The sequence below is a fragment of the Tenacibaculum finnmarkense genome, assembly GCF_900239185.1.
Taxonomy (GTDB): Bacteria; Bacteroidota; Bacteroidia; order Flavobacteriales; family Flavobacteriaceae; genus Polaribacter; species Polaribacter finnmarkensis.
Genome location: NZ_OENA01000016.1, coordinates 57,672 through 104,698, shown reverse-complemented (window position 1 = coordinate 104,698; position 47,027 = coordinate 57,672). Strand labels below are relative to the sequence as shown.

49 protein-coding genes (1 of these 49 only partly in view) are annotated in these 47,027 nt (G+C 30.6%); 29 read left to right on the top strand and 20 right to left on the bottom strand.

What is annotated here, in order from left to right:
* Positions 1 to 95 precede the first annotated feature (95 nt).
* Positions 96 to 1,142: a SusD/RagB family nutrient-binding outer membrane lipoprotein gene (locus AQ1689_RS02060; RefSeq protein ID WP_193702195.1), complete on the top strand. Its 1,047-nt coding sequence runs from the start codon at positions 96 to 98 to the stop codon at positions 1,140 to 1,142.
* Between the two features lie 133 nt (positions 1,143 to 1,275).
* Here the strand turns inward: AQ1689_RS02060 and AQ1689_RS02055 are convergent, their stop codons facing one another.
* A complete protein-coding gene (locus AQ1689_RS02055; protein WP_101915296.1) occupies positions 1,276 to 1,974 on the bottom strand; it encodes a zinc metallopeptidase in 699 nt (232 codons plus the stop codon).
* A 108-nt stretch (positions 1,975 to 2,082) separates the two neighbouring features.
* Between AQ1689_RS02055 and AQ1689_RS02050 the strand changes: the two genes are divergently transcribed.
* From AQ1689_RS02050 to AQ1689_RS02025, 6 genes are all read left to right on the top strand, one after another.
* Entirely contained in the window at positions 2,083 to 3,123 is a 1,041-nt protein-coding gene (locus AQ1689_RS02050; RefSeq protein WP_101915297.1) for an asparaginase, read from the top strand.
* 235 nt (positions 3,124 to 3,358) lie between these two features.
* Positions 3,359 to 4,072: a MotA/TolQ/ExbB proton channel family protein gene (locus AQ1689_RS02045; RefSeq protein ID WP_101955029.1), complete on the top strand. Its 714-nt coding sequence runs from the start codon at positions 3,359 to 3,361 to the stop codon at positions 4,070 to 4,072.
* Positions 4,073 to 4,080: 8 nt separating this feature from the next.
* On the top strand, positions 4,081 to 4,518 hold the full coding sequence (locus AQ1689_RS02040; protein ID WP_101915299.1) for a hypothetical protein: 438 nt from the start codon (positions 4,081 to 4,083) through the stop codon (positions 4,516 to 4,518).
* A gap of 6 nt (positions 4,519 to 4,524) precedes the next feature.
* Positions 4,525 to 5,151 (top strand): ExbD/TolR family protein, encoded by a 627-nt coding sequence (locus AQ1689_RS02035; protein ID WP_101915300.1) that lies wholly within the window; start codon positions 4,525 to 4,527, stop codon positions 5,149 to 5,151.
* Positions 5,152 to 5,169: 18 nt separating this feature from the next.
* Positions 5,170 to 5,640, top strand: a complete 471-nt coding sequence (locus AQ1689_RS02030; protein ID WP_058884231.1) for an ExbD/TolR family protein — start codon at positions 5,170 to 5,172, stop codon at positions 5,638 to 5,640.
* A gap of 111 nt (positions 5,641 to 5,751) precedes the next feature.
* The gene (locus tag AQ1689_RS02025; protein ID WP_101915301.1) at positions 5,752 to 6,420 is read left to right on the top strand and encodes a porin family protein; all 669 of its coding nucleotides are present in this window, start codon (positions 5,752 to 5,754) and stop codon (positions 6,418 to 6,420) included.
* Here AQ1689_RS02025 and AQ1689_RS02020 read toward each other — a convergent pair.
* From AQ1689_RS02020 to AQ1689_RS01965, 12 genes are all read right to left on the bottom strand, one after another.
* Positions 6,415 to 7,014, bottom strand: a complete 600-nt coding sequence (locus AQ1689_RS02020; RefSeq protein ID WP_101915302.1) for a hypothetical protein — start codon at positions 7,012 to 7,014, stop codon at positions 6,415 to 6,417. The two genes, AQ1689_RS02025 and AQ1689_RS02020, sit on opposite strands and share 6 nt — an antisense overlap.
* Before the next feature lie 3 nt (positions 7,015 to 7,017).
* Entirely contained in the window at positions 7,018 to 8,490 is a 1,473-nt protein-coding gene (rpoN, locus tag AQ1689_RS02015; RefSeq protein ID WP_101955028.1) for an RNA polymerase factor sigma-54, read from the bottom strand.
* A gap of 85 nt (positions 8,491 to 8,575) precedes the next feature.
* The gene (gene asnS, locus AQ1689_RS02010) at positions 8,576 to 10,009 is read right to left on the bottom strand and encodes an asparagine--tRNA ligase (protein ID WP_101955027.1); all 1,434 of its coding nucleotides are present in this window, start codon (positions 10,007 to 10,009) and stop codon (positions 8,576 to 8,578) included.
* Between the two features lie 222 nt (positions 10,010 to 10,231).
* Complete coding sequence (locus tag AQ1689_RS02005; RefSeq protein WP_101915305.1) at positions 10,232 to 10,969, bottom strand: LuxR C-terminal-related transcriptional regulator; 738 nt, start codon at positions 10,967 to 10,969, stop codon at positions 10,232 to 10,234.
* A 198-nt stretch (positions 10,970 to 11,167) separates the two neighbouring features.
* The gene (locus AQ1689_RS02000; RefSeq protein ID WP_101915306.1) at positions 11,168 to 13,543 is read right to left on the bottom strand and encodes an efflux RND transporter permease subunit; all 2,376 of its coding nucleotides are present in this window, start codon (positions 13,541 to 13,543) and stop codon (positions 11,168 to 11,170) included.
* Between the two features lie 95 nt (positions 13,544 to 13,638).
* Complete coding sequence (gene frr / locus AQ1689_RS01995) at positions 13,639 to 14,193, bottom strand: ribosome recycling factor (RefSeq protein WP_101915307.1); 555 nt, start codon at positions 14,191 to 14,193, stop codon at positions 13,639 to 13,641.
* Between the two features lie 48 nt (positions 14,194 to 14,241).
* A complete protein-coding gene (gene pyrH / locus AQ1689_RS01990) occupies positions 14,242 to 14,952 on the bottom strand; it encodes a UMP kinase (RefSeq protein WP_101915308.1) in 711 nt (236 codons plus the stop codon).
* Positions 14,953 to 15,065: 113 nt separating this feature from the next.
* Positions 15,066 to 16,034 (bottom strand): translation elongation factor Ts, encoded by a 969-nt coding sequence (tsf, locus tag AQ1689_RS01985; protein ID WP_101915309.1) that lies wholly within the window; start codon positions 16,032 to 16,034, stop codon positions 15,066 to 15,068.
* Between the two features lie 92 nt (positions 16,035 to 16,126).
* Positions 16,127 to 16,912 (bottom strand): 30S ribosomal protein S2, encoded by a 786-nt coding sequence (rpsB, locus tag AQ1689_RS01980; RefSeq protein ID WP_101955026.1) that lies wholly within the window; start codon positions 16,910 to 16,912, stop codon positions 16,127 to 16,129.
* A gap of 180 nt (positions 16,913 to 17,092) precedes the next feature.
* The gene (gene rpsI / locus AQ1689_RS01975; RefSeq protein ID WP_058884242.1) at positions 17,093 to 17,479 is read right to left on the bottom strand and encodes a 30S ribosomal protein S9; all 387 of its coding nucleotides are present in this window, start codon (positions 17,477 to 17,479) and stop codon (positions 17,093 to 17,095) included.
* Positions 17,479 to 17,934, bottom strand: a complete 456-nt coding sequence (gene rplM / locus AQ1689_RS01970) for a 50S ribosomal protein L13 (protein ID WP_101915311.1) — start codon at positions 17,932 to 17,934, stop codon at positions 17,479 to 17,481. The genes rpsI and rplM overlap by 1 nt, the downstream gene beginning before the upstream one ends.
* A 169-nt stretch (positions 17,935 to 18,103) precedes the next feature.
* Entirely contained in the window at positions 18,104 to 18,952 is an 849-nt protein-coding gene (locus AQ1689_RS01965; RefSeq protein WP_101915312.1) for an OmpA/MotB family protein, read from the bottom strand.
* 126 nt (positions 18,953 to 19,078) lie between these two features.
* On the opposite strand from AQ1689_RS01965, the gene AQ1689_RS01960 reads away from it, so the two are divergent.
* Positions 19,079 to 20,059 (top strand): FAD:protein FMN transferase, encoded by a 981-nt coding sequence (locus AQ1689_RS01960; protein ID WP_101915313.1) that lies wholly within the window; start codon positions 19,079 to 19,081, stop codon positions 20,057 to 20,059.
* Between the two features lie 194 nt (positions 20,060 to 20,253).
* On the opposite strand, the gene AQ1689_RS01955 is transcribed toward AQ1689_RS01960, so the two are convergent.
* The 5 genes from AQ1689_RS01955 to AQ1689_RS01935 all read right to left on the bottom strand — a co-directional run bounded on the left by AQ1689_RS01955 (position 20,254) and on the right by AQ1689_RS01935 (position 25,268).
* On the bottom strand, positions 20,254 to 21,054 hold the full coding sequence (locus tag AQ1689_RS01955) for a class I SAM-dependent methyltransferase (RefSeq protein WP_101955025.1): 801 nt from the start codon (positions 21,052 to 21,054) through the stop codon (positions 20,254 to 20,256).
* Positions 21,055 to 21,345: 291 nt separating this feature from the next.
* The gene (locus tag AQ1689_RS01950) at positions 21,346 to 21,732 is read right to left on the bottom strand and encodes a GxxExxY protein (protein WP_101955024.1); all 387 of its coding nucleotides are present in this window, start codon (positions 21,730 to 21,732) and stop codon (positions 21,346 to 21,348) included.
* Between the two features lie 133 nt (positions 21,733 to 21,865).
* Positions 21,866 to 22,669: a type I methionyl aminopeptidase gene (map, locus tag AQ1689_RS01945; protein ID WP_101955023.1), complete on the bottom strand. Its 804-nt coding sequence runs from the start codon at positions 22,667 to 22,669 to the stop codon at positions 21,866 to 21,868.
* A gap of 85 nt (positions 22,670 to 22,754) precedes the next feature.
* On the bottom strand, positions 22,755 to 24,272 hold the full coding sequence (gene gpmI / locus AQ1689_RS01940; RefSeq protein ID WP_101955032.1) for a 2,3-bisphosphoglycerate-independent phosphoglycerate mutase: 1,518 nt from the start codon (positions 24,270 to 24,272) through the stop codon (positions 22,755 to 22,757).
* Between the two features lie 222 nt (positions 24,273 to 24,494).
* On the bottom strand, positions 24,495 to 25,268 hold the full coding sequence (locus AQ1689_RS01935) for a M48 family metalloprotease (RefSeq protein WP_101955022.1): 774 nt from the start codon (positions 25,266 to 25,268) through the stop codon (positions 24,495 to 24,497).
* Positions 25,269 to 25,387: 119 nt separating this feature from the next.
* On the opposite strand from AQ1689_RS01935, the gene AQ1689_RS01930 reads away from it, so the two are divergent.
* Positions 25,388 to 27,136, top strand: a complete 1,749-nt coding sequence (locus AQ1689_RS01930) for an aromatic amino acid hydroxylase (protein WP_101955021.1) — start codon at positions 25,388 to 25,390, stop codon at positions 27,134 to 27,136.
* 8 nt (positions 27,137 to 27,144) lie between these two features.
* The gene (locus AQ1689_RS01925; RefSeq protein WP_232122574.1) at positions 27,145 to 27,459 is read left to right on the top strand and encodes a rhodanese-like domain-containing protein; all 315 of its coding nucleotides are present in this window, start codon (positions 27,145 to 27,147) and stop codon (positions 27,457 to 27,459) included.
* Positions 27,460 to 27,467: 8 nt separating this feature from the next.
* Here the strand turns inward: AQ1689_RS01925 and AQ1689_RS01920 are convergent, their stop codons facing one another.
* Positions 27,468 to 28,418 (bottom strand): GSCFA domain-containing protein, encoded by a 951-nt coding sequence (locus tag AQ1689_RS01920; protein ID WP_101955020.1) that lies wholly within the window; start codon positions 28,416 to 28,418, stop codon positions 27,468 to 27,470.
* Positions 28,419 to 28,527: 109 nt separating this feature from the next.
* On the opposite strand from AQ1689_RS01920, the gene AQ1689_RS01915 reads away from it, so the two are divergent.
* From AQ1689_RS01915 to AQ1689_RS01840, 16 genes are all read left to right on the top strand, one after another.
* Positions 28,528 to 29,421 carry a MerR family transcriptional regulator gene (locus tag AQ1689_RS01915; protein WP_232122573.1) on the top strand — a complete coding sequence of 298 codons (894 nt, stop codon included), beginning with the start codon at positions 28,528 to 28,530 and terminating at the stop codon, positions 29,419 to 29,421.
* Between the two features lie 138 nt (positions 29,422 to 29,559).
* Positions 29,560 to 31,023: a phytoene desaturase family protein gene (locus AQ1689_RS01910; RefSeq protein WP_101955018.1), complete on the top strand. Its 1,464-nt coding sequence runs from the start codon at positions 29,560 to 29,562 to the stop codon at positions 31,021 to 31,023.
* 2 nt (positions 31,024 to 31,025) lie between these two features.
* Entirely contained in the window at positions 31,026 to 31,868 is an 843-nt protein-coding gene (locus AQ1689_RS01905) for a phytoene/squalene synthase family protein (RefSeq protein WP_101914283.1), read from the top strand.
* 1 nt (position 31,869) lies between these two features.
* On the top strand, positions 31,870 to 32,322 hold the full coding sequence (locus AQ1689_RS01900) for a sterol desaturase family protein (RefSeq protein WP_101955017.1): 453 nt from the start codon (positions 31,870 to 31,872) through the stop codon (positions 32,320 to 32,322).
* Positions 32,323 to 32,340: 18 nt separating this feature from the next.
* The gene (locus tag AQ1689_RS01895) at positions 32,341 to 33,042 is read left to right on the top strand and encodes a lycopene cyclase domain-containing protein (RefSeq protein ID WP_101955016.1); all 702 of its coding nucleotides are present in this window, start codon (positions 32,341 to 32,343) and stop codon (positions 33,040 to 33,042) included.
* Positions 33,029 to 33,502, top strand: coding sequence for a TspO/MBR family protein (locus AQ1689_RS01890; RefSeq protein ID WP_101955015.1), 474 nt, complete (start codon positions 33,029 to 33,031; stop codon positions 33,500 to 33,502). Before AQ1689_RS01895 ends, AQ1689_RS01890 begins: the two co-directional genes overlap by 14 nt.
* Positions 33,503 to 33,506: 4 nt before the next feature.
* A complete protein-coding gene (locus tag AQ1689_RS01885) occupies positions 33,507 to 34,160 on the top strand; it encodes a TetR family transcriptional regulator C-terminal domain-containing protein (protein ID WP_101955014.1) in 654 nt (217 codons plus the stop codon).
* Positions 34,157 to 35,467 (top strand): ABC1 kinase family protein, encoded by a 1,311-nt coding sequence (locus AQ1689_RS01880; protein ID WP_101955013.1) that lies wholly within the window; start codon positions 34,157 to 34,159, stop codon positions 35,465 to 35,467. The genes AQ1689_RS01885 and AQ1689_RS01880 overlap by 4 nt, the downstream gene beginning before the upstream one ends.
* Positions 35,468 to 35,524: 57 nt before the next feature.
* On the top strand, positions 35,525 to 36,079 hold the full coding sequence (locus tag AQ1689_RS01875) for a flavin reductase family protein (RefSeq protein ID WP_232122069.1): 555 nt from the start codon (positions 35,525 to 35,527) through the stop codon (positions 36,077 to 36,079).
* 22 nt (positions 36,080 to 36,101) lie between these two features.
* Positions 36,102 to 37,520 carry an SDR family oxidoreductase gene (locus AQ1689_RS01870; RefSeq protein ID WP_101955011.1) on the top strand — a complete coding sequence of 473 codons (1,419 nt, stop codon included), beginning with the start codon at positions 36,102 to 36,104 and terminating at the stop codon, positions 37,518 to 37,520.
* Positions 37,521 to 37,529: 9 nt separating this feature from the next.
* On the top strand, positions 37,530 to 37,796 hold the full coding sequence (locus tag AQ1689_RS01865; protein ID WP_101955010.1) for a TIGR03643 family protein: 267 nt from the start codon (positions 37,530 to 37,532) through the stop codon (positions 37,794 to 37,796).
* Between the two features lie 33 nt (positions 37,797 to 37,829).
* Positions 37,830 to 38,507 carry an SDR family NAD(P)-dependent oxidoreductase gene (locus tag AQ1689_RS01860; protein ID WP_101917725.1) on the top strand — a complete coding sequence of 226 codons (678 nt, stop codon included), beginning with the start codon at positions 37,830 to 37,832 and terminating at the stop codon, positions 38,505 to 38,507.
* A 10-nt stretch (positions 38,508 to 38,517) separates the two neighbouring features.
* Complete coding sequence (locus AQ1689_RS01855) at positions 38,518 to 39,042, top strand: CIA30 family protein (protein WP_101955009.1); 525 nt, start codon at positions 38,518 to 38,520, stop codon at positions 39,040 to 39,042.
* A 51-nt stretch (positions 39,043 to 39,093) separates the two neighbouring features.
* The gene (locus AQ1689_RS01850) at positions 39,094 to 39,609 is read left to right on the top strand and encodes a glutathione peroxidase (RefSeq protein ID WP_394364669.1); all 516 of its coding nucleotides are present in this window, start codon (positions 39,094 to 39,096) and stop codon (positions 39,607 to 39,609) included.
* Positions 39,610 to 40,095, top strand: a complete 486-nt coding sequence (locus tag AQ1689_RS01845) for an SRPBCC family protein (protein ID WP_101955007.1) — start codon at positions 39,610 to 39,612, stop codon at positions 40,093 to 40,095.
* Entirely contained in the window at positions 40,085 to 41,371 is a 1,287-nt protein-coding gene (locus AQ1689_RS01840; protein WP_101955006.1) for a cryptochrome/photolyase family protein, read from the top strand. The genes AQ1689_RS01845 and AQ1689_RS01840 overlap by 11 nt, the downstream gene beginning before the upstream one ends.
* A gap of 175 nt (positions 41,372 to 41,546) precedes the next feature.
* On the opposite strand, the gene alaS is transcribed toward AQ1689_RS01840, so the two are convergent.
* The gene (gene alaS / locus AQ1689_RS01835; RefSeq protein WP_101955005.1) at positions 41,547 to 44,177 is read right to left on the bottom strand and encodes an alanine--tRNA ligase; all 2,631 of its coding nucleotides are present in this window, start codon (positions 44,175 to 44,177) and stop codon (positions 41,547 to 41,549) included.
* 251 nt (positions 44,178 to 44,428) lie between these two features.
* On the opposite strand from alaS, the gene AQ1689_RS01830 reads away from it, so the two are divergent.
* The 3 genes from AQ1689_RS01830 to AQ1689_RS01820 all read left to right on the top strand — a co-directional run.
* Positions 44,429 to 44,929: a sigma-70 family RNA polymerase sigma factor gene (locus AQ1689_RS01830; protein ID WP_101955004.1), complete on the top strand. Its 501-nt coding sequence runs from the start codon at positions 44,429 to 44,431 to the stop codon at positions 44,927 to 44,929.
* Between the two features lie 52 nt (positions 44,930 to 44,981).
* Positions 44,982 to 45,956 (top strand): FecR family protein, encoded by a 975-nt coding sequence (locus tag AQ1689_RS01825; RefSeq protein ID WP_101955003.1) that lies wholly within the window; start codon positions 44,982 to 44,984, stop codon positions 45,954 to 45,956.
* A gap of 87 nt (positions 45,957 to 46,043) precedes the next feature.
* On the top strand, positions 46,044 to 47,027 hold the 5' end (the start) of the coding sequence (locus AQ1689_RS01820) for a TonB-dependent receptor (protein WP_101914300.1). Its footprint extends 1,812 nt past the window's final position; 984 of the gene's 2,796 nt are visible here — the first part of the coding sequence; it begins with the start codon at positions 46,044 to 46,046; its stop codon lies beyond the right edge, outside the window.

Below are 47,027 nucleotides of genomic sequence, written 5' to 3'. Positions count from 1 at the left end.
ACATCTTTTTTGTTTTGAGAACCACAAAAGAAACATTTTAATAGAATTTCAGAAACCTTTTTCTTTTTATTTTACAAATTTAAACAGGCTCTTATATATTTAGTGTTATTACCGATGCTTATGGTGCTGTTCCTTACAGCGAAGCAAATAAGACTAAAGAAGGAATTATAAACCCAAAATACGATACTCAAAAAGAGATTTATAAAAACTTATTATTAAAGTTATCAGAAGCAAATAAAATAATAAAGTTATCAAAAAATATAACGGGCGATATTTTGTATCAAGGCGATATGTTGCGTTGGAAAAAATTTGCAAATTCTTTGCATTTACGAATGTTATTAAGAACAAGTAATGTGCAAAATAATAGTGTTGCTTTTAATCAGATGATAACAAATCCTGCTAAATATCCAATATTTGAATCAAATGCCGATAATGCAACCTATAATTTTAGTGGTAGTTTACCAGATATATCATCGGTATGTAAACCAGGTGGCGGTAGGGCTTATGATTATTTTAGATTGATTCCAACAACTCATTTAATACGTACAATGCAAGGAGATAATGACCCTCGTATACATGTTTTATTGAGCCCTAAAAAAGACAGTCAAAATTTAACATTAGGGGTTGCCCCAGGTCAGGCGTTAGGCGCTATAGGAAGACCCGATGCGTATAGTAGAAAATCAACAGCTTGTTTTGAAAGTGCAACGATGGTTAAAGGAGTTTTACTAAATTATAGTGAACTTAATTTTATTTTAGCTGAAGCAAAAGAAAAAGGACTAATATCAGTAGGTAATGCTGCTGCTTATTATAACAAAGCAGTAAAAGCTAATTTCGATGATTTAAAAGTACAAATGCCTGCTGATTTTTTAACAAATACAGCGGTCTATAATTCAACTTCAGAAATATTATACGAACAAAAATGGCTGTCATTATATCATGTAGGTTTAGAGGCTTGGTTTGATTGGAAACGAAGTAAAAAACCTTCTTTTATAAAAGCAGGTTCAGGAAACTTAAATAGCAATTTAGTGCCTGTTCGTTTATTATACCCAAGTTTAGAAAAATCTGTAAATAAAACAAATTATAAAAAAGCATCAAGTGCCATGGGAGGCGATACCATGAATGCTGCTGCTTGGTGGTGGTAAAATTTAATTTCTTTTTTATCCAAAGAAAATTAATTATTAAATCTTCAAAATAAAAATAAACACATAAAAAAGCACTCCTTATATTAAGGAGTGCTTTTTCAATTATAATAAATGCTAAAAGTAGCTGTGATAGCTAATCTCTATTTCCTAAAATTCGCATTCCCCAATATAATAACATGGCTAATGATCCTAAAGCGGCAACTAAATAGGTTCTTGCTGCCCATTTTAACGCATCTTTTGAACCCGCTAATTCTTCACGGGTTACAATATGTTTATCCTCTAGCCAAGCCAAAGCTCTATTGCTAGCGTCATATTCAACAGGTAAAGTTACAAAACTAAACAGCGTACCAACTGCCATAAAAATTAACCCTGCAATGGCAATGTAAAAGCCAATTCCTGAGTTACCAGAAGCAGCTCCAAAGGTAATTCCACCAATAACCATCCATTGTGAATACTTAGAAGTAATACTTACCATCGGTACTAATTTTGAACGCATTTGTAAATATTCATAAGCCCTAGCATGTTGTACAGCATGCCCAACTTCGTGTGCTGCAACGGCTGCCGAAGCGGCATTTCGTTGGTTATAAACACCTTCACTTAAATTAACCGTCTTATTTTGAGGATTGTAATGATCTGTTAACATTCCTGGAGTTGAAATTACTTTTACATCATTAATTCCGTGATCGTTTAACATTTTTTGCGCAATTTCAGCGCCACTCATGCCATTTTTTAAATGAACCTGTGAATATTTCTTAAATTTACGTTTAAGCATATTGCTTACTAACCAGCTACATAGCGAAATAATTCCTATCAGCACATAAAAACCTATCATAAATTATGTTGTTTTAAAAGTTTGTATTGTTTTGTTTGATAAATTTACAACATAAATTATTCCATTATTAAATTTTTTATCAAAAAATCAAAAAAATAAAATATCCAAATGTCAAAAAATCAAAAAAAACCTAAAATTTTAATCGTATATACAGGAGGAACTATTGGTATGGTTAAAGATTATAAAACAGGCGCTTTAAAAGCTTTTGATTTTAGCCAAATATCGAGTAAAATACCTGAATTACAGCAATTACATTGTGAAATGACCACGATTTCATTTGACCAAGCAATTGATTCGTCTAATATGAATGTGAGTTATTATACTGATATTGCGCAAATTATTGCCGATAATTATGATAAATTTGATGGTTTTGTAGTACTTACGGGTTCTGATACCATGTCATATACATCATCAGCAATTAGTTTTATGTTTGAAAACTTACAGAAACCAGTAATTTTTACAGGTTCGCAATTGCCAATTGGTGACTTACGTACCGATGCAAAGGAAAACTTAATTACCTCGATACAAATAGCATCAACCTATAAAAACGGAAAACCGGTAATACAAGAGGTTGGGCTGTATTTTGAATATAAATTATACCGTGCCAACAGAACCACCAAAATAAATGCCGAACAATTTGAAGCTTTTGCATCAATGAATTATCCGCCTTTAGCGGTAAGTGGCGTGCATTTGAATTTTAATGACTCAGTATTATTTAAGCCTAAAGCAGCAGAAAATAAACTTATCTTTAGAAAAAAATTAGATCATAATGTCGCTATTTTAAAATTATTTCCAGGGATAACTGCTGCGGTTGTAAAAAGTTTTATCAATATTCCTGATTTGAAAGGAATTGTTTTAGAAACCTACGGATCAGGAAATGCACCTACCCAAAAATGGTTTATAAATTTAATTGAAAAAGCAATATCTAAAGGAATTCACATTGTAAATGTAACACAATGTGCCGGCGGAAGTGTTATTTTAGGGCATTATGAAACCAGTTCTGACCTAAAACGCATCGGAATTATTGATGGAAAAGATATCACCACAGAGACTGCTATTGCTAAAATGATGTATTTATTAGGTGAAAAATTATCAAAAGAAGAGTTTAAACATTATTTTGAAACATCGTTGCGTGGAGAAATTAACTAAATGATATTTTTTTAACTAAATTTATGACGATAACTACCTGAAATAGTTATAGAAACAAAAATGTGTTATAAATAACCTTAATTTTTTTAATGTACCAAGATTTTTTTGTTACTTGGCAGTCTGAAAATTAACTTTATCAAATAATAAAATTAACACTTATTTGTAAAAATTTGAGTTTTTTCTAGTAAAAATTGTATTTTTAACCCATTAACTATTTAAAATTAATTATAACAAAATGAAGAAAGTAGTAAATTTCCTAACTGTTGCAGGATTTATGTTTTTAGGGGCTATTCAGTCAGCAAATGCTCAAGAAGCAGAAAAAACTTTTCACCAAGAGTTAAAACAACGTTTTATTGAAGGAGATCCTCAGTTTATGGGTATCGTATTAGTTGCTTTAATTTTAGGATTAGCAATCGCAATTGAAAGAATTATTTATTTAAACATGGCTACAACGAATACTAAGAAATTAGTGGCAAGTGTAGATGATGCTTTAAGTTCTGGTGGTATTGAAGCTGCTAAAGAGGTTTGTAGAAATACAAAAGGACCTGTTGCTTCTATCTTTTACCAAGGATTAGAAAGAGCTGACGAAGGTTTAGAAGCTGCTGAAAAAGCGGTAGTAGGTTATGGTGGTGTACAAATGGGATTATTAGAGAAAAATGTTTCTTGGTTATCTTTATTTATTGCATTAGCGCCAATGTTAGGTTTCATGGGTACTGTAATTGGTATGATTGAAGCTTTCGATAAGATCGCTGTAGCAAATGATATTTCTCCAGCCGTAGTAGCAGGTGGTATTAAAATTGCACTTTTAACAACGGTATTTGGTCTTGTAGCAGCAATTATCTTACAAATTTTTTATAATTACATCGTTTCTAAAATTGATAGTATTGTAAATAATATGGAAGATGCTTCAATTTCTTTAATCGACTTATTAGCTAAGTATAAAAAATAATCAATCGTATGAATAATAAAATATTAACATTACTTGTAGCTTTAATATCACTTATTGGTGTTGGGCTATTTGTAAACGTTGTAATAATAGACAAAGAAAACGTAGAAGCGGTTTCTAATGCTGTGTCTCCTTTAGTAAGTTATTCATATTATTTACTAATTGTAATTGTAATTGTTGCTGTAGTAATTTCATTATTGAGTATGTTTAAAAACCCTGCTGCCTTAAAGAAAACCTTATTAGGGGTTTTAGTTTTAGGGGTTCTTTTAGTGGTTTCATACATATTCTCTTCTAATGCTCAGGTATTAGGTCCTGATGCAGGAGTATTAGTTCCAGCAGGAAGCGTTTCTAAATGGGTAGGAACAGGAATTAGTTTTACCTTGATTTTAGGTGCAATTGCAGGAACATTTTTTGTAGTAGATTTATTAAAAGGAATCGTTAAATCATAAGTAAACATGGCAAGAAGAGAAAATCCAGAAATTAATGCAGGTTCTATGGCAGATATTGCATTCTTGCTACTTATCTTTTTCCTTGTAACAACTACAATGGACGTAGATTCAGGTATCCCTAAAAAGTTAGCTGAAAAATCAGACGTTGTACCACCTATTGTAAAAGAGAAAAACATTTTTCAAGTAATTATTAACAGAAATAACCAATTATTCGTAGAGGATCAAGGTATGGAGTTAAAAGACTTAAAAGATGCGGCTGTTAAATTTATAGATAACGGTGGAGGTATTGGTAACCCAATGCCAGGAAAAGATGCAGGAGCATCTTGTAACTATTGTAAAGGTGCTAAAGACCCAGCTTCATCAGATCATCCAAATAAAGCTATTATCTCTGTTGAAAGTGATAGAGGTACTGAGTTTGGTATGTATGTTGCTGTTCAAAATGAACTGTTAAAAGCATATGCTGAGTTACGTAATAAATTATGCCAAGAAAAGTACGGTATGAGTTTTACGGAATTAGATAAAACTTTTAAAGCAGGTGCAAGAAAAGATGATGCATTAAGAAAAAAAGTAGAAGATATAAAGAGTAGTTATCCTCAAATTATATCTGATTCTGAACCAACTAATGTTCAATAGTATTAAAACAATTTAAGTATGTCTAAATTTAAAAATAAGAAAAAAGAGATGCCAGCAGTGAATACTTCTTCACTTCCTGATATTGTTTTTATGTTATTATTCTTTTTCATGGTAACAACGGTAATGAGAGAAAGCGATTTAGCTATTGAAAACCCTCGTTTACCTAGTGCTAGTGAAGTAAAGAAGCTTGAACGTAAAAGTTTAGTGAGCACTATTTATGTTGGTAAGGCAAAAGATGCTAAATATGGAAAGGGCTATAATAGAATTCAGTTAAACGATAAGATTGCTACACCAGAAGATGTACCTTCTTTTATTTTCTTAGAAAGAGGAAATGTATCGGAAGCTGAAGTTCCTTTTATGACTACTTCTATAAAGATGGATAAAGAATCGAGTGTTGGTACTTTAGCTGATATTCGTGAGAAATTAAGAGATGTAAATGCTCTTAAATTAAGTTTATCTACGCATAAATCAGCAGATATTAAAAAGTAATTACTTTTTAAAAAATAAACACCAAAAAGAGCAATCGTTATGATTGCTCTTTTTTTATGTAAAAAAGTGTACATTTAGCTAATTTTAATTACAATTAGTGAAATTCGTCCTATGAAAAATAGTCTTATATTCTTTTTTTTATTTTTATCAATAGCTATTTTTTCTCAAAAAGATTCCTTGCAAATAGGCGATCGTTATTGGGAAGATCAGCTTTATTTAAAGGTAACTTTTAATACCTTAACAAATCAACCAAATAAAATTGATAAAAATACTTTTTCATTTGGTTTTTCGGCAGGGTATATAAAAGATATTCCGCTTGTAAAAAGTGGTAAAATGGCAGTTGGTATTGGGCTTGGCTATGCAATAGATGCGTTTAATCTTAATGTAGAAGCTGTAAAAGAATATCCCGATAATTTACAGCGAAATTATATGATAACAGCCAATAAGCTAAAAACACATACCCTTGAAATGCCTATTGAGTTTCGGTTAAGAACATCTACCCAAAACAGTTTTTCTTTTTGGAGGCTTTACACAGGTATTAATTTTAGTTATAATTTAAGCAATACCTTTAGTTATACCGATACTATTGAGGCTAAAGATGTTTTAAAATCTGCTAGTTATAATAAATTTCAAACAGGATTAACACTTAGTTCGGGGTATAAAACTTTTAATTTTCATGTGTATTACGGATTAACACCTTTATTAAAAAATGCTTTTTCAAATGGGTGTAGAGTTAGAAGTAATATAGTACGTTTTGGATTGAGTTTTTACTTATTATAATATGTAAAATGCAAAAAAAGGACTTGCTATACCAATAAAAAAACCCAAATAAACTTCTTTAATCGTATGTGCTTTTAAATGAAGCCTAGCACTAGCTGAAAGCCCTGAGAGTAGTATTAAAACAATAATCAAAGGAAGTGTTGTTATGTTATGTATTTGTTGAAAAAGTAAAAAATAGCCAGTAGCAGCTCCTAAAGACAATAAATGTAAACTTGCTTTTATTTTCAATGAAAAAAGGATATAAATAACCCCTAAGCCAAATACCACACCAAAAAACAAGTAGCTTAAATCTTTAATAATTGTTATTTCAGAGAAAAATTTACCCAATAAAAATAGCAAAGACATCATAAAAAATACTGGAATTTTACGTTCTTTAATTCCATGAACTTCATACGATTCTATATATTTTACCGCTTTTAAAAAAATCAATAAAAGTATTGGAATAATATAAGTGGCAACAAATACCACGCCCAATAAGGTATATTGTTGATAACGGCTTAAATAAACAGGCGTTAAAATAAAATATAAAATGATGCCAATTGTTGGAATGACAATCGGGTGTAAAATAGTAGATATGAATTTAGGCCAACGCATTTTTTATATTTCTTTACGCAATCTTGCTACCGAAATATCTAATTGCTCACGGTATTTAGCAACCGTTCTTCTAGCAATAGGATAGCCTTTTTCTTTTAATATTTTAGATAATTTTTCGTCAGTAAGTGGTTTGCGTTTATCTTCTTCTTGAATAACGGTTTCTAATATTTTTTTAATTTCACGTGTTGAAACATCTTCACCTTGATCATTTTTCATTGACTCAGAGAAAAATACTTTTATCAGTTTTGTTCCGTAAGGTGTTGTTACATATTTACTGTTGGCAACCCTTGAAACCGTAGAAACATCCATGTGTATTTCATCAGCAATATCTTTTAAAATCATCGGTTTTAGCTTGCGCTCATCACCTGTTAAAAAATATGCTTCCTGACGTAACATAATAGCGTTCATGGTAATTAACAAGGTTTGCTGACGTTGTTTTATAGCATCAATAAACCATTTAGCAGCATCTAATTTCTGCTTAATAAACATGACGGCATCTTTTTGAGTTTTGCTCTTTTTTGTAGCATCGCTATAGCCTTTTAACATATTGTTATACTCTCGTGAAACGTGCAGTTCAGGAGCATTTCGCGAGTTTAAGGTCAATTCTAAAGTACCATCAACAATTTGTATTGAAAAATCGGGAACAATCTGTTCGGCTAATTTATTATTACCAGCATACGAACTACCAGGTTTCGGGTTTAACTTTCCGATTTCGGCAATTATTTCTTTCAAATAATCTTCATCAATATTAAACTTTTCGAGTAGTTTTTTATAATGTTTTTTAACAAAGTGATCAAAAGCATTTTCAAGAATATCAATAGCCAAAGTTCTTGTTTGCTTTGCCGATTTTGATTTTAATTGAATAATTAAACATTCCTTCAAATCACGAGCACCAACACCAACAGGGTCTAATTTTTGAACCACATTAATTAAAACATTTTCTACTTTTTCTTCGGATGTAAAAACATTTTGAGTAAAAGCTAAATCATCCACTAAATCGATAATTTCTCTACGGATATAGCCGCTGTCATCAATACTTCCTACTAAAAAATCGGCAATAGCGCGTTCTTCTTCATTAATTCTAAAGGTGGTTAATTGATTATTTAACGATTGATGAAAACTCGTTCCTGCTGCATACGGAATTTGTCTTTCTTGATCATCAGCCGAATAATTATTTGCTTGCGTTTTATAACTAGGATACTCATCATCACTTAAATACTCATCAATATTGATGTCTTGTGTATCTATTTTTTCAGTTCCTTCATCATTATTATAATCATCAGAATCAGCATCGGTTAAGGTATCTTCAAAGTTTTCAGGCTCTTCTTTACCAGTATCTAAAGCAGGATTTTCTTCAATTTCTTGCTTTAAGCGTTCTTCAAAAGCTTGTGTAGGCAATTGAATTAACTTCATCAACTGAATTTGTTGAGGCGATAATTTTTGAAGTAATTTATAATGTAAACTTTGTTTTAGCATACTTACAAATATATGAAATTAAGGTCAAAAAAAAATCGTCATTCTGTGAGGAATGACGATTATATGCTATAAATTTTATTGTTTTTTAAAAATCTGCGTTTTGTGGAGTCCTTGGAAAAGGAATTACATCACGAATATTGCTCATTCCTGTAGCAAATAAAACTAAACGTTCAAATCCTAAACCAAATCCTGAATGTACTGCCGTACCAAATTTACGAGTATCTAAATACCACCATAATTCTTCTTCATCAATGTTTAAATCTGCCATTTTAGCTTTTAAAACATCTAAACGCTCTTCTCTTTGCGATCCACCAACCATTTCTCCAATACCAGGAAATAAAACATCCATAGCACGAACCGTTTTACCATCGTCATTTAAACGCATGTAAAATGCTTTTATCGTTGCAGGGTAATCAAATAAAATTACAGGACATTTAAAGTGTTTTTCAACTAAATAACGCTCATGTTCCGATTGTAAATCAACCCCCCATTCTGTAATAGGAAATTGAAATTTCTTCTTTTTATTCGGCTTACAATTACGTAAAATCTCAAAAGCTTCGGTGTAAGAAACACGTTTAAAGTTGTTATTAGCAACAAAGTTTAATTTTTCAATTAAGCCCATTTCGCTACGTTCAGCTTGTGGTTTTGTTTTATCTTCCTGTGTTAAACGATTGTCTAAAAATGCCAAATCGTCTTTACAGTTTTCTAAAACATAGTTTAAAACTGATTTGATAAAATCTTCAGATAAATCCATATTGGCATCTAAATCATTAAATGCAACCTCAGGTTCAATCATCCAAAATTCGGCTAAATGACGCGTTGTATTTGAATTTTCAGCTCTAAAAGTAGGACCAAAAGTATATACTTTTCCTAATGCCATTGCATAGGTTTCAGCTTCTAACTGCCCAGAAACGGTTAAATTCGTTTCTTTTCCGAAAAAATCTTGAGTGTAATCAATTTCACCTTCTTCATTTAACGGCGCTTTATTGGTTTCAAAATTAGATACATGAAACATTTCACCAGCACCTTCGGCATCAGAACCTGTAACAATTGGTGTATTTACGTAGTTAAATCCGTTTTCTTGAAAATACTTGTGAACTCCAAAAGACAATGCCGATCGAACTCTCATAATAGCACTAAACGTATTTGTTCTGATACGTAAATGCGCGTTTTCTCTTAAAAATTCTAAACTATGTTTTTTAGGCTGAATAGGGTATTCATCAGGGTTTGAATCACCTAAAATCTCTAATTTTGTAACTTTTATTTCTACCGATTGTCCTTTACCTTGACTTTCAATTAAAGTACCTGTAATACTCACTGCGGCACTTGTAGTAATCCTTTTTAAAAGTTCTTCATCTGTATTTTCGAAATCTACAACACATTGAATATTATTAATGGTAGAACCATCATTTAAAGCAATAAAACGATTGCTTCTAAAGGTTCTAACCCATCCTTTTACGTGTACTTCCTGTAAAAATTTATCCGAATGTAATAATTCGTTAACGCTACTTCTTTTCATCTTTTAAAAATTGAATAGCAAAGATACTTTTTTGAAATAAAACAATCAACGTAGATTCTTATTGTTTTTTATTCATTTTTAGAAGATATTGTTAAAAAAACAAGATTTTTATAATTTGAAGCAATTTCCCGCTTTCCGCACTCGCTCTTTTTTTGAAGAAAAAAAAGGAGCTCAAACAATTGCTACAATCGGGGCTAGGCATTTTAGTAAGCCTACTTTATTTTAAAGAATATGATTGGTATGTGCAAAACTAATTAAATGAGGCAAGCTTTTTACATTAAAACGTTTGTAAAGTGGTATTAAACGTTTTTCAACAGCAGATTGACTTACGTTTAATTGAGCTGCAATTTCTTTAAAAGTCATTCCTTTTGCTGCCATATAAAGTGCCTCTTTTTCCTTTTTAGAAATTGCCAAATGCTGAAATAACTCTTTATTTAAAATTTCTTCAAAATCTGATTTTTCAGGGCCATAAACAGCATATTGCATTACATTGCTATGTTTTAATGATTTTATAACCTGCGAAACCGTAATCATTTCTTCTATTTTACCATTAGTTGCTTTTAAAATAGCGACTCTTGAAAACAACGGAACAATACTTCCGTTTGCATGAATTTTTTCAACCTCTAAAGTAAAGCTGTATTTTTCTAAATCGGTTGTTTTTGTTTTAAAAAATTGAAGTGCTTTGTCGTTTAATTCGTTCGAAAAATTAAAATGCCTTGCTGAGGTGCAACTTACAATTTTAAGCATGGTAATTTCTTCATCTTTATAACCTAATAAGTCTTCCCATCCGTGGGCATATAACATTCTATTTTCTTTAAAAGAATAAATAGAAATCGCTTCGCCTATAAATTTAGGAATCGTTTTTTTATAAAACAGATACGCTTGATCGCCTTTGGTTAAAGGAATATCTGAAACATTTTCTCTAGTATATTGCCCAATAGTATGTTGATTTGAACTCATAAATTATAAAACCTGCGGAAAAACACAGTTGTGTAAAAATTAAATTGACTGTACATTTGTGGCATGCTTTGAGGAAAGTAAAAATTGCTATGAAAAGAAAATTTTCGTTATGAAAAAGACGATAAAAGTAGGTGAAAAAGTTAAAAAAGGGATGGCAAAAGCTGTCCCTTTTTTATTTTAATATAGCTTTTATTCTTTTTAAATTTCTTTATTAGCTTCTTCTTTTGGTGGTAAAATTTTAAAATTACTCTCTTTTAATACCTTTTTATTTGCAATCCTTTTTTCAAAAGAAAGTAGGAGTGAGGGTAGTAATAATAAATTAGAAACCATGGCTAATAATAAGGTTACTGAAACCAAGCCTCCTAAAGCAATTGTTCCTCCAAAACTAGAAATTGTAAAGACTAAAAACCCAAAGAACAATACAATTGAGGTATAAAACATACTGACACCAGTTTCTTGAAGCGCTGCATAAACGGCAGGTTTAATTTTCCAGTTATTGGCTAGTAATTCTTGGCGATATTTTGCTAAAAAATGAATGGTATCATCTACCGAAATACCAAATGCGATACTAAATACTAAAATAGTAGATGGTTTTATAGGAATGCTAAAAAAGCCCATTAATCCTGCGGTAATTAATAAAGGAAGCATGTTAGGAACTAACGATATGAAAATCATTTTAAATGAACGAAACATCCATGCCATAAAAATTGAAATTAACAAAATAGCAAGCGATAATGAAATGACTAAGTTTTTAATTAAATAATTAGTCCCTTTTAAGAAAACCAAGGCTTTCCCTGTCATAGAAACGGTAAATTTTTCTTTAGGAAACTCTTTTTTGATAACAGCATCTAATCGCCCTTGAATAATGTCCATTTTATCAGTACCAACATCTTTCATAAACGTAGTGATACGAGTGTAACGTCCTGTGCTATCTACAAAATTATTCAGCATACCTGAATTGGTATTCGAATTTTTAGAAAAGGCAAAAATATGGGCTTTTTCTTGACTCGTAGGTAATTGATAATATTTTGGGTTTCCTTTGTAGTACGCCTGTTTAGAGTATTTAACTAAATTGGTAATTGAAATGGGCTTTGATAATTCAGGAAATGTTTGAATAGCCTCATTTAATTTTTCCATTTTCTTTAAAGTAGAAAGTTTCATAACACCTTTTTCTCTTTTGGTGTCAATCAATATTTCTAGTGGCATAATCCCGCCAAATTCTGTTTCAAAGAACTTAATATCTTTATAAAATTGAGCCTTTTTAGGCATGTCTTCAATTAAACTACCCGAAACACGAATTTGATATACACCAATCATACTTAATATGATTACAATAACGGTGGTAATATAAATGGTAATTCGCTGTTCTTTTACCATGCGTTCCATCCAAGAAACGATGTTTTCCATCCATTTTTTTTCTAGGTGATTTAAGTGTTTTTCTTTAGGAAGTGGCATAAAACTATAAAGAATAGGAATAATTAATAAGGCCAAAATAAAAATACTGATAATATTTACAGAGGCTAAAATTCCGAATTCTCTTAACAAACTACTTTTAACAAAAACAAAGGTTGCAAACCCCGAGGCTGTTGTAATATTGGTCATTAAAGTGGCGTTACCAATCTTTGAAATTACCCGTTGTAATGACTTTGCTTGGTTACCGTGTTTTTTTATTTCTTGTTGATATTTATTAATAAGGAATACCGCATTTGGTACACCAATTACAATAATTAATGGCGGTATTAAAGCTGATAAAACGGTAATTTCATACCTGAAAAAACCAATAAAACCGAATGCCCAAATAACACCAATACCAACCACTAAAAGTGTAATAAAAGTAGCTCTAAATGATCGGAAAAAGAAAAAGAATATAAGTGCTGTAATACCTAAAGCACCTAATACGAACAGTTGCATTTCATCAATAATATTTTGAGAATTGATCGTTCTTATATATGGCATTCCTGACATACGTACATCTATTTGATGGTCTTTTTCAAATTTTTCAACAGTAGGAATTAATCTTTTAGTGATAAAATCTTTACGAGCAGGCGTATTTACTATAGCTTTATCAATATAAATAGCGGTTTGTAAAGTACCTTTGTCGTTGTATAATAAATTATTGTAAAAAGGCAGGTTTTCAAATAATTGCTTCTTAATTTTAGCAACCTCTTCATTAGTAGTCGGTGCTTTTTTAAACAAGGGTTCAAGCACAAATTTTCGTTGTTTTCTATCGGCTTTTAACTCTTTAACATCAGCAATAGAAACGCTAAAAGCTACCTCTTTAACGCTGTCTAACTCTTTAACAAGTTTGTTCCAGGCATTAAATTTTACGGGCGTAAAAATGGTGGAATCTTTAACTCCTAAAATAACTAAGTTTCCTTCTTCGCCAAAAATATCTAAAAACTGATTGTATTGTATGTTTGCTTGATGGTCTTCAGGTAGTAAATTTGCTTCGGTGTAGGAAAAGCGCATGTACTTTATTTGAGTAACTAATAGCCCGGTAACAATAGCGATAGCAATTAAAACAAGATACCTGTTTCTCAATATAAATCCAGCAATTTTAGTCCAAAAAGTCATTTGAAAATTTTTTGCAAAGTTATGATAAAAGTAACAATTAAACGAAAAAAAAGAGCGTCATAACAGACACTCTTTTTATATATATATGAAAGTGATTAAACAGTCATTATCTCTTTTTCTTTTACCGCTACTTTTTCTTCAATAACTTTACTAAAACTATCGGTTAATTTTTGAACACTTTCTTCTGATATTTTTTTAACATCATCAGAAACATCGGCTTTTTTAATATCGTTATTTGCATCTTTACGTGCATTACGAATACCTACTTTAGCGTGCTCAGCTTCGGCTTTACATTGTTTTGCTAAATCTTTACGACGCTCTTCAGTTAAAGCAGGAACGTTAATAATAATAACATCACCGTTGTTCATTGGGTTGAAACCTAAATTTGCATAGGTAATTGCTCTTTCAACTTCGTGAAGCATATTTTTTTCCCAAGGCTGAATGGTAATTGTTCTTGCATCAGGAGTACTTACGTTTGCTATTTGACCTAAAGGAGTTGCAGAACCATAATAATCAACCTGTACATTTGCTAACATTGCAGGAGATGCTTTTCCAGCTCTAATAGTACGTAATTCTTTTTCTAAATGTGCGATTGCATTATTCATTGCCTCTTTGGCAGAATCTAAAATAAAATCAATTTCTTCGTTCATGTTACTCGTATTTATTGCCCTATAAAAAATGTGAGGGATTCTTTTGATTTATTGGTTGTCAACTATTGTTCCTATTTGAACTCCAGAAACTAACTTAAGTAAGTTTCCTTTTTTATTCATATCAAAAACAATAATAGGAAGTTTATTTTCTTCACTTAAAGTAAAGGCAGTCATATCCATTACTTTTAATCCTTTTTTGATAACGTCTTTAAAGCTGATACTTTCGTATTTTATGGCATTTTTATCCTTTTCAGGATCTGCATTATAAATACCATCAACTCTAGTTCCTTTTAAAATGGCATCTGCATTTACTTCAATAGCTCTTAAAACAGCTGCTGTATCCGTAGTAAAATAAGGATTTCCTGTTCCACCACCAAAAATAACGACACGCCCTTTTTCTAAATGACGATTTGCACGACGTTTAATATACGGTTCTGCTATTTCTTTAATTTCAATTGCTGTTTGTAAGCGCGTATGAATTCCTTCAGCCTCTAAAGCACTTTGTAATGCTAAACCGTTAATACAGGTTGCTAACATTCCCATGTGATCACCTTGTACGCGGTCTATACCATTGCTGGCACCCGCTACACCTCTAAAAATATTTCCACCACCAATAACAATGGCAATTTCAATATTTTTATCTACTACTTGTTTAATTTCTTGGGCATACTCTTTAAGTCTTTTAGGATCAATACCATATTGAAGGTCGCCCATTAATGATTCGCCGCTTAATTTTAAAAGGATTCTTTTATATTGCATAATCTTGTTGAAAGTTGTGCAAAACTACGCAATTTTTTTGAGTTTGAATTTTGATAAAACAAAAAACCATCCAAAAAATTGGATGGTTTTAATTATAATATAATGTTTAAGAATTATCCTAAAGTAACTCTTACGAAGTTTTTAACCTCTACGTCACCAAAAGAAGAAACATATTCTGCAACAGTTTTCTTTTCGTCTTTAATAAACTTTTGATCTAATAAACATTGTTCTTGATCTAAAGTTGTGTTATCTGAAATAAATCTTTCCATTTTTCCTGGTAAAATTTTATCCCAAATCTTTTCAGGTTTCCCTTCTGATTTTAATTGCTCTTTTGCAACTTCTTCAGCTTGCGCTAAAGCAGCATCAGTTAATTGTAATCTAGAAACATACTGAGGAACGTTTTTTAAAGTTTTACCTAAACGACCTAACTCGATGTTATCTTTAGCAATAACAGCAATTCTTGCTTCAGTTTCAGCCTCTACATAAGCAGGGTCAAAACCTTTGTAAGATAAAGAAATTGCTCCCATTGAAGCAGCTTGCATTGCTAAATCTTTTGCTAAAACAGCAGCATTATCTGCAGGTGCAGATAAACCAACCATAGCAGCAATTTTACCAATATGAGTATAAGAACCTACGAAAGGAGCTTCTAATCTTTCGAAAGAAGTAATATCGATTTTTTCACCGATAACACCTGTTTGTTCGATTAATTTTTCAGCAACAGTTACTCCACCGAAATCAGCAGCTAAAAACTCTTCTTTACTTTTAGTATCAAAAGCAATAGCAACAAATTCAGCAGCTAAATCTTTAAAAGAATCATTTTTAGAAACGAAATCAGTTTCACATGCTAATACAATAGCAACACCATAAGTATTGTCATCACTAATTTTAGTAATGGCTACACCTTCAGTAGAATCTCTATCGGCTCTTTTAGCAGCGATTTTTTGTCCTTTTTTACGTAAAATATCAATTGATTTATCAAAATTCCCTTCTGCTTCAACTAATGCATTTTTACAATCCATCATACCAGCTCCGGTAGTTTCTCTTAATTTTTTTACGTCTGCAGCGCTAATTTTTACTGACATATCTATTGTTATTTTTTAGTTATGAATTTATACTTGTAAAAATAGTTAAAGGTTTCAAGTAAATGAAACCTTTAACTGAAAATAAATTAAAATTATTTAGCTTCTTCTTCTTTAGCTGGTGCTGGTGTAGCAACAGTTTCAGTTTTAGCAGCTTTTACTTCTTCTTTTACAGGAGCAGCTACTTTTTCTTTATCAGCTTTTCTTTCTGATAAACCTTCAGTAATTGCGTCAGTAATATAAGATAATACTTTGTCAATAGACTTTGAAGCATCGTCATTTGCAGGAATTACGTAATCTACTGGTCTAGGATCAGAGTTCGTATCAACTAATGCAAAAATTGGAATGTTTAATTTTGTTGCTTCAGCAATTGCAATGTGTTCTTTTTTAACATCAATTACAAATACAGCAGCAGGTAAACGAGTCATATCAGAAATAGAACCTAAATTCTTTTCTAATTTCGCTCTCTGACGGTTAATTTGTAACTTTTCTCTTTTTGATAAAGCATCAAAAGAACCATCTAACTTCATTCTATCAATAGTAGCCATTTTTTTAACAGCTTTACGGATAGTTACGAAGTTTGTTAACATCCCACCAGGCCAACGCTCAGTAATGTAAGGCATGTTAATGTTTGCTGCTCTTTCTGCAACGATATCTTTCGCTTGCTTTTTAGTTGCAACGAATAATATTTTACGACCAGAGCTTGCTATTTTTTGTAAAGCTACTGCAGCTTCATCAATTTTAGCAGATGTTTTATACAAATCGATGATGTGAACACCGTTACGTTCTGTATAAATGTATGGAGCCATGTTTGGGTTCCATTTTCTAGTTAAGTGACCGAAGTGCACTCCGCTTTCTAATAATTCTTGAATATTTGCCATTTTAATAAAATGTGTTTACGTTCTGTTTTCACAATATTTCAGTAGTTGTAAAAAGTCTGAAATATTTAGATACTAAACTGTTAAAAATAAAATTATAAATAACAGTCTCTTTTTGAAAATAAATTAAAAACTATTAACAATGTCTTTTGCAAGGCATTGTTAATAATTTGAAAATAACTATTAACGTTTAGAGAACTGGAATTTCTTACGTGCTTTTTTCTGACCGAATTTCTTACGTTCAACCATTCTAGGGTCACGAGTTAATAAACCTTCTGGTTTCAATACTGCTTTGTGCTCTTCGTTAATTGCTACTAATGCTCTAGTAATTGCTAAACGGATTGCTTCTGCTTGACCAGTAATACCACCTCCAAAAACGTTTACTTTAATGTCATAAGACTCTAAGTTCTCAGTTAACATTAAAGGCTGTTGGATTTTGTATTGTAAAGTTCCTGTTGTAAAGTAGTTCTTAAAGTCCTTCTTGTTAACAGTAATGTTTCCTTTACCTTCTGAAAGATAAATACGAGCAACTGCTGTTTTTCTTCTACCTATTTTGTGTACAGTTTCCATTATTTAAGATCGTTAAGGTTAATAGCTTTTGGGTTTTGAGCAGTTTGTTGGTGCTCAGTACCTGCATAAGCATACAAGTTTTTGTATAAAGCGCTTCCTAATTTGTTTTTAGGTAACATTCCTTTTACTGCTTTTTCGATTAATCTTGTAGGATCTTTTTCGAACATTTCTGTAGCAGTTAATGATCTTTGTCCACCTGGATAACCTGTGTGACGGATATAAGATTTATCAGTCCACTTTTTACCAGTTAAAACAATTTTTTCTGCGTTGATAACAACCACGTTATCTCCACAATCTACGTGAGGAGTATAATTTGGTTTGTACTTACCTCTAATTAGCATTGCTATTTTAGAAGCTAGACGACCCAACGTTTGCCCGTCCGCATCAACTACAACCCACTCTTTATTAACAGTGTTTTTGTTCGCTGATACTGTTTTGTAACTTAATGTGTTCATAATTACACGATTAGTTTTTGTTTATTAATATATGATTTCTCCTTAAAAAAGGTCTGCAAATATAGGGCTAATTATTTGATTGACAAATAGCCAGTTAGTTTAATTTATTTTAAATAAAAAAAACGTGCAGTTGCACGTTTTTTTATTAATTTGATAAAAGATTTTTAAATTACTCTGTTTTTTGTTCTAATAATTCAAAAAATTGATTTAAACGTGGTAAAATAATAATTTTTGTTCTTCTGTTTTTTGCTTTATTTTCAGGCGTATCATTTGCTACTAATGGCACATAACTTCCCCTACCAGCGGCAATCAATCTTTTAGGAGCAACGCTGTATTTATTTTGTAATTCACGAACAATAGCTGTTGAACGTAAAACACTCAGTCCCCAGTTATCTTTGATGCTAGAACCCGCTGAAACAGGGGTGCTGTCGGTATGTCCTTCAATCATTACATCCATTTCTGGCTGACCATTTACAACTGTAGCCACTTTTGCTAAAACTTTTGAAGCTTTATCAGAAATGGTATAGCTACCGCTTTTAAATAATAATTTATCAGAAATTGAAATAAAAACAACCGTTTTTTCTACGTTAATAGTAATATCCTGGTCGTCAATTCCTTGTTGTAGTTCTTTTTTCAAATGAAAAGCAACCACTAAATTTAACGAATCTTTTTTAGTATTTGCCGCTCTAATTCTGTTAATATATTTATCTTTTTTACTTAATTGCGTTAAAGTTTCTTTGATGTTATCGTTCGCTCCTTTAGTTAAAACTGTTAAATTTTCTACCTGTTGAAGTGTGTTTTGTTTGTCTTGTTTTAAATCACCAACTGATGATTTTAACGAAGAAACTTTTTCTTCACAACTTTCCTTTTCAATTAAACACTTCGTTAAGTTTGCTTTGACAGCTAATAACTCATTTTTTGTTTTTTGATGTTTTGTTTTTAAGGCGTTTAGCTCTTTGGTAGATACACATGACGCTAGTAAAACAGAAGCGGTCATTACTAAAAATATTTTCTTCATTTGATACTGTTTTGTGTTGTTTATAATTGTAAAAAAGCAAATTTAGCAAAAGCAACCTGCAAAAAAAGAGAATTAACAATCTTTTATGAGCAGATAATAAATTATTTTTGTGATTAAATTTTTAAAATGATTCAAAAAATAGCTTACATCGTTTGTTTGGCGGTATTTTTAATTTCTTGTGGGCAAGAAAAAAAATCATCTGAAATTAAATTAGCAGGTTTTGTTTTTGGCACCACTTATCATATTACCTATTTTGATACTGATAATCAGGTAAATTATCAAAATTCAATCGACAGTTTATTCAATTTGGTTAATAAATCCTTATCAACCTATTTACCAACTTCCGATATTTCAAAAATAAATAATGGTGATACCACCGTGGTTGTTGATAAAATGTTTGTTGACGTTTTTGCTAAAGCGAAAAAAATATATAAAGAAACAGCTGGTTATTTTGATCCTACAATTGGTAAATTAATCAATGCCTATGGTTTTGGATCGGGAAAGGAGCGTACTAATTTGTCATCCGAAGAAATAGAAAAACTGATGATTGGCGTTGGTTTTGATAAAGTAAAACTCGAAAATAATAAGGTTTATCGTGAATCGGATCAGATTGAATTTAATGTAAATGCTTTTGCAAAAGGATACGGCGTTGATGTTATTGGTTGGTTTTTAGAGGATAAAAAAATCAATAATTATCTGATAGAAATTGGTGGCGAAATTAGAGCGAGAGGAAAAAAGAAGGGTAAATTATGGAAAGTAGCCATAGAAAAACCAAATATTGACGGCACACGCTCGCTTCAAAAAATAATTACTTTGGATGATGAATCGATGGCAACTTCTGGGAATTATCGAAAATTTAAAATCAATGAAAACGGCAAGAAAATTGTACATACAGTAAACCCAAAAACAGGCTTGGCGAGTCAGAGTAATTTGTTGAGTGTTTCGGTACGTTTAAAAGGCGATTGTGCTGATGTTGATGCCTACGCAACGGCTTTTTTAGCTATGGGATTAGAAAAAACAACCGCTTTTTTATTAAAACATCCTGAGTTAAAAGTTGTCCTATTATATAATGACAAAAATAATGAATTGAAAGAATTTGAAAATTAAGAAATAGTATCCGTGAATCTGAATTTATTTCCCTTTTTTTTGATGATTTTTGTCAATTCGAGTGATTTTAATGACTAAAAGGAATTAAAATTGTATCGAGAATTTGAATTATTTGATGTTGATGAATTTTGATGCTGAAAAAGTTCTCGATACAATTTTTTGAAGGAAAAAAATCACTCGAACTGACAGTTTATTTAAAGGCTCTTAAAACAAACAGGTAAAATTTCGCCTTTCATTAAAGCAAATCGTTCTAGTTTTTCTGGAGCGATTTTTTTTGTAAAATCAACTTCATCAACTTTAAAACCTATGGAGCGAAGTTTATCAAAATAATCACGCCCATAAACACGTACATGATCGTATTGCCCGAATATTTTTGTGCGTTCCTTTTCATCGGTAATTGAATCATCTTCAAAAGTTTTTTCTCTTGATAAATCTTGCGGAATCTGAAAGATACCAAATCCGCCAACTTTTAGGACTCTGTATAATTCTTGCATTGCTTTTGTATCATCAGAAATATGTTCTAAAACATGATTACAAAAAACAACATCAAATTCATTATCTTTAAAAGGTAAATCACAAATATCTGCTTTTACATCTGCAATTGGCGATTCTAAATCAGCAGTAATATAGTCTAAGTTTTTTTGTTTTCTGAAGATATCTAAAAAGCATTGTTCAGGAGCAATATGTAGTACTTTTAATTTTTTGCTTGAATTTTCAGCCTTTTTTGAATTATCTGAAGATAAAAAACTCGTTTCATTTTGTAAATACGACCATAATAAACGATGTCTTTCTAAAGATAGGGTAGAAGGTGAAAGCGCGTTTTCTCTTTGAATTCCATATCCGTAAGGTAAAAATTTTCGGAATGATTTTCCGTCAATTGGGTCGGTAAATACATCGCCTTTTAGCCACCAAGCAATTATTGGGCGCACCAAATAACTGGCTTTAATTAATAAAGGTCTTGGAATGGTGTTTAATATGGTTTTGAATAAAGACACGAATTTTAGTGGTTTTTACGAATTGTTTGTTTGAGACGCGAATTTCACGGATTTACACGAATTTTTTGTTTGAGACGCTGATTTCACGGGTTTATACGGATTTTTTTGTTTGAGACACGAATTTCACGGATTTACGCGGGTTTTTTTGTTTGAGACACGAATTTCGCAGATTTACACGAATTTTTTTGTTTGAGAGGCTGATTTCACGGGTTTATACGGGGGTTTTTGTTTGAGACGCGAATTTCGCAGATTTACACGGATTTTTTTTTGAGACGCTGGTTTCTCGAATTTTCATGAATTATTTAAAATAACTCTTTTATATTGAAGACTATTTTCGCCAAAATTGATCAGTAAACCAAGTTTTAATTTAGAGGTTGCTAGGTAATTTAATGTTTGTTTTAGATGACCTGAATTCAGTTCTTTAATAGCTTTAATTTCAAGAATTATTTTATTATCTATTACAAAATCGGCAAAATAATAATGAGGAATTATTTTGCCTTTGTAGTTTATATTAAACTTTACTTCTCTTTTATAAGGTATATTTTGAGATTGAAATTCTATTTCTAAAGCATCACCATATACAACTTCATTAAATCCTTTACCTAAAAATTTATGAACCTCCATACAAGCACCAATAATTTGGTATGCTTCGTTTTTGTATAAAAGATTTTCGTTCATAGTAATTTTAATTAGTAATCAGTAAAATCAGCATTAATGATCATCTGCTAGAACAACTTCGCGTTAATCAGTAAAATTCGTGTCAGACTAAACTTAGCGTTAATCAGTGAAATTCGCGTCTGATATAAACAAATTACGCTCTAAACTCGTCCTCTTCATCAGTAACAATCCCTAAAGCTTCGTGTACATATTTAAAGGTAGAAAGTAATTCAGGTTTACCATCAACAATAGCAACATCATGCTCAAAATGCGCTGAAGGTTTACCATCTAAAGTAGTAATTGTCCAACCGTCATCATGTTGTAAAATTTTGTGAGTTCCTAAGTTTGTCATCGGTTCAATGGCAACAACCATTCCTTCAATAAACTTTTTACCACGACCTCTTTGACCGTAATTTGGCATTTCAGGATCTTCGTGCATTACACGCCCTAAACCATGCCCAACCAATTCACGAACTACGCCGTAACCATGTTTTTCTGTAAAGTTTTGAATCGCAAAACCAACATCACCAACACGATTTCCAACTTTTAATTCACGAATACCAACGTATAAACTCTCTCTGGTAACGTCTAATAATTTTTGAGTTTCCGCAGCAATTTCACCAACAGCAAATGTGTAAGCATGATCACCGTAAAAACCATTTTTAATCGAACCACAATCAATCGAAATAATATCACCTTCAATTAAAGGAGTTTTGTTAGGGATTCCGTGTACAACCTGTGAGTTTGGGCTCATACAAAGGGTGTTCGGAAAATCATATAATCCTAAAAAACCAGGAATTGCCCCTTGCTCGCGAATAAATTCTTCGGCAAGTTTATCTAAATATAAAGTAGAAACACCAGGTTTTACTTCTTTAGCTAACATCCCTAAAGTTTTTGATACGACTAATGCACTTTCACGCATGATTTCTATTTCTTCTCTAGTTTTTCTTTTGATCATCTTAAAAATATTGAACGGCAAATTTACGGTTATTTATGGTTTTTTTTGATTTTAAAAGTATAAATACCTAGCACTTTTAAATCGTTTATAGTAATGAATCTTGTGTCATTTCTTTGGGTTGTGGCACGTTCATTAAATGTAAAATAGTGGGGGCAATATCGCCTAAAACACCATCTTTTATAGTTTTTAAATCTTTATCAACCAAAATCATCGGCACAGGGTTTGTGGTGTGCGATGTATGTGGCGAACCATCAGGGTTCATCATGGTTTCACAATTCCCATGATCGGCAATTACAATAGTAGTATACTCGTTTTCTAAAGCCGTTGTAATAACATCTTTTACGCAATTATCAACCGTTTCACAAGCTTTTACAGCCGCTTCAAAAACACCTGTATGCCCAACCATATCGCCATTTGCAAAGTTTAAACATACAAAATCAACAGCGCCTTTTTGTAATTCAGGAACAATAGCATCACGAATTTCGTAGGCGCTCATTTCTGGCTGTAAATCGTAGGTTGCTACTTTTGGAGATGGGCATAATAAGCGTTTTTCGCCGTTAAATTCTTGCTCTCTTCCTCCAGAAAAGAAAAATGTTACGTGCGGATATTTCTCCGTTTCCGCAATTCTAATTTGAGTTTTTCCTGCGTTTTCTAAAACTTCACCTAAAGTATTTTCAATGTTTTTACTGTTGTAAATTACCTTAATATCTTTAAAAGTTTCATCATAATTTGTCATGGTAACAAAGTATAATGGTAATTTTTTGGTATTAAGTTCAGGAAAATCTTTCTGATTTAAAATTTCAGTTAATTCACGACCTCTATCAGTTCTAAAATTAAAAAAGATAACAACATCATCCTCTTTAATAATTGTTTTAGGTTGATTTTTTTCATCAACCATAATAATAGGTTTTACAAATTCATCCGTAATATTTTCATCATAACTTTCTTGAATACTTTGGGTCGCATCTCTAGAAAAATCTCCTTTTCCGTTAACTAAAGCATCGTGAGCTAATTGCACTCTTTCCCAACGATTATCACGATCCATAGCAAAATAACGCCCTGTAATTGTTGCCAATTCGCCTGTGGTTTTTTGCATATGTTCTTCTATCTCATTGATAAAATATTTTCCGGATTTAGGGTCACAATCACGCCCATCAGTAAAAGCATGTAAAAAAACATTTTCAAGTTTTTGCTCGTTTGCAGCCGATAAAAGCCCTTTTAAATGATTGATATGCGAATGAATCCCGCCATTGGAAACTAACCCTAAAAAATGTACATTTTTATTGTTTTTCTTGGCATAATCAAAAGCTTTTAAAAGCTCTTTTTCTTGTGCTAAAGAACCATCATCAACTGCTTTATTTATTTTTGCCAGATTCTGATATACAATTCTACCAGCACCTAAATTCATGTGTCCAACTTCCGAATTTCCCATTTGTCCTTCAGGCAAACCAACATGATTTCCGTCTGTACGTAATTGAGCGTGTGGAAATGTATCGTATAACGAATTTATAAAAGGCGTTTTGGCATTGTATATAGCAGAAACTTTAGGGTCTTGGGTAATTCCCCAGCCGTCAAGTATCATTAAAATAACTTTCTTGTTCATTTTTGTTGAATTGGACTGTAAAAATAAGAAAGATTTTACCGTTTTAAGAACCTGTTTAAAAATTATTTGAAGCAATTTCCCGCTTTCCGCACTCGCTCTTTTTTGAAGAAAAATCAAAAAAGGAGCTCAAACAATTGCTTCAATCGGGGCTAGGGTTTTGTGCTAAAAAAAATGCTTTCAGAAATCATCTAAAAGCATTTGGAATTATTATTTCTTCAATATTTATTTACTATACTTACGAATAGCACTTTTAATTTTCTCGATTCTATTTTCAGGGTCGGGGTGAGTGCTTTGAAATTCTGGAGTTCTGTTAGGTCCTGCGGCAGCTTTTAAAATTTGCATTACGCCAATTAAACTCTCCGGATTATAACCTGCATCGAGCATTAATTTAACACCTAAATCATCACTTTCTAACTCGTCGCCACGACCATATTTCATGTTAATTACATTGGCAATTCCAGCAATTCCTTGTGCAGTACTTGGGTCAAAACCAACAGAAGCACCCGAAAGTAAGCCTTGGGTTAAATCTTGCTTTGCCATACGCGCCGCCGAATGACGACCGATAACATGCCCAATTTCATGCCCTAAAACTCCCGCCAACTGATCTTCATTTTTTAATTTTGAAAACAAGGCATAGGTAATAAAAACCTGTCCGCCAGGCAAAGCAAAAGCGTTGATAGTTCTTTCATCTTTTAATAAATGAAAATCAAAAGGATAACCAGATTCTCTAGCGATGCTATTGTCAACTAGTTTTTTTCCAATTTGATCTACTAAATCTTGATATTTTTGGCTAGGATATAAACCGCCATGTTGTTGCGCCATGTGAGGAGCGCTACTTAAACCGATAGCAATTTCTTGCTTTGGAGAAATAGAAATATGTTGTTTTTTACCTGTATAAGGATTTGTTTCTGCACTAGCGCAATATTTTAGCAAAGCAAAAATAGCGATTGCTGCACCAATTAAAAGTCTAATTTTTAAACTCCCGCGATTTCTCATAGTCTCTTTTTTTTAACTTTTTTTGATAAAGGTAAATATACAAAATATATAATTTAACAAATATCCATTTTAAATCAACCATAAAAAACTTAAATTTACAAAGCAAAATATATAATAATATGAATCCTCATTTTGAGTTAAATGATGTAACTAAAAAGTTACCAAAGCACTTACATAAATTTATTGTAAAACAACCATACAACGAATATACTGCACAAAATCAAGCGGTTTGGCGATATGTAATGCGTATGAATGTTGATTATTTAGGTAAAGTTGCTCATTCATCATATTTAAAAGGATTAGAAAAAACAGGAATATCAATAAATAATATTCCTTATATGGAAGGAATGAATCGTATTTTAAAAGAAATCGGTTGGTCGGCAGTTTCTGTTGATGGTTTTATTCCTCCGAATGCTTTTATGGAATTTCAAGCGTACAATGTATTGGTAATTGCTTCGGATATTCGTACCATAAATCATATTGAATACACACCAGCACCCGATATTATTCACGAAGCAGCAGGACACGCGCCAATTATTGCAAATCCTGAATATGCCGAATATTTACGTCGTTTTGGTGAAATAGGATCAAAAGCAATTTCATCATCAAAAGATTATGAAATGTATGAAGCAATTCGTTTGTTATCAATTTTAAAAGAAGATCCTAATGCTACTAAAAAATCAATAGATGACGCACAAGAAAAGGTAACTTGGTTACAAGATAATATGGGCGAATTATCGGAAATGGCACAAATAAGAAACTTACATTGGTGGACGGTTGAATATGGATTAATCGGAACACCTGAAAATCCGAAGATATACGGCGCAGGTTTATTGTCATCCATAGGAGAAAGTAAATGGTGTATGCAATCGGAAGTTAAAAAAGTGCCGTATTCAGTTGCCGCAGCTACTCAGAATTTTGATATTACAAAACCACAACCTCAGTTATTTGTTACGCCAAATTTTGCGTATTTAAGTTTGGTTTTAAATGAATTTGCCAACACAATGGCACTTCGAACAGGGGGTTTAAAAGGGGTTGAAAAATTAATAAATTCTAAAAATTTAGGAACTGTAGAATTAAGTACTGGTATTCAAATATCAGGAATGTTTAGCAATGTTATTGAAGATAAAAAAGGGGAAATTGCCTACATACAAACCACTGGAAATACTGCTTTATCAAACAGAGATAAAGAATTAATTGGTCACGGAATTAGTTATCATGCCCAAGGTTTTGGAAGTCCCGTAGGAAAGTTGAAAGGAATTAATTTGCCTATTGAAGATATGAGCCCGCGTGATTTGGAAGCCTACGGGATTTATGAAGGTGAAATCATAAATTTAGAGTTTGAAAGTGGCGTACTTGTTACAGGAAAGATCATTACAGGAACACGAGATTTACGAGGTAAAATTTTAATTGTGTCTTTAAAAGATTGTAGGGTTACTTATAAGGAACAAATTTTATTTGATCCGTCGTGGGGAATTTATGATATGGCAATAGGAAAAGAATTAGTTTCGGCATATTCAGGACCTGCGGATGTTGATTCTTTTGGAGATATAGGAAAAGTATCTGAAACTAAAACACATAAAATTCAATATTCAGTAGCTGATAATACATTATATCAAATGTATGCTGATGTAAGAAAATATAGGAAAGAAGATACGATTACTGAAAATATAATTGAAAGAATTTTAAAGGTTCTTAAAAATGAATATCCAAAGGATTGGTTATTGGTATTAGAATTGTATGAACTTGCTTTTACAAATGATTTTTCGATAAAAATAAGCCTAAAAAAATATTTAGAAAGCTTAAAAAGTAACAAGGGTTACAAAGCGTTAATAGAAAACGGATTATATTTGCTGTCTGAGAAATAATACAACAAATGGGATTATTTAACTTATTTAGAAAGAAAAACATGGGCGAAAAAATACAAGAATATTTAGGGAATCAAGCTGTTATTTTAGATGTAAGAACTTTAGAAGAATGGAACGACGGGCATTCACAAGGAGCAAAACACATTGTTTTAACAACAATACCAACAAGTGTTGAGCAAATTAAAGCTTGGGGAAAACCTGTAATTGCAGTTTGTAAAAGTGGTGGTAGAAGTGGTCAGGCAACTGATTTTTTAGTAGCACAAGGAATTGATGTAATTAACGGAGGTCCTTGGCAAAACGTAGATCAGTATTTAATAAAATAATACTGTTTTTAAAATGTAATAAAAGGAAATGCTTTTTGAAGTGTTTCCTTTTTTTGTGCGATATTTTTTAAAAACTTCTGATGTGCTTCTGATGTTGGGTTAAAAGAACGATGGGCTAATCCTTTTTGAATTATTTTAACTGCTTTCATCGTTTTTTGGGTGTTTTCAGAAATCCAAACTGCTATAAATTTCTCCCAAATATATTGGATTGCTGTATTATTTGGATGAATCATATCTTGGGCATAAAAACGATAATCACGTAATTCATCCATCATAATTTCATAAGAAGGAAAATAATAAGTGTTATTTTTAGCATCAGTAACTTGATGAATTGCACTTAATAAATGTGCTTTACTTTGTTGATTTTCAATAAAACCATCTTTTATATGACGCACAGGTGACACGGTAAAAATAATTGAAATATTCGGATTAACAGATTTTGTTAAAGCACTAATAGCTTCTAAACTTTCAGTGATTTCATCAATAGTTAAAATTTCTTTTAAAAAGTTTTTCTGCGGAATTTTATGGCAATTCGCAACAATAGCATCCGAAGAAATTTTACGATAAATCCAAGAAGTTCCGAGTGTAATTATTAAATGACTAGCATTTTTTAAATGCTCAAATGTTGCTGTATTTACAGTGTTTAAATTATTTAAAACTTTTTTTTTATCCGAAGAACTTACACTAGAATGTGCATCAAAACAATGCCAAGATTCATTGTGTAAAAAAACAGCTTCTTCTGTATATTTTTTTTGATTAATAGCATCGGTAATTAATTTTTCAATAGCTTTTGGATGAAATAAAATTCCAAACGGATTTTGTTGTGATTGAAATTTATAAAATGATAATTTATCGCCTATATTTTCAGAAAAACAAGAGCCTAATAAAAGTAACTTAGAATTATAATCTATTAAATTATGAGGTTGTTTCTTTAAAGGTATTTGTGTTTGAAGTTTCATTTTATAAGAATAATCAGCTTCAAAAATAACTATAAAATGCTCAAATTAGTGAGGGTTTTTATTAAATTGAATGAAAAATGTATCTTTGTTTAATAAAAAAGATAATAAATTGAACAATATTAAAAAGTCATTTACAATAAAGGATCTTGAAAATATTTCAGGAATTAAAGCACATACTATTCGTATTTGGGAAAAGCGATATAATTTATTATCGCCAGAAAGAACAGATACAAATATTAGATATTATTCTTCAGAAAATCTTTTAAAGTTATTAAATGTTGTTCTGCTAAATAAGAATAAATATAAAATCTCTAAGATTTCAGAAATGTCTGATAAGGATATTTTATTGTTAGCAAGAGAATTAGCTTTTAAAACAGCTATAAGTGATGATGCTATAAACTCTTTAAAAATGGCAATGTTTCAATTTGATAAAGTTTTATTTAATAATACGTATAATCAATTATTGAACAAGAAAACATTTAGAGAAATTTTTAAAGATGTTTTTGTGCCTTTTTTAAATCATATAGGATTGTTATGGCAAACAGATACATTATTACACGCACACGAACATTTTATATCGAATTTAATAGCTCAGAAAATTCAAATTAGCACTGAAAAATTGGAGTATTCAATAGTTGATTCAGATGTTATTTATGTATTGTTTTTACCCGAAAATGAAGTTCATGAATTAGGATTGATGTATTTAAATTATGAATTAGTTTTAAGAGGAAATAAAACCATATATTTAGGACAGAGTTTGCCTTTAAGTAACTTGAATTATTTTTTTGAAAGTGATACCGAAGTTCGATTTATTACATCATTAACCGTTCAGCCTTATGATGATAAAATAATGGATTATTTTCAAGAAATTGAGACTGCTTTAAAAGGAAAAAAACATCAATTTATTGCGGTAGGAAATAAAACATTAAAAGTAAAAGAAGTTAATTTTGAAGCAAATATCTCTCTTTATAATTCTGTTATAGATCTTTTAAAAGTGTTGTAAATTTTTTTGATGTATTTCATATTGTTTAACTATATTTTGTTTTTGTTAAACAAAAATTGTAGATTTGATTAATTCCAATTATTTTATCTGTTAAGTAGCTTTAAATAAATGAATTATTAATCCTTATAAAATATACCATTGAAAAAAACAATACATATAATAGGTTCCGGTTTTTCATCATTATCAGCTTCTTGTTATTTAGCTAAGGCAGGATACGATGTTGTAGTTTTAGAAAAAAATGAAACCGTAGGAGGTAGAGCCCGTCAGTTAATAAAAGATGGTTTTACTTTTGATATAGGCCCAACATGGTATTGGATGCCCGATGTTTTTGAAAAGTTTTTTGCAGATTTTGGTAAAAAACCATCAGATTATTATGAGTTAGAAAAATTAGATCCAGCATATCAAGTTTATTTTGATACTACAGATTCTATAACAATTCCTGGTAGTGTTGAAGAAATTTATGAAATTTTTGAAACAGAAGAAAAAGGAAGTTCTGTTCATTTAAAAACTTTCTTAAAATCTGCAGCCTATAATTATGACGTTTCTATAAATGATTTGGTGTATAATCCAGGTGTTTCTCCTTTGGAATTGGTAACTCCTGTTACGATTGGAAAAATAACGCAATTTTTTTCATCAATAAGAAAAGAAGTCCGCAGAAAAATAAAGAGTAAAAAGTTAATTCAAATTTTAGAATTTCCTGTATTGTTTTTAGGAGCAAAACCAAGTAATACTCCTGCTTTTTATAATTTTATGAATTATGCCGATTTTGTTTTAGGAACTTGGCATCCCAAAGGAGGAATGTATAAAGTTATTGAAGCAATGGTAACTTTATCTAAAGATTTAGGAGTAACTTTTAAAACTGAGGCAAATGTTGAAGAAATTAAACTTAATCAATCAGGCGAAGCTATTGGTTTAGTAGTAAATGGTCATTTTGTTGCTTCGGATATTGTTTTAAGCGGTGCTGATTATCATCATACAGAAACATTATTACCTAAAGATTATAGACAATATTCTGAAAAATATTGGGATAAAAAAGTTTTTGCACCATCATCATTATTATTTTATGTTGGTTTTGATAAAAAACTAAAAGATGTTTGTCATCATACATTATTTTTCGATACTGATTTCGATGTACATGCGGCATCAATATATGACAATCCAAGTTGGCCAAAAGACCCGATGTTTTATGCAAGTTTTCCCTCAATAACAGAAGGTTCTTTTGCGCCAATTAATAACGAAGCAGCTACTTTTTTAATTCCGATAGCTCCAGGTATTGAAGATACTCCCGAGCTTAGAGAAAAGTACTTTGATTTAATTATAAATAGATTAGAGAAATTAACGCAGCAATCTGTAAAAGAAAATGTTATCTTTAAAGAAAGTTTTTGTGTGAAAGATTTTGTGAAAGATTATAATTCGTATAAAGGAAATGCCTACGGATTAGCAAATATTTTAACACAAACTGCTTTTTTAAGACCAAAAATAAAAAGTAAAAAAGTAAAGAATTTATTCTTTACAGGACAATTAACGGTTCCAGGGCCGGGGGTACCACCGTCATTAATTTCGGGTAAAATAGCTTCAGATTTAATTTTAAAACACCATTAAAAATGAAACAATTATTTGATGAGGTTTCTTATGCTTGTAGTAAATTAGTTACTCAAAAATACAGTACTTCTTTTTCTTTAGCAACTCGAATGTTATCGCCAAAAATACGTGCCGAAATTTATAATATTTATGGTTTTGTCCGTTTTGCTGATGAAATAGTAGATTCTTTTCATCAATATAATAAAGAAGATTTATTAATTAGGTTTGAAAATGAGTATTATTTGTCAAAAAAAGAGGGCATAAGTTTAAATCCTATTTTAAATTCATTTGTTCAAACTGTTGAAAAATATAAAATTACAGATGATTTAATTCAAGCTTTTTTAAAGAGTATGAAAGCTGATTTACATCAGACAGAATATACTACAGAAGAGGCATACAAACAATATATTTATGGCTCTGCCGATGTAGTTGGATTAATGTGTTTACGTGTTTTTGTAAATGGTGATGCGAATCAATATAACGAGCTAAAAGATGCCGCAATGCGTTTAGGTTCTGCATTTCAGAAAGTGAATTTTTTAAGAGATTTAAAAGATGATATTCAGGTGTTAAATCGTTCTTATTTTCCTAATGTTGACCTTAAAGAGTTAGACCAAGCATCTAAAGAAATTATTATTAAAGATATTGAAGCTGATTTTGACTATGCCTACGAAAACGGTATTTTAAAATTACCTGTTGAAGCAAAATTTGGTGTTTACATGGCGTATCGATATTATAAAAAATTGCTTAATAAATTAAAAGCAACGCCATCATCAGAAATAATGGACACAAGAATTAGAATATCAGACCCAATGAAAATTAATTTATTGGCAAGAAGTTATGTAAAATATAAACTAAATCTTATTTAAAATGTTATTTATAATTACAACCCTGCTAACTTTTATAATAATGGAAGCCGTTACTTGGTTTACTCATAAATATATAATGCACGGTTTTGGATGGTATTTACACGAAGACCATCACCAGCCAGGATATCCGAATGTATTTGAAAAAAATGATGCTTTTTTTGTGGTTTTTGCCATACCGAGTATGTTGTTGTTTTACTTCGGATTTCATCCAGCATTAAATTATTTGTTTTTTATTGGATTAGGAATTTTGTGCTATGGACTAGCCTATTTTTTAATTCACGATGTTTTAATTCATAGGCGTTTCAATTGGTTTAAAAACACCAACAATCAATATTTAAAAGGATTACGAAAAGCACATAAAATACATCACAAGCATTTAGGAAAACCAGATGGAGAGTGTTTTGGAATGTTGTTTGTTCCGTTTAAATATTTCAAGAAAAGACAATTAAAATAATTAAATAAGACTAAAATAATGAGTGAATATCTATATCTGATATTAACTTTAGGAAGTTTAAGTATTCCTTTAGCTTATAGTGTTTTTGAGAAAAAATTTCATTTTATACAGCATTTTAAAAGTGCTTTTATCAGTATTTCGTTAGTCGCTTTACCGTTTATAATTTGGGATGCTTTTTTTACAAAAATCGGTGTTTGGGGTTTTAATCCTGATTATTATTTAGGAATAAAATTGCTTGAAATGCCTATTGAAGAATGGTTGTTTTTCTTTTGTATTCCGTACGCTTGTTTGTTTACTCACGAGGTTTTAAAATATTTAGTACCTCAATTTAAGTTATCTAAATCGATAACTGTATTGTTAAGCTTTTTATTGATTTTAATAGCATTTATACTATTGGTTTTCAATTTTGGAAAATGGTATACAACTGTAAATTTCAGTGCTTTTTTGCTATTAATGTTCTTCGGATTAAAAAATAATTTAAAAGCTTTACAGGAATATTATCCTAGTTTTTTAGTTGTTTTAGTTCCTTTTTTATTAGTAAACGGAATTTTAACAGGAAGTTTTATTGATGCTCCTGTGGTTTGGTATAATAATGCAGAAAATTTAAATTTTAGAATTTTTACAATTCCTTTTGAAGATGTTTTTTATGCCTTTACTTTATTATTTTCGATACAATTAATTTTTAATTATCTGAAAAAACAAAAAAATGAAACAAAATAAATACATACGATTTTTACTCTTTTTAGTAGTTAATTTTTTAGCATTGGCAATTGGTGTTGTATTAATGGAAGATGGCCCACGAACAGAGTGGTATCTATCTTTAAACAAAGCACCTTGGACACCTGCGGGTTGGGTTTTTGGAGCAGCTTGGACTACAATTATGCTATTGTTTGCTTTTTATATGACAAAATTGAGTCTTAAATTTCCTTTTTTAGATAAAAAACTAACACTACTTTTTAGTGTTCAGTGGATTTTAAACGTAGGTTGGAATTACTTTTTTTTTAATCAACATTTAACCGTTATCGGATTAGTTGTTATTACTTTATTATGGTTGTTAATCGGATATTTTACCTTTAAAAATTTAAGAGAATTAAAAGGGATTACATTATTTATACTTCCATATTTAATATGGATGACTATTGCAACAAGTTTAAACGCCTACATCGTATTTTATAATTAAAGTTATGGAAAATCAAGAAACTATTACAGAAGAGAAAATTATTGAGCTTTATATGAATTCGGTTTTAATTTCAGGAAAACCAGCTTCTATTTATGCATTTGCAACAGATAATAATTTTGAGGAGTCAGAATTTTATCAATATTTTTCAAGTTTCAAGAGTTTAGAAAAATCAATATTTGGAGTTTTTGCAAAAGAAACAATCCATTTATTACATAAAACAGAGGCTTATCAAGGTTATGAATCAAAAGATAAATTATTAAGTTTTTATTTTACTTTTTTTGAATTATTAACAGCAAACAGATCGTATGTTTTGTGGCAATTTCAAGATATGAAATCGGATTTTTCAAAACTAGCAGTTTTAAAAGAATTACGAGCAGCGTTTTTAAAATATGTTAGCAAAATTGAATTAGAAAAAATTGATTTTAAGAATGATAAAATCAATAAAATTCAAGATAAAACAATAACAGAAGCTTATTGGATGCAATTATTAATGATTCTGAAATTTTGGATTGATGATGAATCTTCAAACTTCGAAAAAACAGATGTTTTTATTGAGAAATCAGTCAAAGCTGCTTTTGATATTCAGCAAATAACACCGGTAAAAAGCGTTATTGATTTAGCGAAATTTTTATGGAAAGAAAAAGGAACTTCAGTATGAAAAGATTAGATAAAATACCAACATCAAAAATAGAAAGAACCACTAAATTAGTTACTACAGGTTTAAAACTTGGAGTAAACTATGCAAAGTATTACGGAAATAAAATCACAAAATCAGAAGAAGAGGCAAGAGCTCAGTTAAATGAAGATAATGCAACTGATATTTATGACGGTTTAAAAGAATTAAAAGGTTCGGCATTAAAAGTAGCACAAATGCTGAGTATGGAAAAGAATTTATTGCCAAGTGCGTATGTTGAAAAATTTTCGTTATCACAATTTTCTGTTCCGCCACTTTCAGGACCTTTAGTAGTTAAAACTTTTAAAAAATATTTTAACAAAACACCTGAAGATGTTTTTGACACGTTTACAGCAGAATCTGTAAATGCGGCAAGTATCGGACAGGTTCATAAAGCTACGATAGGCGAAAAAATATTGGCTGTTAAAATTCAATATCCTGGTGTTGCAAATAGTATTTCTACGGATTTAGCATTGGTAAAACCGATTGCGATGAAAATGTTTAACATAAGAGGCGAAGGTTCTGATGAATATTTTAAAGAAGTTGAAAGTAAGCTATTAGAAGAAACAAATTACGTTTTAGAATTAGCACAGAGTAACGAAATAGCGAATGCTTGTGCACATATTCCAAATTTAAAATTCCCAAAATATTACGAAGAATTTTCTACGGATAGAATTTTAACAATGGATTGGATGGACGGAATTCATTTATCGGAATTTACATCAAAAGGATATGATCAGCAAACGGCAAATAAATTAGGACAAGCTTTATGGGATTTTTATATGTATCAAATGCATGTGTTAAAAAAAGTACATGCCGACCCGCATCCTGGTAATTTTTTGGTATCCAAAGAAAATGATTTAATTGTTATCGATTTTGGATGTATGAAAGAAGTACCAATGACTTTTTATACGCCATATTTCGAATTAGCCAAACGAGAAAATATTGAAAATCCTGCTTTTTTTGAAAGTAAATTATATGAATTAGAAATTTTGAAAAAAGACGATTCTGAAGAAGAAAAAGCCTTTTTTAAAGAATTGTTTTACGAAATGTTGTATTTATTTACATCGCCTTTTCAGCAAGAAGATTTTGATTTTTCTGATGGTGTTTTCTTTGGTAAAATAGCCGATTTAGGACAAAAATATGCAAAAAGTACTGAGTTGAAAAAAATGAACGGAAATAGAGGTTCGAAACATTTTATTTATATCAACAGAACATTTTTCGGTTTATATAATTTAATGCACGATTTAAAATCGACTCATATAAAAATTAATAATTACAAGAATTTATAAATGCATTTATCAAGAAAAGCTATAGATGAGATGAATCATCTGTATAAAATAAATTTAATGAACAGTATTTCTGGTTATAAACCAGCAAATTTAATTGCTACAAAATCGGAAGATGGAACTAGTAATGTAGCTGTTTTTAGTTCAGTTGTTCATTATGGTTCTAGTCCTGCAATTTTAGGGTTTGTTTTGCGTCCGACAACTGTGGCAAGAAATACCTATGATAACATTAAAAAAACAGGTTTTTATACGATAAATGCTATTAACGAAGCCATAATTGAAGATGCACATCATACATCGGCTAAATATCCGTCAGGAGTTTCAGAGTTTGATAAAACCGATTTAACTGAAATTTATAAAGATGATTTTTTTGCACCTTATGTAGCAGAATCGCCTATAAAAATAGGAATGAAATTTTTAGAAGAACATCATATAAAAGCAAACGGAACTATTTTAATTTTAGGCGAAGTAACCGATTTGTATTTTAAAGATTCAATGCTTTCTGAGGATGGTTTTTTAAATTTATCCGAAGAAAAAATTGCAGCAATTAATGGTTTAGATACCTATATGGTTGCAAAAGAATATCAAAGATTATCATATCAAAGACCAAAATAAACGAATGTAAAACATCAAGAAAATGAAAATTTTAATCACAGGAACAACAGGATATATAGCAAAAAGATTGGTATTAAAATTATTAGATGCAGGTCATGAATTAGTATGCTGTGTCCGTGATTTAAAACGAATTCCTGATGAAATAGAACATAAAGAGAATATCTCGTTTATAAAAGTTGATTTTTTACAAACCGAACAAATTGTTTTTCCTTCGGATATTGATGTTGCGTATTATTTAATTCATTCAATGGCTACGGATGCTACTAATTTTGAAGATTTAGAGCAAACTTGTGCCAAGAATTTTAAAAATATTGTCGAAAAAACAAACTGTAAACAAGTCATTTATTTAAGTGGTATTGTAAATGATAGTTCTTTGTCTAAGCATTTGGCTTCTCGTTTTCAGGTAGAGAAAAATTTAGCTTCAAAAAAATATGCACTTACCACTTTTAGAGCAGGAATTATTGTTGGAAGCGGTAGTGCATCCTTTGAAATTATTAGAGATATTGTTGAAAAGTTGCCCGTAATGGTTACGCCAAAATGGTTGAATACAAAATCGCAACCAATTGCAATTAGAGATGTATTAACTTTTTTAGAACGTGCCGTTGGAAATGAAAAATTGTATAACAAATCGTTTGATATTTGCGGTACAGAAGTGCTTACTTATAAAGAAATGCTTTTACAATTTTCAGAAGTAAGAGGCTTTAAACGTTACATTTTAACACTACCACTTTTAACGCCAAAATTATCATCGTATTGGTTGTATTTTGTAACCTCTACGTCTTTTAATTTAGCACAAGCTTTGGTGGATAGTATGAAAGTTGAGGTAATTGCCAAGCCAAGTAATATTAATCAAATTTTAAATATATCGCCTATTTCTTATAAAGAATCGGTTGATTTAGCTTTTCAACGAATAGAACAAAACGCTGTAATATCAAGTTGGAAAGATGCGATTAGTAGCGGTGTTTTTCAAGCTCAATTATCTGATCATATTCAAATACCACAATATGGTTGTTTTGTAGATAAACGTACTGTAAAAGTTACCGATGATGCTTTTACTCTTGATAAAATTTGGTCAATTGGAGGGAAAAACGGTTGGTATAGTTTTAATTGGTTATGGAAAATAAGAGGTTATGCCGATAAAATTTTCGGAGGAGTTGGCTTGCGTAGAGGAAGAACACATAATACATCTTTAGAAGCTGGTGACCCATTAGATTTTTGGCGTGTTTTATTGGCTGATAAAAAAGAAAAAAGACTCTTGTTGTTTGCAGAAATGAAATTACCTGGCGAAGCTTGGTTAGAATTCAAAATAGTAAATGACACTTTACATCAAAAAGCAGTTTTCAGACCTAAAGGTGTTTTAGGGCGTTTGTATTGGTATTCCGTTTTACCATTTCATGCTTTTGTATTTAAAGGAATGATAAACGCTTTGGTAAAAAAATAATCAAAAATTATGAATCACAGAGATATAGATAGAATAATAGAAATGGCTTGGGAAGATAGAACCACATTCGATGCTATAAAGTTTCAGTTTGGTTTAAAAGAACAACAAGTAATCGAATTAATGCGTAAAGAATTAAAGCTATCTAGTTTTAAATTATGGAGAGCAAGAGTTCAAGGTCGTTCAACCAAACATCAAGCAAAACGAATTTTCGAAAAAGGAAGGTTCAAATGTACAAGGCAAAAAAGTATCAGTAATAATAAAGTTTCTAAGCGATAAATAAAATAACTGCTAATCATAAATATATAAAATATGAAAACAATTGTAGTAGTAGGAGGTAGCTCGGGTATCGGAAAAGCTATTGTAAATAAATTAAAAGATACACATAAAATTATCAATATAAGTAGAACAGCACCCGAAGAACATGAAAATGTAACTCATTATTCATGCGATGTTTTAAATGATGAATTACCAGTTTTAAAAGATATTAATGGATTGGTATATTGTCCTGGAAGTATCAATTTAAAATCATTTACGCGACTTAAAGTTGCCGATTTTAAAACTGATTTTGAAATTAATGTTGTAGGTGCAATCAATACTTTAAAAGCATACGAAACTAGTTTGGCAAAAAACAACGGAAGTGTTGTACTATTTAGTACAGTTGCTTCTGCTTTAGGAATGCCATTTCATGCAAGTATTGCAACAAGTAAATCGGCAGTTGAAGGGTTAACAAAATCGTTAGCGGCAGAGTATGCAACTAAAATTCGTTTTAATGCGATTGCTCCAACCGTAACAGATACACCACTTGCAAAACGTTTGTTAAGAAACGAAAAGCAGCAAGAAAGTATGCAAGACAGGCATCCGCTAAAAAAATATTTAACGCCACAAGAAGTAGCAGGTTTGGCTAGTTATTTATTATCAGAGGATGCAAGTTCAATAACAGGACAAATTATTCCTATGGATGCAGGAATTGTAAGTGTAAAATTATAATTGTACTCGAATGAAATGGCTAATTTTATTCACTATTTTTTTATGTATGAATGATGAAGTAATAATTTTTGATAAAAATACAATTCCCCAAAACTGGATTATAACAAATGATGATGTTATGGGAGGCGTATCAACATCATCTATGAAATTGAATACTGATAAACAACTTGTTTTTTCGGGAGCTGTTTCTTTAGATAATAACGGAGGTTTTGCAATGACAAGATTACCTATCGCTATTAATTTTGATGATAAAAAAACAAATCTAATTATAAAGTTAAAAGGCGATGGTAAAAGTTATCAGTTTAGAATAGAAGCCAAAGAAGACCAGCGTTTTTGGTATGTGCAATCCTTTGAAACGACCAATAAATCAGAAGAAATTATTTTGCCTTTACATAAATTTTATGCCTCATCTAGAGGTAATTTAGTTGATGTACCAAATTATTCAGCAACTACCATTTCAGAAATTGCAATTTTGATAGGTAATAAAAAGAACGAAAATTTTAATATATCCATAGAAAAAATAACACTTCAATAAATGAAAACACTTAAAATAACTTTACTTATAACTTTATCAATACTAGTAATTATGGCATTATTTAGTTTTTTATCAAATTCAGAAACAGTATCTCCTAATCAATCTTTATACGATATAGAAATTAAAGGAATTGATGGAAAAAAATTAGATTTAAATCAATACAAAGGTAAAAAAATATTATTTGTAAATGTTGCCTCTAAATGTGGATTTACCAAGCAATATGATGGATTACAAGAATTATCATCAAAATATACTGATAAATTAGTAGTCATCGGTTTGCCGTGTAATCAATTTGGAGCACAAGAACCTGGAGAGGCATCAGAAATAAAATCGTTTTGTAGGTTAAATTTTGGAGTCGATTTTCCATTAACCGAAAAAATAGCCGTTAAAGGAGAAGAGAAACATCCGTTATATGAATGGTTAACTGAAAAAGAAAAAAATGCAAAAATGGATTCGTCTGTAAAATGGAATTTTCAAAAATATTTAGTGGATGAAGAAGGTCGATTAATTGATGTTTTCTATTCAATTACAAAACCAATGAGTTCTAAAATAACAAGTCTTTTATAAATGATGAATTTTAAAAAACACTCAGGAATTTATACCCTAGAAACAGCACAAGAATTAAAAATGCCGTTAGCAAAAGCGTGGGATTATTTTTCATCACCAGAAAATTTAGCCAAAATTACACCCAAAAAAATGGGTTTTAATATCACTTCAAAAGTTGATGAAAAAGCATATCCTGGGCAAATAATAACGTATAAAGTATCGCCTGTTCCGTTTGTGAAAACAAATTGGGTAACAGAAATAACGCAAGTAAAAGAACAAGTTTTTTTTATTGATGAGCAACGTTTCGGACCTTATTCAATGTGGCATCACGAACATTTTTTTGAAGCTTTGCCAAACGGAAATACCTTAATGAAAGATAAAATTTCATATAAAATACCGTTCGGTTTTTTAGGACATATAGCACAAGCTCTTTTTATCAAAAAACAATTAAAAAGTATTTTCGAATATCGATTTATAATTTTAGAAAAAATGTTTAATGGTAAATAAATTAGCGATATTTTGGTTTCGTAGAGATTTGCGTTTAGAAGATAATGTAGCCTTATTTAACGCCTTAAATTCATCAAATAAAGTAGTGCCAATATTTATTTTTGATGAAGAAATTCTAGATAATTTACCAAAAAACGATGCCCGAGTTTCCTTTATTTATCAAACATTAGAGCAATTAGATACCGATTTAAAAGCAATCGGTTCGTCTTTATTGATAAAAAAAGGAAATCCTCTTGAAGTTTGGAAAACAATAACATCAGAATTTGATATTTCAGCAGTTTATACCAATAAAGATTACGAACCGTATGCCTTACAAAGAGATGCAGAAATTCATGATTTTTTAAAATCAAAATCCATTGATTTTTTAAGTTATAAAGACCAAGTTATTTTTGAAAAAGCTGAGGTTACCAAAAATGACGGATTGCCATATACGGTTTACACGCCCTATAAAAATAAGTGGTTGCAGAAATTTAATGCCGAAGAAGATTTAAAAAATTATGATATAAATTTTAATAATTTTTATCAATTTACATCAGAAATACCTTCTTTAAAATTTATAGGATTTAACGAAAGTAGTATAAAAGTAACCCCTTATAATTTATCAAATTTAGCGAATTATGATGAAATTCGTGATTTTCCTTTTATCGATAAAACATCTTATTTATCGCCTTATTTTCGTTTCGGATTGGTAAGTGTTCGTAAAATGGTGCAATTTGCTTTAAAAACCAATGCAACTTTTTTAAACGAACTGATTTGGCGAGAATTTTTTATGCAAGTATTATTTCATTTTCCCAAAGTGGTTACGAATAATTTTAAGCAAAAATACGATGCCGTTCCGTGGAGAAATAACGAAGCCGAATTTGAAAAATGGTGTAAAGGAGAAACTGGTTATCCGATGGTCGATGCAGGCATGCGACAGTTAAATAAAACGGGTTATATGCACAATCGGGTACGCATGATTACGGCAGGTTTTTTATGTAAACATCTGTTAATTGATTGGCGTTGGGGCGAAGCTTATTTTGCTGAAAAACTATTAGATTACGAATTATCAGCAAACAATGGAAACTGGCAGTGGTCAGCAGGAACGGGTTGCGATGCTGCGCCATATTTTAGAGTTTTTAACCCTGAAGCACAATTAAAAAAGTTCGATAAAGAGTTACAATATATTCGAAAATGGATTAAAAATTTTGATGAGTTAACTTATCCACAGCCAATGGTTGAACATAAATTTGCCAGAAAAAGAGCAATTTCGACTTATAAAGAAGCCTTAAATTAATTGCAAAATTAAAAGGTTCAAAGAATTAAATCTTTGAACCTTTTTGAAGTTGTTTTTTATAATTATTTGAAGCTATTTCCCGCTTTCCGCACTCGCTTTTTTTGAAGAAAAATCAAAAAATAGCTCAAACAAATGCTTCAATCGGGGTTAGAAATTTCTGCTATCTTTTTTATTTTTACGAAACAATATATTCTTTCGCTTTTTCTAAAGCCTTTGGAATTCCGCCAGGATTTTTACCTCCAGCAGTTGCAAAGAAATTCTGTCCACCACCACCACCGTGGATTAGTTTTCCTAATTCTCTAACAACTTTACCAGCATCGTAACCACGTTCTGCAGCTAATTCTTTCGAAATATAACAAGTTAACATTGCTTTATCTGCTTTTTCAGAAGAGGCAAAGAATAAGAATAAATTTTTAAAATCTTTTCCTAAGGCAAATGCTAAGTTTTTGATTCCGTTCGCATCTAAAGCAACTTTAGTCGCTAAAAATTGCACACCGTTTACTTCTTGTAATTGATTTCTCAATTCACCCGATAAATTTTCAGCTTTTTCTTTAAGTAACTGTTCTACTTGCTTTTTTAAAGTAGCGTTTTCATCTTGTAAATTAGTTACCGATTTTACAACATCTTTAGGGTTTTTAAATAGTTGTTTTATATCAGTAAAGTTACGTTCAACATCTTCAAAATAATTACCAACAGCTACATTTGTAATTGCTTCAATTCTTCTAATTCCTGAAGCAACAGCACCTTCCGATTTTATTTTAAAATGCCAAATATCACCAGTTTGTGGAACGTGAGTTCCTCCACATAATTCTACCGATTGCCCAAATTTAATGGCTCTTACGGCATCGCCATATTTTTCGCCAAATAAAGCAATAGCCCCTTGATCAATAGCTTGTTGCATCGGAATGTTTCTTTGTTCAACTAGGCTTAAGTTTTCACGAATACGAGCATTTACAAAATCTTCAATTTCTTGTAATTCATCCGAAGTTACTTTAGAGAAATGAGAAAAATCGAAACGTAAATGTTTAGGGCTTACAAGCGAACCTTTTTGTTCAACATGAGTTCCTAAAATGGTACGTAAAGCCTGGTGTAATAAATGCGTAGCAGTATGATTACTTGCCGATAAATCTCTCGCATTTTTATTTACTACTGCTTTAAATTTTTCTGATAAATTTTCAGGTAAATTCTTGGTGTAATGAATAATTAAGTTGTTTTCTTTTTTGGTGTTTATCATATAAACAACATCGCCATTTGCGGTTTCTATATAACCAACATCACCAACTTGCCCACCGCCTTCAGGATAAAAAGGAGTCATGTTAAAAACTAATTGATATTGTTCACCATCTTTTTTAGTGGTTACTTTTCTGTATCGAGTTAATTTAACATCAGCAGTTAAAGTGTCGTACCCAATAAATTCTTCCTGATCATCTTCAATTAAAACATTCCAATCGTCGGTTTGAATAGCGGTAGCTTCTCTTCCTCGGTTTTGCTGTTGTTTTAAAGCTTCTTGATATTCTTCTTTATTATAGTCTAATCCTTTTTCAGATAAAACTAATGCCGTTAAATCTTCAGGAAAACCATACGTATCTTTTAATTCAAATACTTTTTTACCAGAAATTACTTTGTTTCCAGCATTAGCTGTCATAGTATCTAGTAATAATAACCCTTGTTCTAATGTTTTTAAGAAAGATTGTTCTTCTTCTTTAATAACATTTCTAGCTAATAGCTCTTGTGCTTTTATTTCAGGAAAAGCATCACCCATTTGGTCGCTTAAAGTGGCTACCAATTTATAGATAAAAGGTTCTTTCTGATTTAAGAACGTAAAACCGTAACGAATAGCTCTTCTTAATATTCTTCGGATAACATAACCTGCGCCAGTATTACTAGGTAATTGACCATCGGCAATAGAAAATGCTACAGCACGAACATGATCGGCAATTACACGAATTGCGATATCTGTTTGATCATCTGCAACTGATGAATCTTCATATTTTACGCCTGTAATAGTTTGAATTTCTCTAATAATCGGCGTAAAAACATCAGTATCATAATTAGATTGTACGCCTTGTAAAGCCATACATAAACGCTCAAATCCCATACCAGTATCGATATGTGTTTTAGGTAAGTTTTCTAAACTTCCATCAGCTTTACGGTTGAATTGCATGAAAACTAAGTTCCAAACTTCTACTACGTGTGGATGGTCTAAATTTACCAAAGATGCTCCTGAAACTTTTGCTTTTTCATCCGCAGAGCGAATATCAATATGAATTTCAGAACAAGGTCCACAAGGTCCTTGTGCGCCCATTTCCCAGAAATTATCTTTTTTATTTCCTAATAAAATACGGTCTTCAGCAATGTATTGTTTCCAAATATCATATGCTTCTGTATCTTTTGCTAAACCTTCTTTTTCATCACCTTCAAAAATAGTAACATATAAAATGTCTTTGTCTATTTTATAAACTTCAGTCAATAATTCCCATGCCCAAGAAATGGCTTCTTTTTTGAAATAATCACCAAAAGACCAGTTTCCAAGCATTTCAAATAAGGTGTGGTGATAGGTGTCTTTTCCAACCTCTTCTAAATCGTTATGTTTCCCTGAAACACGTAAACATTTTTGAGAATCGGCAACTCTAGCATCCACTATTTTTTTCTGGCCTAAAAAATATTCTTTAAAAGGAACCATTCCTGCATTTACAAACATTAAAGTAGGGTCGTTCTTTAACACCATTGGCGAAGATGGAACGATAGCATGATTTTTAGACTTGTAGAATTCTAAAAATTTTGATCTTATTTCTTGAGATTTCATATGTTTTGAGCTCGAAAATTTTGTTAAATAATCATTAAAAAACAACTAATTAAAAGTAGTTTTAAAATAGTTATTATATTAGTTGCTAAGTATTGTATTTTTATTACTTACTTAAAAAAGACAAAAATAAGATATTTAGTAGTATGAATAAAGTAAAATATTTTTCTAATAAGCTTGAATAAAAAGAAGATGAATTTTATTTAAGGGTATTTAAAAGAACGTATTAAGTGAGTTTTTAGCATAAAAAATTGATGAAATTAAAAGAAAAGGTAGATTTTTCAGCGTTGTTTGATAACTATTATGGAAAGTTATATAAGTATGCTATCAGAATACTGAAAGATGAAAGTATTTCGAATGATTTATTACAAGACACTTTTATAAAGTTATGGGAAAATATAGATTCGATGAAAATAAAGCATCGTTCTATAGAGTCTTTTTTAATTATAACGTTAAAAAATAAAATTGTAGATCATTTTAGAAAAGAAAGCGTAAAAAAGAAGCACTTAAATCTATATATTTTAAATAAAGATATTGAACAAGAAATAAGTAATGAATGGGAATTGTTGAAAAAAATAGAAGATATATATACGTTACTTCCTCAAAAAACAATTGAAATTTTTAAGCTTTCAAGAGATAAAGGGCATACTTATGCCGAAATAGCATCTATCAAAAATATATCAATAAAAACTGTAGAAGCCCATATTTCAAAGGCTTTACAAGTTTTTAAAAAAGAATTAGTAAATTTTTTATAAAAAAAATAGGGTACTTGTTGTTCAGAAACGTTTTATAATAAATCTCATATTTATGAAGCGAGACAAAATTAAAGAAACCGACCTTTGGGCTTATATATCAAAAACCGCAAATATTGATATTAAAGCTAAGGTTGAGCGATGGAAAGAGTCAGAATATTTTGATCAACAATTATTTGATAACATAAAAAAAATACATCAAGCTACCAAAGAAGATGCTAGTGGATCTGTAGCTAATATCAAAATTCAGAAAACCGCCTTTTTCAAAAATATAGGAACTAAGAAAAAGAAAAATAATTTAAAAATGCTTGTTTTTAAATATGCCGCTGCGGCAATAATACTAATAAGTACTTCTTTTTTTACTTATTTTATAACACAACCTGAACAAATATACATAGCAACAACTTACGGGGAGCAAAAGGAAGTAACACTTTCAGATGGCTCAGTTGTTTGGTTAAATGCTTCGAGTAAAATTTCATATAAAGAGAATTCTCCAAGAACGATTCGTTTAGAAGGGGAAGCTTTTTTTGAAGTCGCAAAAGATAAAGAACATCCGTTTACGGTAGAAACTCCAGATAATGTTATCGTTAAAGCTTTAGGAACTAGCTTTAATATTAAATCTTATAAAGAAAATAATTATTATGAAACCGTTTTATTTACAGGTAAAGTAGCGGTTAGTGCTACAAATTCTGAAAAAAATAGAATAATAATGTTACCTAATGATAAAATAAGAATTCTAAAAAAAAATAAACACGTTTTAAAATCTGTCATCACAAATAAAAGGAATACTATTTCTTGGAGAGACGGTAAAATTCAATTTAAGAATAAAACATTTAAAGAAATAGCAACCGATTTTAAGAACCAATATAATTTGAAGTTTCATTTTGAAAATGAAAAAGTATCAAATGTAAAATTTACAGGAACTTTTGAAAAAACAATGCCTATAAGAGAAATTTTAGAAATATTAAAAATAACAAAACCTTTTGAGTATCGTTTTAATGCTCAAAAAAATACTTGGATTATCAAATAAAAAATAGGAGAACGGCAATTCTCCTATTTAAAATTGCTGATAAATTTAATTTTAATTGAACAAAACCATCTAACAACATTCAAATTTATGAAAAACAAACAATTTATAACTTTATTAGGGGTAAAAAATGTATCCCAAAAACAAGGATTTTTAATGAAAGTTACACTATCAATTTTTTTATTTTGTTGCTTACAAATAGCAGCAACGAATACTTTTTCTCAAAATAATGTAACACTGAACTATGAAAATAAAAGTTTAGAACTTATTTTAAATCAAATAGAAAAACAAACAGATTATAGCTTTGTTTTTAATAATGATGAAGTTAATATTCAGCAAAAATTTACGATTAATGTTGTTAATAAAGAGCTTGGTAAAGCTATAAAATTATTGTTTAGAAATACAGCGATAAAATATCAGGTAAAAAATACATTAATAATTTTATCTAAAGAAAATAAAAACAGTACTATTTTAAAAACAGCAGAACAAAAATATAGCATTAGTGGAACCGTAAAAGACGCTACAACTGGTGAAACTTTATTAGGCGCTAATATTGTAATAAAAGATGCTTTAAAAGGAACTACAACCAATGAATATGGTTTCTATTCGATGACAATTTTAAAAGGTATTTATGTTTTACAAATTTCTTATGTAGGATATAAAAACAAAGAAATTAAGGTGGATTTAAATAACAATATTAAGCGAAATTTTGAATTAACTTTAGCAGAAAACGCCTTAGAAGAGGTTGTTATAAAATCAACAAATACGAGTAAAAGTCAACTAAAAACAATTTTAACGGGGGTTTCTAGTTTGAGGGCTTCTGAAATAAAAAAACTTCCTGCATTTTTTGGTGAACCCGATATAACTAGGGCAGTTTTAACACAGCCAGGCGTTAGTACGGTAGGCGAGGGCGCTAGTGGGTTTAATGTTAGAGGTGGTAATATTGATCAAAATTTGTTGCTTTTAGACGAAGCGCCATTGTATAACTCGTCTCATTTATGGGGGCTTTTTTCGGCAATTAATGCCGATGCGTTGAAAGATTTAAAATTTTACAAAGGAGGTATTCCTGCGCGT

Bases quoted from the DNA above. Each gene is read 5' to 3' on its own strand.
- AQ1689_RS02055 (WP_101915296.1), bottom strand. From the start codon at position 1,974: ATGATAGGTTTTTATGTGCTGATAGGAATTATTTCGCTATGTAGCTGG.
- AQ1689_RS02050 (WP_101915297.1), top strand. From the start codon at position 2,083: ATGTCAAAAAATCAAAAAAAACCTAAAATTTTAATCGTATATACAGGA.
- AQ1689_RS02045 (WP_101955029.1), top strand. From the start codon at position 3,359: ATGAAGAAAGTAGTAAATTTCCTAACTGTTGCAGGATTTATGTTTTTA.
- AQ1689_RS02040 (WP_101915299.1), top strand. From the start codon at position 4,081: ATGAATAATAAAATATTAACATTACTTGTAGCTTTAATATCACTTATT.
- AQ1689_RS02035 (WP_101915300.1), top strand. From the start codon at position 4,525: ATGGCAAGAAGAGAAAATCCAGAAATTAATGCAGGTTCTATGGCAGAT.
- AQ1689_RS02030 (WP_058884231.1), top strand. From the start codon at position 5,170: ATGTCTAAATTTAAAAATAAGAAAAAAGAGATGCCAGCAGTGAATACT.
- AQ1689_RS02025 (WP_101915301.1), top strand. From the start codon at position 5,752: ATGAAAAATAGTCTTATATTCTTTTTTTTATTTTTATCAATAGCTATT.
- AQ1689_RS02020 (WP_101915302.1), bottom strand. From the start codon at position 7,014: ATGCGTTGGCCTAAATTCATATCTACTATTTTACACCCGATTGTCATT.
- rpoN (WP_101955028.1), bottom strand. From the start codon at position 8,490: ATGCTAAAACAAAGTTTACATTATAAATTACTTCAAAAATTATCGCCT.
- asnS (WP_101955027.1), bottom strand. From the start codon at position 10,009: ATGAAAAGAAGTAGCGTTAACGAATTATTACATTCGGATAAATTTTTA.
- AQ1689_RS02005 (WP_101915305.1), bottom strand. From the start codon at position 10,969: ATGAGTTCAAATCAACATACTATTGGGCAATATACTAGAGAAAATGTT.
- AQ1689_RS02000 (WP_101915306.1), bottom strand. From the start codon at position 13,543: ATGACTTTTTGGACTAAAATTGCTGGATTTATATTGAGAAACAGGTAT.
- frr (WP_101915307.1), bottom strand. From the start codon at position 14,193: ATGAACGAAGAAATTGATTTTATTTTAGATTCTGCCAAAGAGGCAATG.
- pyrH (WP_101915308.1), bottom strand. From the start codon at position 14,952: ATGCAATATAAAAGAATCCTTTTAAAATTAAGCGGCGAATCATTAATG.
- tsf (WP_101915309.1), bottom strand. From the start codon at position 16,034: ATGTCAGTAAAAATTAGCGCTGCAGACGTAAAAAAATTAAGAGAAACT.
- rpsB (WP_101955026.1), bottom strand. From the start codon at position 16,912: ATGGCAAATATTCAAGAATTATTAGAAAGCGGAGTGCACTTCGGTCAC.
- rpsI (WP_058884242.1), bottom strand. From the start codon at position 17,479: ATGGAAACTGTACACAAAATAGGTAGAAGAAAAACAGCAGTTGCTCGT.
- rplM (WP_101915311.1), bottom strand. From the start codon at position 17,934: ATGAACACATTAAGTTACAAAACAGTATCAGCGAACAAAAACACTGTT.
- AQ1689_RS01965 (WP_101915312.1), bottom strand. From the start codon at position 18,952: ATGAAGAAAATATTTTTAGTAATGACCGCTTCTGTTTTACTAGCGTCA.
- AQ1689_RS01960 (WP_101915313.1), top strand. From the start codon at position 19,079: ATGATTCAAAAAATAGCTTACATCGTTTGTTTGGCGGTATTTTTAATT.
- AQ1689_RS01950 (WP_101955024.1), bottom strand. From the start codon at position 21,732: ATGAACGAAAATCTTTTATACAAAAACGAAGCATACCAAATTATTGGT.
- map (WP_101955023.1), bottom strand. From the start codon at position 22,669: ATGATCAAAAGAAAAACTAGAGAAGAAATAGAAATCATGCGTGAAAGT.
- gpmI (WP_101955032.1), bottom strand. From the start codon at position 24,272: ATGAACAAGAAAGTTATTTTAATGATACTTGACGGCTGGGGAATTACC.
- AQ1689_RS01935 (WP_101955022.1), bottom strand. From the start codon at position 25,268: ATGAGAAATCGCGGGAGTTTAAAAATTAGACTTTTAATTGGTGCAGCA.
- AQ1689_RS01930 (WP_101955021.1), top strand. From the start codon at position 25,388: ATGAATCCTCATTTTGAGTTAAATGATGTAACTAAAAAGTTACCAAAG.
- AQ1689_RS01925 (WP_232122574.1), top strand. From the start codon at position 27,145: ATGGGATTATTTAACTTATTTAGAAAGAAAAACATGGGCGAAAAAATA.
- AQ1689_RS01920 (WP_101955020.1), bottom strand. From the start codon at position 28,418: ATGAAACTTCAAACACAAATACCTTTAAAGAAACAACCTCATAATTTA.
- AQ1689_RS01905 (WP_101914283.1), top strand. From the start codon at position 31,026: ATGAAACAATTATTTGATGAGGTTTCTTATGCTTGTAGTAAATTAGTT.
- AQ1689_RS01900 (WP_101955017.1), top strand. From the start codon at position 31,870: ATGTTATTTATAATTACAACCCTGCTAACTTTTATAATAATGGAAGCC.
- AQ1689_RS01895 (WP_101955016.1), top strand. From the start codon at position 32,341: ATGAGTGAATATCTATATCTGATATTAACTTTAGGAAGTTTAAGTATT.
- AQ1689_RS01890 (WP_101955015.1), top strand. From the start codon at position 33,029: ATGAAACAAAATAAATACATACGATTTTTACTCTTTTTAGTAGTTAAT.
- AQ1689_RS01885 (WP_101955014.1), top strand. From the start codon at position 33,507: ATGGAAAATCAAGAAACTATTACAGAAGAGAAAATTATTGAGCTTTAT.
- AQ1689_RS01880 (WP_101955013.1), top strand. From the start codon at position 34,157: ATGAAAAGATTAGATAAAATACCAACATCAAAAATAGAAAGAACCACT.
- AQ1689_RS01875 (WP_232122069.1), top strand. From the start codon at position 35,525: ATGAACAGTATTTCTGGTTATAAACCAGCAAATTTAATTGCTACAAAA.
- AQ1689_RS01870 (WP_101955011.1), top strand. From the start codon at position 36,102: ATGAAAATTTTAATCACAGGAACAACAGGATATATAGCAAAAAGATTG.
- AQ1689_RS01865 (WP_101955010.1), top strand. From the start codon at position 37,530: ATGAATCACAGAGATATAGATAGAATAATAGAAATGGCTTGGGAAGAT.
- AQ1689_RS01860 (WP_101917725.1), top strand. From the start codon at position 37,830: ATGAAAACAATTGTAGTAGTAGGAGGTAGCTCGGGTATCGGAAAAGCT.
- AQ1689_RS01855 (WP_101955009.1), top strand. From the start codon at position 38,518: ATGAAATGGCTAATTTTATTCACTATTTTTTTATGTATGAATGATGAA.
- AQ1689_RS01850 (WP_394364669.1), top strand. From the start codon at position 39,094: ATGGCATTATTTAGTTTTTTATCAAATTCAGAAACAGTATCTCCTAAT.
- AQ1689_RS01845 (WP_101955007.1), top strand. From the start codon at position 39,610: ATGATGAATTTTAAAAAACACTCAGGAATTTATACCCTAGAAACAGCA.
- AQ1689_RS01840 (WP_101955006.1), top strand. From the start codon at position 40,085: ATGGTAAATAAATTAGCGATATTTTGGTTTCGTAGAGATTTGCGTTTA.
- alaS (WP_101955005.1), bottom strand. From the start codon at position 44,177: ATGAAATCTCAAGAAATAAGATCAAAATTTTTAGAATTCTACAAGTCT.
- AQ1689_RS01830 (WP_101955004.1), top strand. From the start codon at position 44,429: ATGAAATTAAAAGAAAAGGTAGATTTTTCAGCGTTGTTTGATAACTAT.
- AQ1689_RS01825 (WP_101955003.1), top strand. From the start codon at position 44,982: ATGAAGCGAGACAAAATTAAAGAAACCGACCTTTGGGCTTATATATCA.